Genomic DNA, 57,671 nt, shown 5'->3' on the forward strand with positions numbered 1-57,671 from the left:
AGTCAGCGCAGCATTAGCGTGGGACATGAGGGTCTCCTGGTTTTAGTGAATGTCTAAGCAACACCACTGTGAACCGGAGACCCTCACCCTTTCGTCAATGACTACAGCGAGTCGTCACACCGAGTCAACCAACGTCCCTGGGCAGTACACCTAGCCAGCCCGCCAACTAACTGGCCAGCCAGCCCGCCAGCCTCTCCGGGTTCGGCGCGGTCTATCCCGGTGGGCGCGCGCTGTACCCGCGCCCACCGGGATACACCGCGCCGAGGCTGTCGACGTTGTCCGAGACATCGCACTCGCCCTCGTTGCCCGAGCCGCGACATCCGTTCGCTGATCCTCAGGGGTTGTCACAAATGGCCCCTTCAATTCGATTGAAGGGGCCATCTCTGACAACTCGCGGCGTGCGCTACGGCGTCGTCAGCCGCTTGAGGTAGCCGGCGAAGGTCAGCAGGTCTTCCTCCGGCCAGGAGTTCATGTGAGTGAAGATCACCAGTTTGTCGCTCTCGCGCGTGGCGGTCAGCCGGGTGATCGCTTCGTCGGTGGCGGCCACATAGCGGGCGCGACCGTCTTCCGGGTCGGGGCGCGTTTCGGCCAAGCCGAGTTCTTGCAGCTGTTTGACCTGGCGGCTGATGATGCTGCGGTCGACGAACATCCGGTCGGCGAGAACGCTGGAGTGCAGCGGCCCCATTTTCACGAGGATGCGCAGCACCTTGAGCCCGAACGGCTGCAGTGCGGGATCGACCGCGAGGGCCGCCGCCCGCACATTCGCCTGAATGAATCCGAAGAGCACGCTCATCTGCTCTTCGACCTCGGCAATGGCCGCGGCGTTGTCCATCCGCCCGGCACTCGGAGCAGCAGTCGATGCACTCAGCCCAGCGCTGGCCGACGTGTTCAGCCCGGCAGCCGCTGCCGCGTCCGCCGCAGCCGAGGGAATCTCCTCGGCCGCGGCATCCGCCTTGGTGTTGTCAGTCATGGTCACAGGTTATCGACTCGAACCGGGTGTGCTCTCTGAAGCCAGCTCGATGACCTCGATCGACCCGGTCGGGTGGGATTCACCGACGGGCGGCAAGGCAACGGATGCCGCGCTCACCTCGATCAGAGCGTCTTCGGCATTCTCGAGCTCACGCTTGCGCTCGGCGGCAGCGCCCTCTGCCGTCTTGATGGAACCGGTCTTGCGGGCGACCGCATCCTTGAGCTGGATCGCAGTCTTCGTGCCGAGCGACGCATTGGGCATGAAGATCACCGCGATCAGCGTGACCAGCGCCAGGGGAGCGCTGACCAGGAACACCGTTCCGACACCAGACCCATACGCACTCTCCACGAGTGAGCGGATGGCGTCGGGAAGCAACGAAACGTGGGGGATCGTTCCGGTGCCCAGGGTCTTGACCGCGGTCATCTGGTCAGCAGGGCTCAGGTGCGGGATGCCGTCCTTGATCTGCTGGGCGACGATGGTGCCGAGCACCGAACCGAGCACCGAGACGCCGATCGTGCCACCGAGGCTGCGGAAGAAGGTCACCGCGCTGGTTGCGACACCGAGGTTCTTGACCTCGATCGAGTTCTGCACGACGAGCACGAGGTTCTGCATGACCATGCCGACGCCGGCGCCGAGAATGAACATGTAGATGCCGACGAGCACGAGGTCGGTGTCGTACTTGAGGGTTCCGAGAAGCACAGAGCCGGCGACGACGAGCACGCTGCCGGAGACCATGATGGCCTTCCACTTGCCGCGACGGCTGACCAGGCTTCCGAAGAAGGTCGACGAGATGAGCAGACCGCCCATCATCGGGATGGTGAGCAGACCCGACTGGGTCGGGGTCGCGCCACGGGCAAGCTGCATGTACTGGCTGAGGAACACCGAGGTGCCGAACATGGCGACACCCACCGAGATGCTCGCGATCACCGAGAGGGTGAACGTGCGGTTCTTGAACATCGTGAGCGGGATGATCGGCTCCGGCACCTTGAACTCGACGATGACGGCGGCGATCAGCAGTACAGCGGCTCCGCCGACCATGGCAAACGACGTTCCGGAAGCCCAGTCGAACTCGTGTCCGGCCATGGTCACCCAGATGAGCAGGAGCGAAACGCCACCGGCGATCAGCACGGCACCGAGGTAGTCGATGTGCACCTTGCGCTTCGGGTGCTTCGGTAGGTGCAGGGTGAGCTGCAGCATGATGATGGCCAGGATGGCGACCGGCAGGGCGATGAAGAAGTTCCAGCGCCAGCCGAAGGCATCGGTCACCACGCCGCCGAGCAGCGGGCCGCCGACGGTTCCGAGGGCCATCACGCCACCGAACAGGCCGGCGTACTTTCCGCGGTCACGCGGGCTGATGATGTCGGCCATGATGATCTGGCTGAGCGCGGCCAGGCCACCGGCGCCGAGGCCTTGCAGCACACGGAACATGATCAGGGTGCCGGTGTCCTGCGAGAATCCGGCGAGGGCCGAGCCGAGCACGAAGATCACCAGGGCGAGCTGGATGAGCAGCTTGCGGTTGAACAGGTCGGCGAACTTGCCCCAGAGCGGGGTGCTGACGGTGGTCGCGAGCAGCGTCGCGGTGATCACCCAGGTGTAGGCGGACTGATCGCCCTTGAGATCGGAGATGATGAGCGGCATCGAGGTGCTGACCACCGTGCCGGCCAGGATCGAGACGAACATGCCGAGAAGGAGCCCGGAAAGGGACTCGAGAACCTGGCGCTTCGACATGTTTGCGTCGATGGGGCGGCCGGCGGGTGGAGAGGTGGGGGGTGAATCGGTGGTGCTCTGCGTGCGTGACATCGGACTCCTGCTACTAATTGACAACAGTCAACTATATAAATCTAGTGGACCGATGTCAACTACTTATCGCCGGGCACGGAGCGCTTCGGCGGTAACTCGGACCGAAGAACTAAGCTCGGCACATGACATCCGCTCGACACCTTTCTGTAGCTCGGCGGGTTTCGTGACCACGACAGACGCCACGCGCTACCTGGAGCAGCCGCTGCTCACGTCGCCCGGCCAGCCGTTGCGGGTTGCCGTCTACGAACGCATCTCCCAGGGCATCCGCTCCGGCCTCCTCGTCTCGGGTGCGCTGCTTCCCCGCGAGACCGAGCTCGGCCTCGCGCTCGGCGTGAGTCGCACAGTCGTGAGAGAAGCGTTGATGCTTCTCGAGGAAGACGGCCTGATCGTCACCAAGCGCGGCGTCGGCAGGTTCGTCGCTGATTCGATTCCGCACGAGGGTCCCGATGAGTTTCAGCCGCTTGAGCAACTACTCGCCGAGCCGGGCACCCTGATCGACGTGCGGGTGATCGAGTTCAGCCTGCAGAAAGTCACGGATTTCGTCGTTGAGCATCTGCATCTGGATGCCGGCGCCGAGTTCTGGTTCCGCGAGTGCGTCGTGAGCCGAGACGGCCAGCCGGTCGCGCTCGTGCAGGAATACCTTCCCGATAATGCGCGGCTGGCCACGTTCAACAGCGCAGTTGCGGCGCAGCTGCAGGATGCCGCGGCCGACCCGGCGACGATCCTCCAGGCGCTCACTGATCGGGTTGGTCCGGTTTTTTCTGCCGGGGCCTGCCGGATCGCGGCGACAATTGCGGGGCCGACCCGAGCGAGCCTGCTCGGAATCAAGGCTCCCGACCCGCTGCTCGTGCTGACCCAAACAGCGGAGCTCGACGGTGCACCCGCCTACGTGGCAAAGTACGCGCTGCCGCCCGCCTTCGGGCACCTCGCGGTGCCGCAGTGGAAGCGGGCCTAAGCCTCCTGCGGCAGGGCGATTTGGGCGAAGCGCCAGTGATACAGCCCCGCCAGCGCCACCAGCCCGACGGCGAGGCCGGCGGTGATCCCGTAGCCGGCCGTGGCGCCGAACGTCTGAGCGACGAACCCGCCGACCGCGGTGGCCAGGGCCTGTCCGACGACGAGGGTGCTCTGCAGCGTCGTGAGCACGGTGGTCGAACGTCCGGCCGGCGCCGCCTCTGTTCCGAGGCTGAACAGCACGACGAGCACCGCGCCGATCCCGCATCCGCTGAGAAACAGGGCAACGAGCGTGGCGAGCAGAGTGTCGGCCAGCAGCAGTGCGAACGCCCCGATCAGGCCGAGGGCGGCGAAGGTGAGCCATCGCGCCGGGAGTGAGAACCGCGGGGGCAGGGCGGCGACAGAGACGGCGACCACGATCGCTCCGGCACTCATCGCGCCGTAGGCGATGCCGGTCTGCTCGCCGAGGCCCCGGGCGGTCATGAATGCGGTCAACGCGGTCAGGATCGAGCCGAAGACGCCCCCGACCAGCAACATGCCCGCCGCCAGGGTGAGGATGCGCGGAGAGAACACCGACCCCGCGGCGGTCTTCTCACTCACGGGGCCCGGGTCACTCGTTCGACCGGAGTGATGCAGCGCGAAGGCGACAACGATTGTGGCGGTGAGGATGGCACCGATGACGAGCGGCGCCCACGGCGCGATGAAGGTGGTCAGAACGCCGACCAGCACCGGGCCGAGAACGAACGACGCCTCGTCCATCACCGATTCGTAGCTCATCACCATCGAGACGGCGCGCCCGCGTTTCACCGTGGATCGCGCCGTTCCGGCGAAGACGACGAGGCGTGAGCGGGAGAACGGTGCGACCTGGGGGGTCGCGCCCCCGGTCACGAAGGCGAGGGCGAGAATCGCGAGGAGCGGGGCCCCGAAGCCGACGAGAACGAGGAACAGCGTGGTGGCGAGGATGCTCACCATGCTGCAGACGAGCAGCACTGCGCGCTGGCTCACCCGGTCGGCGAACGAGCCGACCAGCGGCCCGCAGACCGCCGTTCCGATTCCGGCGCAGGCCGCGGCAAGACCCGCCTCCGCGACCGATCCGCGCACCGTGGTGACGAAGGTCAGGATGCCGACGATCATCATCGCGAACGGCAACCGGCCGATGAAAGCGATCGGAAAGTACTCCCAGCCGGTCAGGCGGGCGAAGGTGGCGATGTCGGTCCGCAGGGGAGCCTGATCGTTCATGGTGTGCTCCCCTGCGGCCGGGTTTTGTCGGTTACTTCGGTGATGACGGCGACGTCACGACGAAGGCGCCGGAAATGATGTCTGCCTGAAGCTGCTTCACTTCATCGAGCAGCTTCGGGTCGAGCTGGGATTCCCAGTCGTGGGTCGGGGCAATGCCGACGCCACCGTTCTCCAAGGTTCCGATGTACGGAGCGTTGTCGAAGTCGCCGGTGGCCGCTGCTGTCGTCACCTCTTCCGACGCCTTGGTCAGGTTCTTGAGCACGGAGGTCAGATAGTACTTCTGAAACTCGGGAGTGGGTGTGCTCACGAATGCATCGGAGTTGACGCCGATCACCGCGCCGGCCGTGCCGCGGTCGATCATTTCTTGAACGGATGCGGTGAAGAGGGTTCCGGCGACAGGCATGAGGATGTCGACGCCCTGGTCGAGCAGGCCGGCGGTGAGGGTCTTGGCCTTCACCTGGTCGTCGAAGCTGCCGACGAACTGGCCGTTCTGCGCGGACTTGTCCCAGCCGACCAGCTTCACTGTCGTGCCGTGCACCGCGTTGTAGCGCTCGATGCCGTCGGCGAAGCCGTCCATGAACACGGTGACGGACGGGAACGGCATGCCGCCGTAAGTTCCGACCGTGCCGGTCTTGGTGGCGCCGGCCGCGAGGTAGCCGGCGAGGGCCGCGCCCTGAGCGGTGTCGAAGAGCACCGGCTTCACGTTGTCGAGCTCGAGCGGGCTGAAGTCGTCGTTGGCGACGGTGCTGTCGATGAGTGCGAAGTTGACGTCGGTGTTCGCCTTCGCTGCTTCGCGGGTCGCCGTGGCAAGTGCGAAGCCGACCGTCACGACAAGATTGCAGCCCTGGCTGATCAGGGCGTCGATGTTTCCGGCGTACTGGTCTTCCGATGTCGACTCCGACGACTTCGGCGTCACTCCGATCTTCTTTGCGGCCGCCTTCACCCCGTCGAGCGTGAGCTCGTTGAAGTCGTTGTCGTTGAACCCGGTCAGATCAGAAACCGCGCAGGGCAGAAAGTCGCTCGTGGCGGCATCCGTCGAGGCGGGTGTGGCGGGGGCTGACGCACATCCGCTCAGCACGAGAGCGGCGAGCGCTCCCATCGAGAGCAAGGAGGTGACTGTTCTGCTTCGTTGCATTGTTGTCTCCATTTCAGGTGGCGCTGCGAGGGAAAAGCGGGTGGTTCGTGGAAAAGTCGGTGAATGCGGCGCCGACGCTGTTCTCGTCGATCGCCGCAAGATCCTCGGCGGTGAAGTTGAGGGCCGTGACGAGGATGTCCCGCTCGTCACGCAGATCGGTCCCGGTTTGCATCGGGTTGTCGTCGCCCAGCACGAGGCGCACGCCGGCGTCCCTGAACCGGCCTGCCGGATGGTCGGCAATCGAGGCTATCGCCCCGGTGTACCAGTTCGAGGTCGGGCAAATCTCGATGACCACTCCCGTCTCGGCGCACCAGCGCAGAACATCCGGGTCATCGACGATGTGCGCCCCATGCCCGATCCGGGTGGCGCCGAGCAGTTCGACGGCGTCGCGCGCCGCGCGGGCGGGCCCCGCCTCGGCCGCATGGCAGGTCAGGCCGAGCCCGGCGGCCCGGGCGATGTCGAAGGCTGGCCGATGGGGCTCGAGCGCCGGAAAGAGCAACTCGTCACCGGCCAGGTCGAAACCGACCACGCCGGTGCCCGCGAATCGAGCTGCCGCCCGCGCTACCGCCTCGTTGGTCTCGGGGAAGTGGTGGCGCAGGGCGGCGACGACCGCGCCGCTCGGCATGCCGGTTGCGAGGCTCCCCTCCCGCATCCCCTCGGTCACCGCGGCGATGACGTCGGTGAGGCCCCGCTCGTCGTCGGCATGGGTGGCCGGGCCGAATCTCAGCTCGAGATAGTCGAGACCGGATGCCGCGCCATCCTCGACGGCCTCCCGCGCAATACGGCGGGCGGCGTCCAGTGAGCGAAAGAAGGGGTAGGTGGAGGCCACCTTGGCGAGGTAGACGGTCAGGTCCGCCGGACCGTCGAGGCGGATGGCGTTCTCCCAGCCGCCGGCCGGGGTGGGCAGTCCGGCCGACGCCGCCAACTCTGCGGCGGTCGCCGGCCGCACCCGCCCCTCGAGGTGGCTGTGCAGGTTGACGAGCATGTTAGAGCTCCAGACGAACAGCAACCTCGAGCGCCGCTTCGATGCTGAGCATCCAGCCGTCTTTGAGCGCGGTGTCGACTCCGGAGTAGAGGCTGGTTCCGTCGTAGAGGTTGCTGGAGGTCGAGCAAATCATGCCGGCACGCACGCCGCGCAACCGGGAGACGACGTAGAGGGCCGCGCTCTCCATCTCGACGTTGAGCACGCCGAGCCGGTTCAGCTCGGCGATCCACTCGGGGGTTTCGGCGTAGAACGCGTCGTCGCTGGCGTTGATGCCGGTGTGCACCGTGGAGTCGCGGCCGGCGACCAGTTCGCGGGCGACCGAGGCGAGTTCGAGCGTGATCGCGAGGTCGGGCACCGCGGGGAATCCGTGGTGGGCGTAGGCCGCCGTGGTTCCGTCGTTGCGCAGGGCGCCCTCGCTGATCAGGAGGTCGCCCGGCTTGACCCCGGGCTGCAGGCCGGCGGAGGAGCCGACCCGGATGAAGGAGGTGACCCCGACGCGGATGAGCTCCTCGACGGCGATCGCGGTCGACGGGCATCCCATGCCGGTCGACGTCGCCGTGATCTTCCGGCCCTTGTACAAGCCGGTCATGGTCAGGTGCTCGCGATTGTGGGCGACGGTCTGCACGTCGGTGAGGAACTCCGCGATGAGCGGCACCCGGAACGGGTCGCCGGGCAGAAGAGCAACGGTGGACACCTCCCCGGGAGCAATTCCGATGTGGAACTGGCGTTCGCCGATGCCTGATGCGCTCTTGTCGACCGGTGAGGGGTTGTTCATTGTCTGCTCCGCAACTCTGGGGATGTGATCGGTACGATGTTATACCTCTCGGACCGGATGCCGCCAGGCCGTGCGCAAATCGTGATCTTTGTGCGGCTATCGCTGCCGTGTGGCCGGGCCAAAATCAGGAGCGGAGTGCGTGTCGCGGTGCGGGTGTCCCGTCATTCCGCGGGCCCGACTCGGCCGACACGCCTCCACTCCTGAATTCGGTACCGGGTAGGGTCGTCACGCTCCGGACGTCGAGGCGCCGGATGTCGAGGTTGAGCTGGTGTGAGCGGGGGCATCCGTCTCGATTTGCGACGGCGAGGCGCATCACGTAGTGTGGGGCAAAGCCAAAGACCGCCGGTTATTGCTGTGCACATGTAAGTGTGTTTCGCAATCGAAGGTTCATTCACATGAACGGCCCGCGCAGGATTCGAAGTTTAGATTCGGTTTCGTGAGAAACTGCCTCCCAGCTCCGGCCCTTGCGCCGGAGCTTTTTTCATGTCTGCACCAGGGGCTACCGGCACATGAATATTAAGAGGAGCACCATGGCGAACAAGGAAGCATCGGTCGCCGAGCTTACGGAGAAATTCCAGAGCTCGACCGCCGTTCTGCTCACCGAGTACCGCGGTCTCACTGTTGCGAAGCTCAAGGAGCTGCGCACGTCCATCAGTGAGGACGCCACGTACGCCGTGGTAAAGAACACGCTGACCAAGATTGCGGCGAACAACGCCGGCATCACGTCGTTTGACGACGAGCTTGTCGGTCCGTCGGCAATCGCATTCGTGCACGGTGACCCTGTCGCCGTTGCGAAGGCCATGCGTGCCTTTGCCAAGGCAAACCCTCTCCTGGTGGTTAAGGGCGGTTACTTCGACGGTAACCCGCTCACCGCAGCAGAGGTAGGCAAGCTCGCCGACCTCGAGTCCCGCGAAGTTCTGCTCGGCAAGCTTGCCGGCGTCTTCAAGGCCTCGCTGTTCGGAGCCGCATATCTCTTCAACGCACCGCTGTCGAAGGCCGTTCGCACGGTCGACGCGCTGCGTGAGAAGCAGGAGTCCGCGAACTAGGCATCAGCCTGGTATCGCGGTGAGTAATTTAAGAAAACTAAGGAGAAAATCATGGCAAAGCTTTCAACTGAAGAGCTGCTCGAGCAGTTCAAGGGCCTGACCCTCATCGAGCTCAGCGAGTTCGTCAAGGCATTCGAGGAGACCTTCGAGGTCACCGCCGCTGCTCCGGTTGCTGTTGCAGCCGCTGGTGGCCCCGCCGCCGCCGCAGAAGAGGTCGAAGAGAAGTCTGACTTCGACGTCATCCTCGAGTCGGTTGGCGACAAGAAGATCCAGGTCATCAAGGTTGTGCGCGAGCTCACCAGCCTGGGCCTCGGCGAAGCCAAGGCAGTCGTCGACGGTGCACCCAAGGCCGTTCTCGAAGGCGCAAGCAAGGAAGCTGCCGAGAAGGCAAAGGCTGCTCTCGAAGAAGCCGGCGCAACCGTTACCCTCAAGTAACTTCGCGTTTCCTTTTCAAGGCGCCACCCCCTCGGGGGTGGCGCCTTGTTCTTGTTTAACGGATGTCAGTCGGCGCGCTCTGTGTCTGCAGCGAGGCTCCGGTGACTCTCGAATGCGCGGCGGCTGGTGTCGAGGTGGGTGAGCGCGAGCGCGGCGGCTGCCTCCTCGTCGTGTGCCGCGATCGCGGCGTAAAGCTGAGCGTGCTCCAGATGCATCTCGGTCGGCTGGTCGTGCTGGCCGAGTAGCCAGCGCATCCGCCCACTCAGCGTGCGCCACAGTTCGGCGAGCAAGGAATTGCCGGAGACCTCGATGACGAGTTCGTGAAATGAGGCCGACGCCGCACGGGAGTCATGTGGGTCGCCCAACGCTGCCGAATCCGACTCGGCCGAGAGCACGAGCGCGAGTCGGGCGAGGTCGTGCGGGCTCGCGGTGCGCGCCGCCAACCGGAACGCGAGTGAGTCAAACGCGGCGCGTACCTGGAAGAGTTCCTCGATGTCGCGCTCGTTGAATCGCCGCACCGTCATCCAACTGTTCGGCCGCGGGAGAACGAGGCCCTCGGCGACCAGTGCGCGAAGTGCCTCGCGCACGGGGACTCGGCTGACGTCAAGTGATGTCGCGATCTCGCGCTCGACGAGCCTCGCGTCCGGCTCCCGCTCGCCGTCGATTATCTGTTCGCGCAGGATTCGGGTGACGCGTGCCGTTTCCCCCTCGCTGTGCGGCGTGGTAGTCATCCCGTCAGTTTACTGAGCGAGGGAATCAATTTGGTATACCATTCGAGGATGCTGATTCGTAATGTTCGCCCCTGGGGCGCCGCCGCCGTCGATCTGCTCATCGAGGGCGGACGCATCGCCGCCATCACGCCGCATCTCGCCGACTCCACTGCGCCGGTTCTGCAGGGCATGCCTGGTGGTCCGGATGCCGGTCGCGAGGTGGTCGACGGACGGGGGCGTCTCGTCGTGCCTGCGTTCAGCGACGTACACGTGCACCTCGACTCCAGCCGCATCGGCCTGCCCTTCCGGCCGCACACCGGTGCGCCGGGCGTCTGGGGGATGATGCTCAACGATCGCAACAACTGGCGCACGGCCGAGATCGGACTGCCGGAGCGCACCGCCGGAACCCTCGAACAGATGATTGCGCGGGGCACAACCCGGGTGCGCTCGTACGCCCAGGTCGACGTCGACTGCAAGCTCGAGAAGTTCGACGCGGTGATGGCGGCGAAGCAGAAGTTCTCCGCGCACGCCGACGTGCAGATCATGACGTTTCCGCAGGCCGGCATCCTGCGTGAAGAAGGAACAATCGAGTTGCTCGAAGAGTCACTCAAGCAGGGTGCCGATGTGATGGGCGGCATCGACCCGAGCCAGCTCGACCGCGACCCGGCCAAACACCTCGACATCGTCTTCGGTCTCGCCGAGAAGTACCAGGTTGAGATCGACATCCACCTGCACGAACCCGGCGAACTCGGCGTGTTCAGCACCGAACTCGTGCTCGAACGCACGCGCGCACTCGGGATGCAGGGCAAGGTGACCCTGTCGCATGCCTATGAACTCGGCTCGGTCTCCGAGGCCGTGAGTCGTCGGCTGATTGAACAGTTCGCCGAGCTCGACGTGTCGATGGCGACGGTTGCCCCGTCGGCGAGCAACCAACTCTCGTTGGTCGAGCTGACCGAGGCCGGAGTGCGCGTCGGGCTCGGCGAAGACGGCCAACGCGACTATTGGAGCCCCTACGGCAACTGCGACATGCTCGACCGCACCTGGCAGCTGGCGTTCACGAACAATTTTCGGCGGGACGAACTCATCGAGCACGCGCTGGCGGTGGCGACGATGGGCGGTGCGAGCATCATGAGTCACGAGGTGCCCCGGTTGCGTGGTGTTCTCGACCGGCCGGGTGTTGCCGTCGGAGACCGTGCCGATCTGCTCATCGTCGATGGAGAAACCGTCGCCAGCACAGTCATGGATCGCGGCAGTGACCGCACGGTTCTGCACGACGGCCGGGTCGTCGCCGAGGGGCTCAGTGTTCTCGACTCCTGAGCGGCACGCTGTCCGGCAGCGCTCCGCCCGCGCTCTCGGTCTCACGGCAGCGCTTCTCGTCGGCCTCAACCTGCGACCCGCCGTCACGACAGTCGCGGCGACCCTCGAGGAGGCGCGCCTCGCGCTTGAGCTGAGCGCCGTTGAGACGACGGTGCTGGCCACTTTGCCGGTCATCGCCTTCGGCCTCAGCGCTCCGCTCGGGCCCTGGCTGGCCCGCCGGTACGGCGTCGGGGCCGTGCTGCTGTGGTCGATGTGGGCACTCGCTGCCGGCTTGCTGATCAGGGTTCTCTGGCCCGCGCTTCTGTTGCCGGGAACCTTCCTGGTGGGGGCCGCGATCATGGCGGCGGGAACTCTGCTGCCGCAGTTCTTGAAGTCGCTCGACGCGTCGGGGCTGTGGGTGGGGCTCAGCAGCATGAGCTTCGGCGTCGGGGCGGCACTCGGGGCATCGCTCGTCTCTCCGATCTATGCGGCATCCGGCCAGCGCATCGATGTTGCCTGGGGGGTGTGGGCGTTGCCCGCCCTCGTCGCCGGCATCCCGCTGCTCGTCGGGGTGATTCGGATGCGCAGCGAGGGCGGCGCCCCGCCGCCGCAGCGCCCAGCGCTCGACTTCGCTCCGCGCGCAACGCGCACCATGGCGCTGCTGACGCTCGTGTTCGGGTTGCAGGCGCTGCTCTACTTCGCGATGACCGCCTGGATGCCATTGCTGTTGCTCGACCGCGGGCACGACTCGGCCCAGACCGGTTGGTTGCTCGCCTGGTTCAGCATCGCCGGCTTCGTGCCGACCCTGATCACCCCGATTCTGGCCCGGCGCCGTGCGGTGCTGGTTTGGGTCGGGCCGGGTCTCGGGATCGCCATCGCAGTAGGGATGTTGGCGCTGTACTTCTCGTCGAACGAGCAGGTCTTCTGGGTTGTCGGCGGCCTCGGCGCCGTGCAAAGCGCCGCCTTCGGGCTGTCGATCAGCCTGATCGTCACGATGTCGGCGAATCCGAGCACAGCCGGAGTCGTCTCCGCGGTCGGGCAGGGTGTCGGCTACGCCTTTGCGGGCGTTGGCTCCCTCGGCATCGGGCTCCTACACACTCTGACGGGCGGCTGGATGCTGAGCTTTGCGGTGATGGCTGTGCTGGGACTCGTGCTCAGTGTGGTGGTGGCAGCGGCCATCCGTCGCCCGGTCGTCGATGTGGCAGTCAAGCCCGCCCTGAGCCAACTCCAGTCAGATCGCTGAAATCTGCTCAGCACCGGTCGAACTGCCTGACGTGTCGGGGAGATTCCAGCTCGGCTGCGGGATCGAATCGAGCAGCAAACGCGTATAGGGGTGTTGTGGGTTTCGAAGCAGGCGTTCCGTGTCACCTGATTCGACGACGACCCCATGACGCATCACGATGGCGTTCTCACAGACTCGACGAACGACGGCGAGGTCGTGGCTGATGAAAACCAGCGTCAGCCCTCGTTCGGCTCGAATGTCATCGATGACGTCGAGAACCTGAGCCTGGACGGAGACATCGAGCGCGCTTGTTGCTTCATCGAGGATAAGGATGCCGGGGGCCGCGGCCAAAGCACGCGCGATCGCAACTCGCTGTCGTTGCCCTCCCGAGAGAGTGCGGGGCTTGGCTTGCGCATGTTTCTCGGTCAGCCCGACCTGATCGAGAAGTTCAATGACGCGTGCCCGGGCGTCATCGTTGCGAAGCGGACTGAGCAGTCGGAGCGCATCCTCGATTGCAGCACCCGCCGTGATGCGCGGATCCAACGACAGATAGGGGTCTTGGAAGACGATCTGAACAGCTTGAGCGCGTTCCCGTCGTTCGCTGCGGCCTCGCGGCCGGGTGGAACGTGAGACGCCATCGACGAGGATGCCGCCGGTGTCAGGCTTCTCCAAGCCGACAAGCATCCGTGCGACCGTCGACTTTCCTGATCCAGATTCTCCAACCAATGCCAGAGCTGTGCCGGGGGCGACCGAGAAAGAAACGTTGTCGACTGCACGAAGTGTTGTTCGGCCTCTGATCGAGTAGGTCTTGCTGAGCCCCTGAACGTCGAGGGCCGGAGTCGAGCTCTCGCGGCTGGTCGCCGGAGCGTGAGGTTTCTCGTCGACGAGAGTGGAATTCGGTTCATCGTCAGAGAACGTGATGCTCGGCGTGGCCGCAATCAGGCGTTTCGTGTAGTCCGCGTGTGGGCTGGTGAACACAGAGAGCGCACTGCCGTGCTCGACGATTCGCCCGGAGTGGATGACGTAGACCCGATCGCACAACACCGACGCGAGATTGAGATCATGGGTGATGAAGAGCATCCCCATAGTGCGGGTCATCTGTTGGTGCTTCAGCACCTCCACGATTTCGGCTTGGGTGGTGACATCGAGAGCCGATGTGGGTTCGTCGCACACCAGAAGGCGCGGCGAAGTGGAGAGCGCACCCGCGATCATGACCCGTTGAAGCATTCCTCCCGAGAGCTCATGCGGAAACTGGGAGAGGTGCGACTCTGCCCGAGGGAGTCCGACTGACCGCAAAAGCTCAAGCGCACGGGTGTCTGCTCTGTCTTGTGACCAGCCGTGGTTGAGTCGAAGTGACTCGGTGAGGAAATCTCCAATGCGACGCATTGGGTTGATGCCGGATCTGGGGTCCTGGAAAACCATTGAGACGGTTTCGCGCCGCCGTGCGAGAGCCTCAGCCGGAGCGCAGGTGATCATGTCGGTTCCGTCAAGAAGCACTGACCCGCTGGTGCGGGAACGTGCGGGGAGCAGACCGAGCGCCGTGCGGGCGGTCAGAGACTTGCCCGAACCTGATTCGCCCACCAGCCCCACGGTCTCACCCGGTTCGACGCTGAGCGTGATGCCGTCGAGGAGACGGAGAGAACGTCCGGATGGGAGATCGAGTGTGAGATTCGAGATGTCGAGCAAACTCATGACGAAAGCCTCCCGCCGATTCGGTCGGAGAATTCTTCTCCAATGACGTTGACGGCCACGACGACGAGAACCACAGCGAGCGATGGAATGAGCGCCGGCAATGCTTGGCCACTCAGCAATGCGCCTCTGCTTTCGTTGATCATCGAACCCCAATCTGCGGTCGGCGCCTGCACGCCGAGTCCCAGAAAGGAGAGCGCGGCAAGATCTGCGAGCACATATCCAAAGCTCAAGGTCGACTGTGCGCCAACCGTGGGCATCACATTGGGCAGTACCCGCCGAACGGCAATCCAGGCCGGAGAGAACCCTTGAACGCGGTAGGCCGCCACATACGGACGAGTGCGTTCCGAGACGATGAGCGTGCGTACGAGACGCGCGACAAATGGCGTGTAAGCAATGACCATTGCCGCGACGGGGGCTGTGAGACCCTTTCCGAAGAGTGCTACAGCGAGGATGGCAAGCAGCAGCGCAGGGAAGGCGAAAAGGAGATCAAAAACGCGCCCCAGCAACGCATCGATCCACCCGCCGAACCAGCCGGCAAGGAGCCCGAGGACAATGCCAAAAACCGTGGACACAGTAACGACAAGGAGTGGCCCCAGAAGTGATGTTCGAGCTCCGAAAAGCATGCGGCTGAAAGTATCCCGACCAGCGGCGTCTGTCCCTAACCAGTGAGCGGTGGTCGGCCCGGACAGCACATTGTTGAGGTCGACGAAATCAGGATCGTACGGTGCGATGAGAGGTGCGAGAACGGCGAGAGCAACCAGGGTGCCGAGCACGACGACGCTGGTTGCAAAGAGAGCATTGCCGGCAGTCAACCGGAAGGAGCGGAGCCCGGAGTGGGCGGTGAGGGGAACGGTCATCGGGCTGATGCACCTGCCTTAGTGCGGGGGTCGAGTGCGCCGATAAGAAGATCAACGCCGGTGTTGACGACCACGAAAATCACGACGATGAGAAGCACGATTGCCTGCACAACCGGGAAGTCGAGCCGGTCGACAGCCTGTACGAGAAGGGAACCGATTCCTGAAAGCCCAAAAGCCGCCTCGATGATCGAGCTCGCAACCAGAAGGCCGGCAACGAGCACGCCACTCACCGTGAGGATCGGCCCGAGAGCGTTTCGGAGAACGTGGCGTCGGATGACGCGGGGTCGCGAGAGACCGCGGCTTGTGGCGACTTCGACATGCTCTCGATCCAGCTGTTCGAGCATCGACGAGCGAGTGACCCTGGCGACGAGCGCGACGAACACAAGAGCGAGCGCCAAAGCCGGAAGGACCAGGTGATAGAGCGAATCCACGAAGCCCTTTCCATCGCCGAACGAGGGGAACCAGCCAAGCTGCACGGCGAAGACGGTGATCAGCACGATGGCACCGACGAACGAGGGGATGGCAGCGAGAGAAGTGAGGAACACAAGCACGACTTTGTCTGCCACTCTCCCTTGGTTGAGAGCCGCGATGATCCCTGCTGCAAGTCCGACGATTGCGATGAAAAGCCCGGCGAGAACTACGAGTCCGAGCGTCGTCGGTGCTCGCGACGCGAGCACAGAACTGACATCCTCTCGATACTGAAAAGACCGACCAAAATCGCCGTGGAGCACGTTGATCAACCAGTCGAAGTACTGAATGACAACGGGTTTATCGAGTCCGTACTGCGCGGTCACCGCCGCGATGGCTTCCGGGCTCGGGGTCCGGCCCCGGAAGAGGAATCCGAGCGGGTCGCCCGGAACAAGGTACATCGAGAAGAAGACCAGGACGGATGCGACGAAAACCGTCAGTACCAGCGTTCCGAGTTTTCTCAGAATGAAAAGAATGGACATCAAATCACCGGCGCCGTTGACTACTTGCCGCCGATTGTGGCGGCCCACGGATAGTAGAGGTAGTTGACCGACGGCGCGACCCCGGTGATCCGAGAGCTCAGCCACAGTGTCGTCGGCGAAGTGAACAAGGGCAGCCAGGGCAGCTCTTCATTGACGATGTGCTGTGCTTTGGCGGACTCTACTGCTCGCTCGGCAGGGTCTGCGACGCTAATTGCGTGCGTGACGATGTCGTCAAACTCGGGATTCGACCATCCGCCATAGTTGCTGTAGTCGTCAGTTTGCAGGATAGAGAACATTTCAAGTGGATCAGCCTTTGACAGGTTCCAGAACACCAGGAACATGTCGATTCCCTTGCGGGCATCCGCATCGGTGAACAACGTCGAGTATTTGTCGTTCGAGAGCGTATTGATCGTCGGTTTGAGGCCGATCGACGTTGCAGCGGCAGCAACTGCCTGTGCGATCACTGTCTCGCCGGCAGAAACCGAAGCGGTCGCGATCACGATCTCTTTGCCGGTCGCTCCCGCGTCGGTGACAAGCTTCTTCGCGGCTGTGAGATCGAGGGGATAGGGGTTCAACCCGTCGAACGCTTGATCGGTCGCTGTTTGACCGGATCCGCTCCAGACTGAGCGGTTGGTGAGCGCGGTCGTTGGCGTCGCATAGCCGTGTTCGGCCGCGGCGACCAGGCCATTGCGGTCGATCGCCATCATCATCGCTTTGCGCACACGAACGTCGCCGAGCGGCCCGGTCAGGTCGCTGACGACTTCACTGGTCACCGACGAGTTGACGCCGAAATAGAACTTTCCAGTTTTCGACGCTGCGAGTGACTCGACCGCATTGGTCGGGACCATCCAGCCGCCGTCAACTTCGCCGGAGTTGAATGCGTTGATGCGCGCGTTGGGGTCTGAGAGGAAGACGAACTCGACGTGCGCTGATTTCGCGAGGAGGTCTTTATCCCAATAGGCGTCATATCGGTCAAGGGTGATGCTCGACCCCGAATCCCATTTTGCGAACGAGAAGGGGCCGGTGCAATTGACACCCGTTTTCGCATTTCCGTAGTCGGCGCCGTCGGCGGCGAGAGTCGCGGCCGACTCCACTGTGCCGGGACCGGACGCCATGGCGAGATTGAACTGTGAGTCGTGCACGCTCGTCGTCACCGTGACCTGCAGGTCACCGGTTTGCTCGATCGACAGCACATTCTTGAACGTGCCAGACCAGGGCGAGCCGACTTCGGGGTCGAGATGCCGGTTGAGTGATGCCACGACATCGGCGGCAGTCAGAGGGGAGCCGTCGTGGAAGGTCACTCCCGGCCGGATCGTGTACACCCACGTCGTCGGTGTGGGGTTCTCCCATTTTTCGGCGAGCCCGGGTGAAACACTGAGGTCGGCGTTCCAGCGAAGAAGCGACTCGCACACGTTGCTGAGCACCTGATTGTCGGGGTAGTCAAAGGCGCGGGCGTAGTCAAGGGTTGACGGTTCGGCGTAGATCGACCAGGTGAAGGAATCGATCTGTGTGGTTGCCGCTGGCGTGGCCGCGGTCAGCTCAAAATCTACGGCCTTGGGCGGAGGCGTCGTGGCAGGAGTACATGCTGCAAATGTCAGGGTGGTCACCACGGCCACGGTCAGGACTGCAGTGGCGCGGGGGATACGACGCCGGTGGGAGCGGATCTTTCGATGAGTGGGGAGCTGCTGCTGTGTGAGTGACATGAGTTCTCCTTGACTAGTGGGTCCGGGCGCTGGCTGCGGCATAAACCTGTTCGCCTCGCACCCAGGTTGATTGGACCGTCGTGGTGTGGATGTCGGTCGGCGCGAGTTCGAAAGGGTTCGGGTGAAGCACGACCAGGTTGGCTAGGTAGCCGGCGGCGAGGGCGCCGGTGTCGTGGTCGCGGTGGTTCGCGTAGGCGCTTCCTGCCGTGTAGGCGGTGAGTGCGGTGGCGAGGTCGAGTTTCTGGACGTCCCCTCCCAACGGTTCCTGTGGGCCATGCGGGGAAGCCCGGTTCACCGCGATATGGATTGCCGCGATCGGGTCTGCGCTCGATACCGGCCAGTCGCTTCCTGCGACGAGTCGAGTGCCCAGGGTGTGAAGTTCGCCGAAGGGGAAGGTGCGCGATTCTGCATCAGAGGGCATGAACGGCAAGGCAAGATCATCCATCTGAGGCTCGTGGCACGCCCACAGCATCTGCATGTTTGCAGCGACATCGAGTTCAGCGAACCGGTGCATATCGGCATCTGCGACGAGTTGGAGGTGCGCGAGATGGTGACGATTCGCGCTCGGGCCGTTGGCCTCGCGAGCAGCTTCCACCGCGTCGAGAGTCTCCTGCACGGCGCGGTCTCCGAGCGCGTGAAAGTGCACCTGGAATCCGGCCGCGTCGAGCGCGGTGACGTAGGTCTTGAGGAGCTCGGGGTCCATGTAGGAGAAACCCGAGTTGTCGGTGCGGTGTCCGTGTTCGTCTAGGTAGGGCGCATTCATCGCCGCGGTGAAATTCTCGGCAACCCCGTCAACCATGATCTTGATCGTGTTGACGACAAACTGCGCATTGGGCGATTCGTCTGCAACTTGTGCGCGGAGTTCGATGAACGCCTGCACCTGCTCGATGCCTTGGCTCTTCTCCCACCACTGCGCTCCAACCACCTGCATGCGGAGCGTTCCTTCCTCGACCGCGCGTCGGTAGCTCTCGACGGTGTCAGGCGAGCCGAACAGCTCTCCAATATGGGCGTCCTGCCACCCGGTCACCCCGAGGCGAAACATTTCTTCTTGGGCGCGAAGTAGGCCTGCATAAGCAAGCTCCGCGCTAATCGGCGGACGAGCCTCCTCGAACAGGTCCATTGCATACTCGTGAACGGTGCCGGCCGGGTAGCCGTCGCTTTCCCGCTCGAGACGGCCGCCATCGGGATCGGGCGTGGTTGCGTCAATGCCCGCGAGCTCAAACGCACGGGTATTTGCCCACATGCCGTGGTGGTCGCGATTGGTCAGGAGTACCGGGCGGTCGGGCACGATCACGTCGAGGGCTTGGCGAGTGGGGGTGCCTCCCGGGAATTGATCCATCGACCAGCCAGCGCCGAGAATCCATTCGACATCGGGATGCGATGCGGCATACGCGGCTACCCTTCCGAGGGATTCCTCGGCTGTTTCAGTATTTGTCAGATCGCACTGGAGCAATTCGATGCCGGCACTGACCGGGTGGTTGTGGGCATCCTGAAAGCTGGGGATCACGAGTGCACCGTCAAGGTTGACGACCTCTGTGTTCTCGTCGGCGAGAGCGAGGATTTCGATATCTGAGCCAATTGCACTGATGCGCTCGCCGGTCACAGCGACCGCCTGGCGTTCAGGAAATTCTGATCGGGCAGTGAAGACCCATCCATCTACAAAAATCACATCTGCTGGTCGTGTCACTTGGACTCCTCGGGTTAGCTCGTCTTCGAGCGGCGGAACGTTGCTGCAATAGGTGTTGCCAACACTGTTTAGCCTGGTGAGAAATTGACACCCACCGGGCAGCGGGCCGAAGCCCGGTCTGAGAGAGCGAGGTCTAACCGGGCTGGCCGGCCAAGCCGGCCGACGCGTCGTCATCCGCACCTGGCACATGCATCTCGAACGTCTCGCTGACAACCGTGTAGTCGTGGTATCCCATCCGGGCGATCGGGCGCACCTTCGCGATGTCAATTCGACCATCAGCGGTCACCGAGTTCTCGTCGATATGGATGCGCTCGACGGTGGCATAGACCACGTCGATCCCACCGACCGTCGAGTTGCCCGACAGCCGGTGGGTCGAGAGGTACTTGCATTCGAAATGGAACGGGCTCTCTGCGACCATTGGCGTGTCCGACAGGTCGGCGCGTCGTGTCGTGACATTCATTCTGTCGAACTCGTTCTCACCGGCCGGCAGGGCCATGGCACTGATGTTGACCGCATTCCTGAGGTCCCAGGTCGCCATATTCCAGACAAACCAGCCCGTCTGTTCGGCGTTGATGACCGTGTCTTTGCGACGACCGTCGGGGTACTGATTGGCCGCGAACATCACCATCGGCGGGTCAAATGTCAGGTTTTGCCACTGGCTGTATGGGGCGATGTTGTCGACGCCATCGACGCTGGTACTCGACAGCCAGCCGATCGGCCGGGGCACAGTCAGACTCTTGAACGGCGAGTAAGGCAGCGGACTCTTCTGAGTGTTCGGGTCGTACTTCACTTCATGACTCCAGTTCGATGGTGTGGATGTTGGGGGCGCGCACCCAGGCAGGCCGCGCGCCCGACAGCAGGGAAACTCTTAGCTGGCGCGCGCCTTGTCGGACGGGAGTAGCGCTGGGCCACCACGGGCCAGCCGGGCGGGCGCGAACGCCCAATAAATCGCCCCCGACACGAGGAGGCCGATGATCCAAGCCACCTCGGCTCCACCGAGCCAGTTCGCGATCGGACCGACGTAGAGCGGGCTGTTCATGAACGGCACCTGAATCAGCACTCCGGCGAAGTAGGCGATGAATGCCACGGCGTTCACCCGCCCGTACTCGCCGTCAGCTCGGAACAGCGCTTCAACGTTGTACTTTTCGCGGCGCACGAGGTAGAAGTCGACAAGGTTGATCGCCGACCACGGGGTCATGAAATAGAGAAGAAAGAGAAGGAAGTTCGTGAACGAGGAAAGGAAGTTGTCGCTCGCCGCCAGTGCGATGGCGAGTGCGGCCGCGGAGATCAGCACGATGTAGATGGTGCGCGCTCGCAGACCGACCAGCGGGCGATTGGTCAGCGACGTCACGATGGTGGCCATCGACATGAACCCGCCATAGGCGCTCAGAGTGTCCCCGGTGAGCTTGCCGCAAATGACGGCGAGCAGAACGAGCCATCCGAGCTGACCCCCGAGCGTGGCGAGGTAGCCCACCTGGTTGCCACTGAAGCTTGGGCCGCCGACCGCCGCCGCTACGGCTCCCACGATCATCGCTAGAGACCCGCCGAGCACGCTGCCTGCGAAGGTCCAGCCCATAATCGCCTTCTGCGAAGTAGCCCGGGGCAGATACCGCGAATAGTCGGCGATATACGGGCCGAAGGTCAGCTGCCAGGATGCCGCGAGCGAGATCCCGAGTACAAACGGCGCCATCGCAAAGTCGGTGCCTCGAATTAGTTGCGAAGCATCCGGTGTCGTCAGCGCGCTCAGCAAGAGAACGATGAAGACCACACCGCTGAGCACTGCGGCGAACTTCGAGAATCGGTGAATGTAGCGATACCCGAAAATCGCCAGCGCCGTCGAAAGCAGCGCAAAGATGGCCGCACCGAACTGGGTCGACACGTGGAAGAGATCCCCAATGGCTTGGCCGCCGAGCACCAGGCCAGTGGCATAGAACCCGAGGTAGATCATCAGCGCGAGAACGAGCGGCAGGATCGCCCCGTAGTACCCGAACTGTGCCCGACTCTGAATCATCTGCGGAACACCGAGCTTCGGCCCCTGCGCCGAGTGGAGCGAGGTGACAAAACCGCCCAGGATGTTGCCGATGATGATTGCCGGGATCGCCCAGAGTGCAGAGTTTCCGAGGATTACAAAGAGCGCACCCGTGACGACCGCCGTGATCGAGGTATTCGCAGCGAACCAAACGAAGAAGAGGCTTCGCGGATTGCCGTGTCTCTCTGACTCAGGGATGTAGTCGATCGAGCGCTGCTCGATCTGGCGGGGCATTGTCATGGCTGCACTCCGATGGATTCACTGACCACACACCGTTATGCAGCCGATATATTGGTAACATATTAATGAAGGTATGTAAAGATTGCACGGCTGGAAGGTGGGCAATGGCGATTCAAGGCAAATCAGAACAGGCGTATCAGGCGATCGAGAAAATGATCGTCTTTCAGGAGCTCGAGCCGGGATCGCTCGTCTCGGAGTCAATGCTCACTGAGCGCACCGGCTTCGGCAGAACTCCGGTGCGCGAGGCCCTTCAACGGCTCTCTCGAGACAGGATGGTGCAGATCCACCCCAATCAAGGGGTGCTCATTCCTGCCACCTCCGCGGAGGCGCAGCTGCGATTGCTCGAGCTGCGCCGCGTACTTGAGGCACTTGCCGTGCAGCTGGCCTGCCAACGGGCACGCCCGGAGCACCGGGCGGCAATGGCTGATCTGACCCAGCGCCTCGCCACCGAGACCTTCACGATGCACGAGTATGCCGACACGGTCAAAGCGACACACGGCTTGATTGTGGCAGCTGCCAACAACGACTTCTTGACCGATGCGATGCTGCCCCTCCAAGGACTATCCCGAAGGTTTTGGTTCGCTCACATCTCGGACGAATCGAAAGAGATCGCGATCGGCGCCCGACTTCACGGCGCGCTGCTCAGCGCAATTCTGGACGCCGATGAGGATGCCGCCCAGGCCGCGTCACGCGATCTCAACGACTACCTGGTGCAGTTTGCCTTTGCGAGCATGGGCGCGCAGCCGCGAGCCGACTGAATCCTGCTGCGCCGCAACACCGATATTCGAGGCCACAATTCCACGCGGGCCCAACTTCCTTGAGGAAACCAAATGGTGATCCTCATGAAGTGTTGCCAATATTGCATAGGCATCCTATGTATAATCGAAGTATGGAATCCGATCTGCATCAGGTACTCGGCGATCTCGTCGTGGTCAACCACCGTCTCACCCGCGTGGCGGCGCGCGCGGCGGGCGGCACGGAATCACCGGCGCTGTGGCGAACGCTCAGTGTGTTGCGTAGCAGCGGGCCGATGCGGCTCGGTGCGCTGGCCGAGAACAGCCGGGTCTCGCAGCCGACGGCCACGAACCTGGTCACCACTCTCGACGAGCGCGGCTGGGTGAGCCGTCGGCCCGATCCGACGGATGCCCGCGCGAGCCTGATCGAGGTCAGTGACGCGGGCTTCGCGGCGCTGATGGCCTGGCGGGACGAACTCACCACCGCACTGATGCCGCTCTTCGGCGACCTGGATGCAGACGAAGTCGCGACACTTCGGCGTGCGGTCGAGATCGTGGCGGCTCGTGTTGACGCCGTCGACAAGGCAGGACACATCGACAAAGCAGCATCCGCAGGAATCTCAGACGACGCGGACGCACGGTCATGACCGCCGTGTCGACGACGGTCCCGGCGAAGGCGCCCAGCATCCTCCACCAACCGCGGGCGGTCTGGGCAGTCGCCTTCGCCTGCGTGATCGCGTTCATGGGAATCGGCCTCGTCGACCCGATTCTGCCGGCCATCGCCCATGATCTGCAGGCCACCCCCACCGAAACCGAGATGCTCTTCACGAGCTATCTCGTCATCACCGGCATCGCGATGTTCTTCACCAGCTGGCTCTCGACCCGCATCGGAGCCAAGCGCACGCTGCTGATCGGCCTGGCGCTCATCGTGGTGTTCGCGCTCGCCGCCGGTTTCTCGCAGGATGTCGAGTCGATCATCGGCTTCCGCGCCGGCTGGGGGCTCGGCAACGCACTGTTCATCTCGACGGCGCTGGCGACCATCGTCGGGGCGGCGTCCGGCGGCACGTCGTCGGCCATCATTCTCTATGAGGCGGCGCTCGGCCTCGGAATCGCGATCGGTCCACTCGTCGGCGGGCTGCTCGGCAGCATCAGCTGGCGTGGCCCGTTCTTCGGCACCGCCACCCTGATGGCAATCGGTTTCATCGCCATCGTCGTTCTCCTGAAGAAAGAAACGGTCGCGCCCACCCCGACTCGGCTGTCGGCGCCGTTCCGCGCGCTCGCCAATCCGGCACTCGGCGTGTTGGCCTCCGCCGCACTCTTCTACAACATCGGCTTCTTCGTGCTGCTCGCCTACACGCCGTTCGCGCTCATCCCGTTGGGCCTGTCAAGCGCCATCACCCTCGGATTCATCTTCTTCGGCTGGGGTCTCTCGCTGGCGATCACCTCGGTCTGGGTGGCGCCGCTGCTCACCAAGCGGATGCCGCGCACCCGGGTGCTCGCCACCGTGCTGCCCCTCCTCGCGCTCGACCTCGTGGCCGCCGCCCTGCTGATCGACTCAGAGGTCGGTTTGATCGGGTGCGTCATCGTCGGCGGCATGCTGCTCGGAATTCTGAACACCGTGCTCACCGAGTGCGTGATGGAGGCGACGGATCTGCCGCGCACCGTGGCGTCGTCGGCCTACTCGGGGGTGCGCTTTCTCGGTGGGGCAATCGCGCCGCCGGCGGCGACGTTGTTGGCCGTCGCGCTCACTCCGGCCGCGCCGTTCTACGCGGCGGCCGCATCCGTGCTCATCGCAGCCCTGATCGTGGTGATCGGGCGGGGCCGGCTCCGTCGCGCCGACGGTTTCGAGGTCGACGCACTCGCCGAAGCCGAAGCGATCGGGGCGGGCGACAGCTAGCCGCTCGGCCCGATAACGATTCGGGCGCCAGATCGGTCCAACACCCTTGCCGGGGGCGGCTGGCGCGCCTACATTGGCCGACGAAACGCCTGCCCTCAGGCATCCGATCTTTCTTCTGACCCTCTGGGCTGCGCTTTGATCTGCAGCCAGCACATGGTTGCATGTCGGCCCGAACGGTCGACTCGCTCAGGTTGAGGAGAAGGCAATGAGCTTCATGCGCCAACACCGATTCATCGCTCCGACCGCGATCCTCGCTGTCGCGGCATTCGCGCTCGTCGGCTGCACGTCGGGCGGCACCACGTCGTCGACGACAGAGGGCGCGACGGCCGATCTGTCGGGGGTGACCTTGAATGTGGCTGCCGACTGGTCGGGGTCTGAACAGACCAACTTCGAGAAGGTTCTCGCGCAGTTCGAAAGCGAAACCGGCGCCAAGGTCAACTACACGAGCTACGGCTCCGATGTGGCCACCACGCTGAACACCAAGGTCGAGGGCGGTGACCCGCCAGACGTTGCGGTGATTCCGCAGCCCGGTCTCTTGGACTCCCTCGCCAAGGCGGGAAGCCTCATCCCACTCGATTCGGCGACGCAGTCGATCGTTGAGGCCAACTACTCGCCCGATTGGATCACCCTGGCAACCTCAGGCGGCAAGGACTACGGAGTCTGGTTCAAGGGCGCCAACAAGTCGACCGTCTGGTACAACACCGACGTCTATGACGCCGCAGGAGCGCAAGTGCCAAAGACCTGGGACGACTTCCTCACCCAGTTGGGTCTGGTCTCCACCTCCGGTGTCTACGGGCTCTCCATCGGTGCGGATGCCGGCTGGCCGTTGACCGACTGGTTTGAGAATGTGTACCTGCGCACTGCTGGCGGCGAGATGTACGACAAGCTGGCGGCGCATGAAATTCCGTGGACCGATCCTTCGGTGACCAAGGCACTGACGGTGCTTGCCAACCTCTGGTCGAGCACGGTTCTGGTGCAACCCGGCACTGCACAGCGCACCTTCGGTGATTCGGTCATCGCGGTGTTCGGAACGCCGCCGGCGGCCGGCACCGTCTACGAAGGAGACTTCGTCGCCGGGAACATCACGAGCGACACCAAGTCGGTGGTGGGGGAGAACGCAAAGTTCTACGACTTCCCCTCGATCGACAACTCGCCGTCGTCAGTCGTCGGCGGTGGAAACGTCGCGGTGCAGCTGAAAGACAATAAGGGAGCTGCGGCGTTGATGCAGTACCTGGCCACACCCGAAGCCGCGACGATCTGGGTGAAGGCGGGCGGATTCACCTCGCCGAACAAGAAGGTCGACTTGTCGGCCTACCCCGACGCGACAAGCAAGCAGATCGCCGAAGCATTGGTGAACGCGGATGTCTTCCGCTTCGATATGTCTGACCTGTCACCAAGCGCGTTCGGCGGAACAAAGGGCGCCGGTGAGTGGCAGATCCTGATCGATTTCTTCAACAACCCGTCAGATATTGCCGGCACGCAGCAGAAGCTTGAAGACGCTGCCGCCGCTGCGTATGCACAATAATCGACCAGCGGGCTAGGAGCGGTCATGACGACCTCGGCCGGTGTGGGAACGGTTGCGGGTGGGGCAGGAGACCACCCGCAACGAAACCACAGTGCCGCCGCAAAGCGGCGACGGATGTGGGCGGCCGGCTTGTTTCTCGCGCCGGCGCTCGTGCTGCTCGGGGCGTTGGTGGCCTATCCAGTGATCTACTCGCTCTGGCGGTCGCTCTACGACGCGGCGGGCACCAGCTTTCTCGGCCTGGGCAACTATGTCGAAATGTTCACCGATCCGGCGACCTTCACCGCGATTCGGAACAACGTCATCTGGGTCGCGGTGGTTCCCGTCACCGTGACGATCCTTGGTCTGATCTTCGCGGTGCTGATGGAACGCATCAAATGGTCGATCGCATTCAAACTGATCGTGTTCATGCCGATGGCCATCTCGATGGTCGCCGCCGGGGTCATCTTTCGAACCACATTTCAGGAGAACCCGCAGCTGGGCTCCGTGAACGCTGCGCTCGTCGGCGTGCAGCAGGCTTTCGGTGGCGGGGCCGCCTACCCGAACGCTCGCCCTCGCGAGGGCACGGGCACAACGGTCAGGGGCGGCGCCGTCTTCGCCAACGAGGCGGTCAGCGCCGGCTCGATGCAGGACTTCGCCCTGATCGGAGTCGCTCCAGACACCCTTCCGGATTCGGCGACGACCGCCGTCGCGGCACCGACACCCGCCGACGACGCCATTGGCGGAACAGTGTGGCTCGACTTCGTGAAGGGCGGACTGGGCACCCCCGGTCAGCTCGGTGACGGCAAGAAGGGCATGCCAGGGATCGAGGTCGTCGCTCAAGACGTGTCGGGAAAGGTACTCGGCACCGCCCATACGGCCAATGACGGAACCTATCTGATCACCGGGCTGGCATCGGGTTCGTATTCGATGGTGCTCCCGGCCAGCAACTTCAGTGCTCCCTATCAAGGAGTGTCCTGGCTCGGACCGACCCTGGTCACTGCGGTCGTGATTCTCAGCTACATCTGGATCTGGGCGGGCTTCGCCATGGTGATGATCGCATCCGGCTTGTCGACGATGGACCGTTCGCTGCAAGATGCGGCGCGCATTGATGGCGCCAATGAATGGCAGGTGTTCCGGCGAATCACTGCGCCGTTGCTCTCACCGGTGCTGGTCGTCGTGTTCATCACCCTGATCGTCAACGTGCTCAAGATCTTTGACTTGGTTTATGTCATCCCTCCGCCGTCATCGCTGCCGGCTGCCACGGTGATCGCAGTTCAAATGTGGACGGTGTCGTTCGGTGGCGGCAATAATCAAGGGCTCGGTAGCGCGCTCTCGGTGCTGCTGCTGATTCTGGTGCTGCCCTTCATGATCATCAATGTGCGGCGATTCAGGATGGAGCGGGAACGATGACCGTTCCACTCGAGTCAGTCCTCACCACGGATGCCTCCGCCGAAGTCGGGCGACCGGTCACGGGAAAACGCAGCGTCGGTGCCCGGATCGTCGCCTTCTTCGGTCATGCCGTCGTCAACCTGGTTCTCGCGATCATCGCGATCTTCTGGCTGGTGCCGACGGTCGGGCTGTTCATCTCGTCGCTCCGCAACAGCACGGACAACAGCCAGACCGGATGGTGGACGGTGCTCTCCGCGCCGGCTCAGCTCACCTTCAACAACTACTCAGATCTGCTCAACAACTCTCAGTTCGTCGGTTCGTTCGTCAACACCATCGCCATCACGCTGCCGGCGACGCTGCTGGTGATCACCATCGGGTCGTTGGCCGGCTACGCGTTCGCCTGGATCGACTTTCCGGGCCGTGACTGGCTGCTGATCGCCGTGATCGTGATGCTGGCGGTGCCCGTGCAGATCGCGCTGATTCCGATCGCCAGACTCTATGGGACCGTCGGATTGTTCGGCTCCATCGCCGGCGTGGTGATCTTTCACGTGGCGTTCGGGTTGCCTTTTGCGATCTTCTTGCTGCGCAACTTCTTCACGCAGGTGCCGGGGGAGTTGATGGAGGCCGCGCGCCTCGACGGCGCGAGCGAGTGGCGCATCTTCACCCGCATCATCCTGCCGCTCGGGATGCCCGCGATCGCGTCGCTCGGCATCTTCCAGTTTCTCTGGGTCTGGAACGACCTGCTCGTGGCCCTGATCTTCACCAATGCGTCGTCGCAACCGGTGACCGTGGCGATTCAAGGCCAGCTGCGTCAGTTCGGGGCGAATGTGGATGTGCTCTCGGCCGGCGCGTTTCTCTCGATGATCATTCCGCTGATCGTGTTCTTCGCCTTCCAGCGCTATTTCGTGACGGCGTTGCTCGCTGGTTCCCAGCGCTGACGGGCGCGGGGAGTGCCCTTCGAGCGTGGCTGCATCGCCGGGTGGCCGCATCGCCGAGTGCCCGAGACGATGTAACGATTCGGCATCAGAGCATTCAATCGCGGCCCATTGCTTGCCCGCGCTTCTCTTGCCCCCCTAAGTTGGGCCTTGCAAGCGCTTACCATGGCTTCGGAGCCGCGTGAGAGCGCTTTCAGACACTCAATGAGGAGGAACCGAATGAGCGTGAAACAATTCCGCAGATTCACTATCCCCACCGCCGTCGCGGCCGTCATCGGGCTCGCGCTCACCGGCTGCGGAAACGGACCGGGAGCAGGGACCGACTCGTCGGGCGCAGCGGGTGACGGAGAAGTCACCGTCTATGGCACCATCGCCGACACTGAAGCAGAGCTGCTTGAAGAGTCGTGGGCGCAATGGGAAAAAGACAACAACATCAACATCAAGTACGAGTCGTCGAAAGAGTTCGAGGCTCAGATCGCAATCAGGGCTCAGGGCGGTAACGCTCCCGATCTCGCAATCTTCCCGCAGCCGGGTCTGATGGCCGATCTGGCGACGCGCGGATACCTGAAGCCGGCGCCCGCCGAGGTCGAGGCGAACACCGACTCAGGTTGGTCGCCGGACTGGAAGGCGTACGGCACCGTCGACGACACCTTCTACGGAGCCCCGCTGATGGCCAGCGTCAAGGGCTTCATCTGGTACTCACCGAAGAACTTCACTGACTGGGGCGTCGAAGTTCCGACGACCTGGGACGAGCTGCTCGCCGTCACCAAGACCATCCAAGAGAAGACCGGTAAGGCACCCTGGTGCGCCGGCTTCGGTTCGGGCGACGCCACCGGGTGGCCGGGCACCGACTGGGTCGAAGACCTCGTGCTGCGCCAGTCCGGCGCGGAGACCTATGACAAGTGGGTGAAGAACGAGGTTCCGTTCACCGATCCGGCAATCGCCAGCGCTTTCGATTCCGTTGGTGAGCTGCTGCTCAACCCGAGCTATGTCAACGCCGGATTCGGCGATGTCGCCTCGATCAACAGCACCGCGTTCGGCGATGTGGCCACTCCGATCTCAGACGGTACCTGCGCAATGACGCACCAGGCATCCTTCTTCGACGGCTTCATCACGGATGCCGGCGGCACCGTCGGCCCCGACGGCGACGTCTGGGCATTCATCACGCCTGGCCAGGAAGCCGGCGCCTCGGCCGTGACCGGTGGCGGCGAAATCGTTGGTGCATTCGCTGACGACGCCGACACGCAGAAGGTGCAGGCCTACCTCTCGAGTGCAGACTGGGCGAACAGCCGGGTTGCACTCGGCGGTGTGATCAGCGCCAACAAGGGTCTCGACCCGGCGAACGCGAAGAGCCCGATTCTGCAGCAGGCCATCACGATTCTGCAGGACCCGAAAACGACGTTCCGCTTCGACGCGTCAGACCTGATGCCGGGCGCGGTCGGGGCCGGCACGTTCTGGAAGGGAATGGTCAACTGGGTCAACGGCGCACCGACCGGTGAGGTGCTCACCAGCATCGAAGCCGGCTGGCCGTCGAGCTAGTAGTTTCACCGAATTTTCGGAACTCTCAGCCGTGGGCCGGTTTCACTTTGTGAAAACGGCCCACGGTTGTACCCGGTAGACGGAGTCGCTGCCGGCGTTTGACTGCTGATTCGCAGACGTGAAGTCTGCTCTCGAGAGGTGTCCATGTCAGAATTCTTCGCTTGGCTCGGGCACATGCCGCCGCTCGTGCAGGTGCCCATCATCATCCTGACGTTCGTGCTCGTCGTCGCGGCGATCCTCTTCTTCGTCGAGATCGCTCCGCGCAGCGGCAAACTCTACACCGGCATCCGGTTGGCCGTGTGCATCGCCGCACCGGCTCTGATTCTCATCCTGGTCGGCTCCTACGACTGGGCAGTCATCATCGCCGCGGTACTCGGGGGGCTGTTCTTCATCCTCGATTACCGGTCGCGAAAGGGGGCTGGTTATCTCTTCCAGCTGGTGGGTTTTCTCTCGCCGGCCATCCTGCTGTTGACGATCGGTTTGGTGATTCCGACACTTCAAACCACCGTGCAGGCCTTTCAGAATTCGCGGGGCACTGAGTTCATCGGCTTCGACAATTTCGTCTGGGTGTTCACCCAGCCCGAGGCGGTTCGCACCGTCGGAAACACCATTGTTTGGGTTCTGATCGCTCCGCTGGTCTCAACGATCGCCGGTCTGGCTTACGCCATGTTCATCGACAAGAGCCGCGGCGAGAAGTACTTCAAGATCCTGGTGTTCATGCCGATGGCGATCTCGTTCGTCGGCGCATCCATTATTTGGCGCTTCGTCTACACGGCCCGGCCGGCCGACCAGAACCAGATCGGATTGCTCAACCAGATCGTCGTGTGGCTGGGCGGAACGCCGGTCGACTTCTTGGCGGTGGAACCCTGGAACACGTTGTTCCTGATCGTCGTGCTGATCTGGGTTCAGACCGGGTTCGCCATGGTCGTACTCTCGGCGGCGATCAAGGGCGTCCCGACCGAACAACTCGAGGCGGCGGAGCTGGACGGAACCAGCCCGTGGCAGAGGTTCGTCAATGTGATCGTTCCCGGCATCCGCGGTTCACTCATCGTGGTGCTGACGACGATCTCGATCGCCTCGCTGAAGGTGTTCGACATTGTGCGCACCATGACGGCCGGCGCCAACAACACCAGTGTCATCGCCAACGAGATGTACACCCAGTTCAAGAACTTCGAGCAGGGCCGTTCGGCGGCCTTCGCTGTCGTGCTGTTTCTGCTGGTGATGCCGATCGTCGTCTACAACGCCAGACAGATTAAGAAGCAGAGGGAGATCCGATGAGCGCGATCCTGCCGATCGAGTTGCCGGTCGAGCCCGAGCTTGAGGAGCAGCTCCGTCGGGGAGAGAGAAAGTCGGAGGGCGGCGCGGCCAAACGCGTGAAGCGGCGCCTGACCAGTCGCGGCGCCACGATTGCGGCGCTCCTGATCGCCGTGTTGTGGACGGTGCCGACCTTTGGCCTCTTCGTCTCCTCATTCCGCCCGGCGCAGGAGGTGCGCACCACCGGCTGGTGGACGATGTTCTCCAACTGGGGTTTCACGCTCGACAACTATTCGGAGGTGCTCGCCGCCGGAAACAGTCAGCTGAACCTGGCCGGGGCGTTCATCAACTCGATCGCGATCACCCTCCCCGCCACCATCCTGCCGCTGATCATTGCGAGCCTGGCCGCCTACGCGTTTGCGTGGATCGATTTTCGTGGCAAGAACATCCTGTTCATCGCGGTGTTCGCGCTGCAGATCGTGCCGCTGCAGATGGCGCTGGTGCCGCTGTTGCAGCTGTTCTCGAAGGGAACGATCTTCGGTTTCCCGGTTGTGTCAGCGCTGAACGCCGGCGGCGGCTATGCGCAGGTGTGGATTGCGCACACTATGTTCGCGCTCCCGCTCGCCATCTTCTTGCTGTACAACTTCGTGTCGGAGATTCCGTCGGAGGTCATCGAAGCGGCGAAAGTGGATGGCGCCGGGCATGGTCAGATCTTCTTCCGGATCATCCTGCCGTTGACGATGCCGGCGTTGGCGTCGTTCGCCATCTTCCAGTTTCTGTGGGTCTGGAACGACCTGCTGGTGGCGCTGATCTTCGCCGATGGCGCGGTGGCGCCGATGACGAAGCTGCTGGCAGAGATCACCGGAAGCCGGGGCCAGGATTGGCACCTGCTCACGGCGGGAGCGTTTATCTCGATCCTGGTGCCGCTTCTGGTGTTCTTCGCGCTGCAGCGTTTCTTCGTGCGGGGCTTGCTCGCGGGTTCGACGAAGGGGTAGTGCGCCGGCCGGCTGTCTGCTATTGGCCGTGCGGTCGGGTCCAAAATTAGGAGCGGAGCGGCGAGCCGCGCGTTTTCGGGCCAGAAAACGGCTGCGACACACCTCCGCTCCTAATTTTGGTGCGGGACGGGAAGCGGGCAAGCGGAACGGGAGCTGGAGACCGGGGCGGGTTTGCGGGGCACTGGCTGGGCCCCGGAACGGTTATCAGCGCGCGGGACGACCACCTGCGAGCGTCGCGCGGATTGCCGCGATGACGAGGTGCCACTCATACATCACCATCGAATAGGTGAATCGAAGTGTGCGATAGCCAAGCGTCGCGAGCACTGCATCACGACGGCAATCCTCGTCGTGGGCGGGACCATTGTCGTGGTGTTCCAGACCGTCCCATTCGATGACCAGCCATCCGTCAACCAGGAGATCGACCCGACCAACACCCGCAAAGCGCACTTGATGCTCACCACGGATGCCGTCACCCGCGAGCCGGATCCGACCGATGCTTTCGAGAAAACTCTCGCAGAGCGCGCTGCACGATTCGAACTGGTCGAGGATGTGCCGGGGAAGCTCGGCGAGCCAGTCAGGAAGCTGTGCACTGCCCACCGGATCGACGTGGAGAAATGAGTCGTACGCGGCGACGGCAAGCTCGGGGCTTTGGCAGGTCGCCAGCTGGAGGACTGTGTCGCGCCGGGAGGTGACCGGGTGTGCTGCTTCCAGACGTTGCTCGTTCTCCCAATGGAGGGTGACTCCGGGGGATGCGTGGGCAGACATCCGTTCTGTTGGTTCGTCGGGTGAGTGAAGTTTCGAAGTGTGGGTCGACACGCAGACGTGGAGACCGACATTCTCGCCGACTGCCCAGCCATAGTGGCGTGCGGCGGAGACGCAGGCCAGGCGTCCACCGACCCTGACTGCCCTGATCACGTCTGTGTCCAGGCCGGGCAATGCGTACCAACCCTGTCGCACCCGAACGATCAGGCCGAGATGAACCGCGGAGGTCACCTGGTTGCGGCTGACGCCGGCGGCGAGGAGTTCGCGTCGAGGGGCGACTCCGTGATGGTCGTTGAGTGCTGTCGTCACTGAAATCATGGTTGAACAATTGCGCCCTCGAGGTGGGGCCGCCGCCGCGATGCGCAGAATATGGACACTCACTCGATTCCCTCGCCTGTGGAGGGCCGCGAAGCATCCCTGGCGAGAGCCAAAGGAAGGAGCGGAGGTGTGTCGGCCACTCCCTCAGCGCGGGTTTGGCCCGAAAAGCAGGTGCGACACACCTCCACTCCTACTTTTGGATGGGGTGGGTGCGGGCTTTCGGGGGTGGGTGCGGGAAGAGCTCAGCGGCACGAATCCGACGAGCAACGTGCGCAAAGTGAGCCAGGAGCCACGGTCAGTGAGGATAGTGCGAGCAACCCGACCTAGGGTGATCGTATGAGCGGAATGCATGGCGGTGGCGGTGGCGGCGGGCGACGAGCAGGCGGCGGCACAGGCGGCGGCGGTGGCGGCGGCGGCCGGATCAGCGGCGGCGACGTCAAGGCACAGCGGGAGGCGAACGCGCAGGCCCCGCGCATCCCGCATCTGCTTGGCCGCATCTCGACCCTCTTCGCCCCGCACAAGGTCGCGCTCGCCGTCACGATCGTGCTCGTGCTGGTCGGCGCGGCACTCTCGGTCGTACCGCCGCTGCTGACTCAGCGGGCATTCGACGACGGACTTTTTCCGCCGAGCGGCACGCCCAACATGCAGGTTCTCGGCACGCTCGTCGGCATCATGCTCGGCGTCTACATTGTCGGAGCGCTGCTCGGCGTCTGGCAGACCTGGCTGACCGCGACCGTCGGCAACCAGGTGATGGGTGCCCTGCGGGTGCGGCTGTTCACCCACCTCCAGGCGATGGAACTGAGCTTCTTCACGAAGACCAAGACGGGGGTGATCCAGTCCCGGCTGCAGAACGACGTCGGCGGGGTCGCCAGCGTGCTGACCAACACCATCTCCAGCGTGCTCGGCAACACCGTCACCGTGATCGCCGCGTTCGTTGCGATGCTGCTGCTCAACTGGCAGCTCACGATCGTGGCCGTCATCCTGATGCCGATCCTTGTGATCGCGCAGCGCCGCGTCGGGCAGGTGCGCGCTCGCATCGCCACCCAGACGCAGGAATCGCTCTCAGACATGACCGCGATCACGCAGGAGACGCTGAGCGTGTCCGGCATCCTCTTGGCCAAGAGCTTCACCCGCCAGCAGACCGAGATCGGCCGCTACTCCGACGAGAACAACAACCAGATTCACCTGCAGGTGCGCCAGCAGATGAGCGGCCAATGGTTCTTCGCCATGGTCAGCATCTTCTTGTCGAGCATCCCGGCGATCGTCTATCTGGTCTCGGGCCTGCTGATTCAGAACGGGGCAACGGATGTCACCGCCGGCACCATCGTGGCGTTCACCACGGTGCAGGCCCGGCTGATGTTCCCGTTGCTGGGGCTGATGCGCGTCGCGCTCGATCTGCAGACATCCGGTGCACTGTTCGCGCGGATCTTCGAGTACCTTGACCTGAAACCCGCGATCGTCGACGCTCCGGATGCCCGCCCGGTTCCGGCGCGGAGCGAGGCAAAGGGCAAGGTCGAGTTCGACGCCGTCACCTTCACCTACCCCGATGCCGGCCCCGACTCCCGGCCCACGCTCGACGCCGTTTCGTTCAGCATCGAGCCCGGAGAATTCGCGGCGTTCGTCGGCCCGTCGGGCGCCGGCAAGACCACCGTGTCCTACCTGATCCCGCGGTTCTACGAGGCGACGGCCGGCCGGGTGCTGTTCTCCGGCATCGACGTGCGCGAGCTGGAGCAGAAGTCGCTCGTCTCCCATATCGGCATCGTCAGCCAGGAAACCTATCTCTTCCACGCGACCATCGCCGAGAACCTGCGCTACGCCAAGCCGGATGCGAGCGACGCCGAACTCGAGGCGGCGGCACGTGCCGCGAACATCCACGACACGATCGCCTCCTTCCCCGATCGCTACGACACGCTCGTCGGGGAACGCGGTTACCGGCTCTCCGGAGGGGAGAAGCAGCGCATCGCGATCGCGCGGGTGCTGCTCAAAGACCCGGAAGTGCTCATTCTCGATGAGGCGACGAGCGCACTCGACTCGATCTCCGAGCGCGTCGTGCAGGCCGCACTCGACACGGCGTCGCGCGGGCGCACGACGATCGCGATTGCGCATCGGCTGTCGACGATTGTGTCGGCGGACGTGATCTTCGTCGTCGACGGCGGAAAGATCGTCGAGCGGGGGCGTCATTCCGAGCTGCTGGCGCAGAACGGCGTGTATGCGCGGCTCTACTCCGAGCAGGGCGCCTCGGTGGTGCCGGCCGTCGATTGAACCGCCCGTGATCGGATCGGGCATCGGTCGGATCGGGGATTGTTCGGATCTGGCATCGATCGGATCTGGGATGAGCCGGATTGGGCAGTGCGCGGGTCGAAAGCCGCGGCGCGCGCTGAGTTCAGCCCGCGTGGCGGCGCCCGACCCGCGCGACGGCAGGTGCCGCCCGCGCGAGCGAGCTAGGCCCGCTCGGCCAACATGTCCTGCATCAGCTTGATCTCTGACGCCTGACTGAGCATGACGGAGTTCGCAAAGCCCAGCACCGAGGTGTTGTCGGCCCGATCGAGCACCGCTTCGGCCATCTCGATCGCGCCCTGGTGGTGCGCGATCATCAGGGTGAGAAAGATACGTTCGGCTTCAACACCCGAGGCGGCCTTCAGCTCCTTGATCTGAGCATCCGTCGCGAGTCCCGGCATCGGAGCGCCGGGCACATGGGCTGACGCGTGCTCGTGACCGGTATCGGATCGGCCGGGGCGTGTCATCCAGGTCATCGACGGTTCGCTGCCCAGCTGGGAGAGCTGCCATTCGGTGAGCCAGCCGTAGAGCTGGCCGGACTGCTGGCCCTGGGTCGTGGCGATGTCGTAGGCGAGCAGGCGCACGGCGGGATCGTCGGTGAGATCGCGAACGATCATCGACAATTCGACTCCCTGAATGTGGTGGGTCTGCATGTCACGTGCGAATCCGGCCTCGGCGCTGTTAGCGCTCGGCGTGGGATTGTCGAGCGTGCTCAGGCGCCCGACCGCGAAGGCGCCGACGGCGACCACGGCGAGAACAAGCAGAGCCGCGACAAGCACCGCGGCACGGCTGAACCGACGCGGCGGCGTCTCGGCGGACATCTCGGCGGACATCTCGGCGGATGTCTCCTCAGCGTCGTCGAGCGCGTCGGAGTCGTCTGTGTCAGCGGGAATCGTCGCGGGGGGAGTCACTGCCAACGGCTAGCTGACCTTTCCGGGGGCGTCGAACGCACCGGTGCAGGCCGAACCGGGTTCCGGAACGTTCGGGCTCTTCCAGTACTCCTCGAAGAACTTCGCGATGCGCGGGTCATCGGCCTTGTCGACCGTGAGCTGCGCGTTCCAGGCGCTCAGGACGATGGGGGCGGGGATGTCTTCGAAGGGCGACAGCACGGCATACGTCGTGGGAATCTTGAGCTTCAGTGCAGAGAGTTCCGACTCGCTGATCGACGGGTCGTAGGTGACCCAGACAGCACCGTGCTCCAGGGAGTGCACGGCGTTTTCGTTGGGGACCGGCTCGGTGTAGACGCCACAGTTCAACCACATCGGGTTGTGTTCGCCGCCGGCCGGGGGAGTCTGCGGATAGGTGACCGCGGTCTCGACGTGACCGGCGCCATTCTCAAATGTCTTCACGCCGTCGATCTTCGCGCCACTGCCGGCGGTGTCGGCCTCGTAGCTAGCCCGCTGCGGCGTCAGGACCACGGAGGCGACAACCAAACCGACCACTGCAACAGACGCAACGATCGCGATTGAGATTCCGATTTTGCGGTTGCGCGCCGTGCGCTTCTGCTCCTTGCGGAATGCTTCGAGCTTCTTGTCTCGCTGCACCTGACGCTGTTGCTTGACGGTCAAATTCTGGGGATCAAGCTGTGAGCCTGACTGTGGCGCGGGGGTCATTAGAGGCCTCTCGTGGTTGTCCTTCAACAATACGAACGTATGGAACCCCTGCAGTGCTTCCCACACGGCCTGTCTCACAGGTTCTTCACAGTCGCCGGTCGTGCGGTCAGAGTTACGTCATGAGGTGATTCTGAGCAGGTGCGCGCACTAGCATGGAGTCGTGTTCGCCCAGACGTTGTCTCCCTGTTGTCGCTGTCGCTAGCCGACCCCGCACATCCTGCACGACCCATCGTCGCCGTCTCGCCGCTTGCACGCAGAGCCGGGCCCCGTCGAGCGCGACAGTCAACGAAGGACCTTCCATGAAGATTGCCCAGACGATTCTTGATCTGATCGGCGACACTCCGCTGGTCAAACTCAACTCAGTCACCGATGGCATCGCCGCCACGATTCTGGTGAAGCTTGAGTATTTGAACCCCGGCGGTTCGTCGAAAGACCGCATCGCCACCCGCATCATCGACGCCGCCGAGCGCGACGGGCTGCTGTTGCCCGGCGGAACCATCGTCGAACCCACCTCCGGCAACACCGGTGTGGGTCTCGCGCTCGTCGCCCAACAGCGCGGCTACAACTGCGTCTTCGTGCTGCCCGACAAGGTCGGCGAAGACAAACGCAATGTGCTCACCGCGTATGGCGCGAAGATCGTCGTGACCCCGACATCCGTGGCCCCCGACGACCCGGAGTCGTACTACAGCGTCTCCGACCGGCTCGTTCGCGAAATTCCGGGCGCGTTCAAACCCAACCAGTACGCCAACCCGAACGGGCCGCTCAGCCACTACGAGACGACCGGTCCTGAAATCTGGCGTGACACCGACGGCACCGTCACTCATTTCGTGGCCGGCGTCGGCACCGGCGGCACCATCTCCGGAACCGGACGCTACCTGCGCGAGGTGTCCGGCGACACGGTCACCATCATCGGCGCCGATCCGGAAGGCTCGGTCTACTCGGGCGGCACCGGTCGGCCGTACCTCGTCGAAGGCGTCGGCGAAGACTTCTGGCCGGCCGCCTACGACCCCTCGGTCGTGCACGAGATCATCGCCGTCTCCGACGCCGACTCCTTCGCGATGACCCGCCGGCTTGCCCTCGAAGAAGGAATCCTGGTCGGCGGTTCCAGCGGGATGGCGGTGGTCGCGGCCCTCCGCGCGGCCGAGAAGCTGACCGCGAGTGACACCGTCGTCGTGCTGCTGCCCGACGGTGGTCGCGGCTACCTCGGAAAGATCTTCAACGACGGCTGGATGCGCAGCTACGGATTCAGCAATGCGCCGAGCGGTCACACGGTCGGCAACCTGCTCTCGGCGAAAACGGGCGCACTGCCGGCGTTCGTCTACGTGCACCCGAGCGACACCGTGCACGATGCGCTCGAGACGATGACGAGCGCGAATGTGTCGCAACTGCTGGTGCTGAACGCCAAGCCACCGGTGGTGATGGGCGAAGTCGTCGGGGCGCTCGATGAGCGCGCGTTGATGGACCTCGTCTTTGAGGGCACAGCGAAGCTGGCCGATCGGGTCGGTGATTTCCTCGGCGTCCCCCTGCCGCTGATCGGCGTGAACGAACCCGTCGCGTCGGCGCGTGCCGCATTCGCCAAGCACGACGCGCTGCTGGTGACCGACGGGGGCAAGCCGCTCGGCGTCGTCACCCGGCACGACCTGCTCAACTACCTCAGCGCCTGAATCGCGCTGAGACTTCTCATCGCCGAACACGCGTAGAACTCGCAAGACTCGTAAGAACAAAGGAACAGACTCACCATGGCCAGGAAGCAGCACTTCAACACCGTCGCCATTCATGCCGGGCAGGAGTTCGACCCGACCACGGGCGCGGTCATCCCGCCGATCTACCAGACCAGCACCTTCGTGCAGAAGAGCATCGGCGAACTGCGCGGCGGCTACGAATACAGCCGCGGCGGCAACCCCACGCGTGATTCGCTGCAGACCCTGCTCGCCGCGCTCGAGGGCGGCAAGCACGGCCTGTCATTCGCCAGCGGACTGGCTGCCGAAGACACTCTGCTGCGTGCAGCGCTGAGTCCGGGCGATCACATCGTGATGGGCAACGACGTCTACGGGGGAACCCACCGGCTGATCGAGCGCGTGCACGGTCCCTGGGGCATCCGCAACACGGTCGTCGACATGTCCGACCTGCGCGCGGTCGAGAAAGCGATCATTCCCGGCGAAACGAAGATGCTCTGGATCGAGACCCCGAGCAACCCGCTCATGAAGATCAGCGACATCGCCGAGTTGGCCGAGATCGGTCATCGTGCCGGTCTCATCGTGGTCGTCGACAACACCTTTGCGTCGCCGGCGCTGCAGCGGCCGCTGCTGCACGGTGCCGATGTCGTGGTGCATTCGACCACCAAATATCTGGGCGGGCACTCCGATGTGCTCGGCGGCGCGCTGATCATCAACGACGACGCGCTCGCCGAAAAGGCGCAGTTTCTGCAGTTCGCCGCCGGTCCGGTGTCGGCTCCGCTCGACGCCTGGCTGACGGTTCGCGGCATCAAGACGCTGTCGGTGCGGATGGATCGCCATTGCAGCAACGCGCAGGCCATCGCCGAACACCTGGTGGGACATCCGGCGCTCGAAGCCGTCTACTACCCCGGGTTGCCGGGGCACCCCGGGCACGCGCTCGCGGCGAAGCAGATGAGCGGCTTCGGCGGGATGCTGTCGCTCGCGTTCGTCGGCGGGGCGAAGGCCGCGCGGCGGTTCGCGGAGAAGACCCGGCTGTTCCAGCTCGCCGAGTCGCTCGGTGGCGTGGAATCACTCGTGAACTACCCGTCGGAGATGACCCACGCCTCGGTGCGCGGCACCGCGCTGGAGGTGCCCGACAACATTGTGCGTCTCTCGGTGGGCATCGAGGATGTCGCCGACCTGATTCACGACCTGGACCGGGCGTTGCCGAAGAAGTAGTCGCGCTTCGGGAGTGCTCGACCCTCTGGGAGTCGGGCCGGATCGGTGGTCGAGCGTGTCGAGACCTCGGGACGCGCTCTCTGAGCGTGGGTCACGTTTGAGGTTCGGCATGCGGGGTCTCGACAAGCTCGACCAGCGGAGGCCATTGGCAGTTTCTTGTCGAAGGGTGTCAGCTCTGCCATTTCACGTGGGGTGGGCACCCGCCATGATTGACCAGTGACCGTTTCGACCTCCCGCTCCACGCCATCCGTTTCTTCTCCGACGGATGTCGGGGCCAGCCATCACGGCAGCCTCGGCCTCCTGCAGGGCACGGCCCTCTACATCGCCGCCGTGCTCGGCACCGGGATTCTCGTGCTGCCGGGCCTCGCTGCCAGCGCGGCGGGACCCGCGTCAATGGTCGCGGTGTTCGCCGTCTTTCTACTCTCGATCCCGCTCGCCGGAACGTTCGCCGCGCTCGCCTCCCGCTATCCCGATGCGGGCGGCGTCGCCAGTTATGTGCGCCGCGCACTCGGGCAGACCTGGGCACGGATGGCCGGCTACTGGTTTTTCTTCGGGGTCGGGGTGGGTGCGCCAGTGGTGGCGATGCTCGGCGCCGAGTATGTCGTCGCGATCGTCGGCGCCGATCGCTCGGCAGTGGTCTGGGTCGCAGCGGCGATTCTGGTTCCGCCATTCGTCGCCAACTATTTCGGCCTGCGGGTCTCCGGCATCGTTCAGCTCGTGCTGACCGGCGCCCTACTCTTCATCGTGATCGGGGTCGTCGCGGTGGCGCTGCCCGCGGCGAATCCGACCAACTTCGAACCGTTTCTACCGCACGGCTGGGGCGGAGTCGGCACCGCGATCAGCCTGTTCGTCTGGGCGTTCGCCGGCTGGGAGGTCGGCACCCATATCGCCGGCGAATTCAAGAACCCGCGCCGGGTCATCCCGATCGCCACGGGGATCGCCCTGGTCGTGGTCGGGGTGTCCTACTTGGCGCTGCAATACGTCACCGTCGCCGTGCTCGGTGAATCGGCGGCAAGCGGGCCGGTCCCGCTGCTTGACCTGGTCGCCACGGGCGCCCCGGGAATCGGGCCCATCTTCGTGGCGGTGATCTCCGCGATCGTGGCGCTCGGTGTGCTCAACGTCTACCTCAGCGCGTTCGGCAAGCTCGGCGCCTCGCTCGGTCGCGACGGCGACCTGCCGCGCTGGATCGCGAGCGGTGTGGAAGCCGGGGGAATTCCGCGGCGGGCGTTGGCGGTGGTCGCCGCACTCACGAGCTGCTATTTCGCGATCATGATCTGGCGCGACCTCGACCTGACCCCGTTCATCCTGATTCACACCAGCGCGATGGTCTCGATCTACGCGCTCGGCATGATCGCCGCGGTGCGTCTGCTCGCCCGCTATTCGCTGGGGTGGTGGCTGGCGGCGATCTCTGTCGTTCTCACCATCGGATTGTTGGTTCTCGCCGGCCCGAATCTGCTCGTTCCCGCGGTGCTGGCACTCGCGGCGGTCATCGTTACGGTGATCAAACGGGCCAGGCGATCGCACTATATTCCGCAGCATGCATGTGACGAAAACACGACTTCTCACGGCAATGTGACAGTCACATAGGCGCATTCCGGTCGGTCTTTTCTGTGCATAATTGACCTGCGTTCACATCTGTGACCGTGCACACCGAAGTGAGGCTGACATCGTGATCTCCGACATGCCCCCGGGCCGTGCGCCCAGCATTCGAGATGTTGCGCGTCTGGCCGGCGTCTCACACCAGACGGTGTCGCGGGTTCTGAACAACCACCCGAGCATCAGGGACACCACCAAGGCCCGCGTGCTGCAGGTCATGGAAGAGGTTCACTACCGCCCGAACCGGGCCGCCCGGGCCCTGGGCAACGGCCGGTCCCGCACCATCGGGGTGCTCTCGGCCAGCGGCTCGCACTATGGCCCGGCCAGCAGTATCGCGGCGATTCAAGACGCCGCTCGCGAGGCCGGCTACTTCGTGAACATGGCTAACCTGTCGGCCGTCGACCCGGAATCGATCGAGGCGGCGCTGACCCACTTGATGAGCCAGTCGGTCGAGGGGATCGTGGTCATCGCCCCGCAGGTGCGGGTGTTCGACGCCCTCGAGCACATGGCGATCGACGTGCCGTTCGTGACGATGCAATCCACCGGCCACCTCGACGAGCACACGCTGTCGGTCGACCAGATTGCCGGTGCCCGACTGGCCACCCGGCACCTGATCGAGCTCGGTCACCGCGACATCTACCACCTCGCAGGTCCCCAGGACTGGATCGAAGCCGAGGCGCGCATGCGCGGCTTTCTTGATGAGATGGGGGCAAGGGATGTGCCCACCACGGCTCCGATCCTCGGCGACTGGACCGCAGAGTTCGGTTACTACGCCGGCCGTGAAATGTTGCGGGTGCGCGACTTCACCGCCATTTTCTCCTCGAACGACCAAATGGCGCTCGGGCTGATTCACGCCATCCGTGATGCCGGACTCGATGTGCCGAACGATGTCAGCATCGTCGGCTTCGACGACATCCCGGAGGCCGCTCATTTCTGGCCGCCACTGACGACAGTGCGCCAAGACTTCGCCGAACTCGGCCGCCGCTGCATGGCGCTTCTGCTGAGCTCGATCAACGATGAGCAGCCGACCGGCTTTCGGGATTCCATTACGCCTGAACTCATCGTGCGGGGCTCGACGGCTCCGCCCGCGCCGTACTTTCGCTAGAGCCTTTCGCTCTCGCGACATCCGGTCCGGCTCTCGTGCCCCTGTGACCGACCCGTCGACGCGCCCGCACTCAGCGGAGGAGAAACGGAAACACGCCGTGCAGAACCGCCGGCCGCGCACGGCGTTTCGCAGAATCTCCTCCGTTGCGTCGCGTCGCCATCCGGGGCTGGGGCGCCCTGCCGATGCGCGCCCAGCCGTGAGATTCAACGCCGATCCGTCGTCGGGGTGAGCGGTACGGAGGCAGTTCGGGAATGAATCGTGAGCGTTCCGAACGCGGTCGTTGCACGACCGTGACCTTTCCGAGTTGACAAAGAATTCATCTTTGCGGCTAGCATGGGCGAAGCAATGTGACCGTTCACATTTGGAACCAAACCAGACGAAGGAGTCGAATCGTGAGTACGACCGCCCCGCAGGCAACACAGCAGGCGTCGGCCGCGATTGACTCGTACGTCATCGGTATCGACTACGGAACCCTGTCCGGTCGCGCCGTCGTGGTGCGCGTCTCCGACGGCGTCGAACTGGGATCGGCCACACTCGACTACCCGCACGGCGTGATGGACACCACACTCGCCGCAACCGATGCCGCCCTCGCTCCCGACTGGGCGCTGCAGGTTCCGCAGGACTACGTGGACGTGCTGAAAAGCGCCGTTCCCGCCGCGGTCGCCGCCGCCGGAATTGACCCGGCCCTGGTTATTGGCATCGGCACCGACTTCACCGCCTGCACGATGGTTCCGACCCTCGCCGACGGCACCCCGCTGAACGAACTGCCCGAGTACGCCGCTCACCCCCACGCCTACGTGAAGCTGTGGAAGCACCACGCCGCTCAGCCGCACGCCGACCGCATCAACGACCTTGCGTTCGAACGCGACGAGAGCTGGTTGCCGCGCTACGGAGGGCTCATCTCCAGCGAGTGGGAATTCGCCAAGGGCCTGCAGCTGCTCGAGGAAGCCCCCGAGCTCTACCACCGCATGGACCACTGGGTCGAGGCCGCCGACTGGATCGTCTGGCAGCTCACCGGTCGCTATGTGCGGAACGCCTGCACCGCCGGCTACAAGGGAATCCTGCAGGACGGCGAGTACCCGAGCCGCGACTTCCTCGCTGCACTGAACCCCGACTTCGCCGACTTCGCCGACACCAAGGTGGCCCACGAGATCGGCCAGCTCGGCGCATCCGCCGGCACACTCTCGAAGCAGGCCGCCGAGTGGACGGGCCTGCCCGAGGGCATCGCGGTGGCCGTCGGCAACGTCGACGCGCACGTCACGGCTCCGGCCGCGCAGGCTGTTGAGCCCGGCCAGATGGTTGCCATCATGGGCACCAGCACGTGCCACGTCATGAACTCCGATGTGCTCGCGGAGGTTCCCGGGATGTGCGGCGTCGTCGACGGCGGCATCGTCTCCGGCCTCTACGGCTACGAGGCCGGCCAGTCCGGCGTCGGCGACATCTTCGCCTGGTACGTCAACACGCAGGTTCCCGCGCGTTACTTCGAGGCAGCGGATGCCGCCGAAAAGTCGATCCACCAGTATCTGACCGATCTCGCCGCGGTTGACCCCGTCGGCGCCCACGGCTTGATCGCCCTCGACTGGCACAGCGGCAACCGCTCGGTGCTGGTCGACCACGAACTGTCGGGTCTCGTCGTCGGCGCCACGCTGACCACGCGCACCGAGGAGATCTACCGGGCGCTGCTCGAGGCAACAGCGTTCGGAGCGCGCACCATCGTTGAGACCTTCAACGAGAGCGGCGTGCCGGTCACCGAGTTCATCGTCGCCGGCGGACTGCTCAAGAACGCATTCCTGATGCAGACCTACAGCGACATCCTGCGCCTGCCGATCTCGACGATCGCCAGCGAGCAGGGGCCGGCGCTCGGCTCGGCCATCCACGCGGCGGTCGCCGCCGGAGCCTACGCCGACGTGCGTGAGGCCGGCCAGGCGATGGGCAAGCTCAACAAAAACGTCTACACGCCGAACGAGCAGTCCGCTGCGGCCTATGACATTCTCTTCGAGGAATATGCCCTGCTTCACGATTACTTCGGTCGCGGTGCGAACGAGGTCATGCACCGGCTGAAAGCCCTCAAGCGGAGCGTCGTCGCGGCATCCGGGATCTCGACAGGCTCGATCACCGAGGGTGGCTCGATCACCGACGGTGGCTCGATCACCGAGGGTGGCTCGATCACCGACAGCGAACTCGCCGAGACGGCGGTGTCCGCATGAGCACCTTCGGCCCGCAGATTGAGGTTGCCATCGCCCGGGTGCGCACCGAGATCGCCCACCTCCACTCGGAGCTGACGGCCAACGACCTCGTCGTCTGGACCGGCGGCAACGTGTCGGGCCGCGTGCCCGGCGCCGACCTGTTCGTGATCAAGCCGAGCGGCGTCGACTACTCCGACCTCGCACCCGAGAACATGATCCTCTGCGACCTCGACGGCGCGGTGATTCCCGACACCCCCGGTTCTGACCGCTCGCCGTCCAGCGACACCGCGGCACATGCATACGTCTACCGGAATATGCCCGAGGTGGGCGGGGTCGTGCACACGCACTCCACCTACGCCACGGCCTGGGCCGCCCGCGCCGAAGCCATCCCGTGCGTGATCACGGCCATGGCCGACGAGTTCGGTGGGGACATCCCGATCGGCCCGTTCGCCATCATCGGCGACGATTCGATCGGTCGCGGCATCGTTGAGACTCTCACCGGTCACCGCTCCCGGGCCGTGCTGATGCAGAACCACGGCCCGTTCACGATCGGCAACAGTGCCCGCGATGCCGTGAAGGCCGCCGTCATGGTTGAAGATGTCGCCCGCACGGTGCAGCTGGCCCGCGCGGGCGGCGAACTGGTGCCGATTCCTCAGGACTCGATCGACGCTCTCTTCAACCGATACCAGAACGTCTACGGACAAGCACCGCAGGGAGCACTTCAGAAATGACCGCATTGTCCGCCACCCTGCCCATCGCAACCACCGCGACCGCGCTGTCGACGACGCTCGACCACTACGAAGTCTGGTTTCTCACCGGAAGCCAGAACCTCTACGGCGAGGAGACCCTCCGCCAGGTTGCCGAGCAGTCCCAGGAGATCGCTCGTGCCCTCGGCGCCGCCCACGACGTGCCGGTCACGGTGGTCTGGAAGAGCGTTCTGACGAACTCCGAGTCGATCCGCCGCGCCGCCCTCGACGCCAACGCCGCCGACAATGTGATCGGCCTGATCGCCTGGATGCACACCTTCTCCCCGGCGAAGATGTGGATCGCCGGCCTCGACGCGCTGACCAAGCCGCTGCTGCACCTGCACACGCAGGCCAACGTCGAGCTGCCCTGGTCCGAGATCGACTTCGACTTCATGAATCTGAACCAGGCCGCGCACGGCGACCGTGAGTTCGGCTACATCCAGACCCGCCTCGGCGTTGCCCGCAAGACCGTCGTCGGCCACGTCTCGAACCCGGCCGTCACCGCCCAGGTCGGCAGCTGGATGCGCGCCGCCGCCGGCTGGGCCGCCTCGCGCAGCCTCAAGCTCGCACGCTTCGGCGACAACATGCGTTATGTCGCGGTCACCGAGGGCGACAAGACCGAGGCTGAGCTGCGCTTCGGCGTGCAGGTGAACACCTGGGGCGTCAACGATCTGGCGGATGCCGTGCACGCGGTCTCCGAGACCGCCATCGACGCACTGGTCGCCGAGTATGACGAGCTCTACACGGTCGCTCCCGAGCTGCGGAAGGGTGGCGAACGCCACGACTCGCTGCGTTACGGTGCCGCGATCGAACTCGGCCTCAAGGGCTTTCTTGAGGAGGGCGGCTTCGGCGCCTTCACCACGAGCTTCGAAGACCTCGGCGCACTCCGCCAGCTGCCCGGTCTGGCCGTGCAACGCCTCATGGCACAGGGCTATGGCTTCGGTGCAGAGGGCGACTGGAAGACCGCCATCCTGGTGCGCGTCGCCAACGTCATGGGCTCCGGGCTTCCCGGCGGTGCCAGCCTGATGGAGGACTATACCTACGACCTCACCCCCGGCAACGAACTGATCCTCGGTGCGCACATGCTCGAGGTCAGCCCGGCGCTGACCACCTCGAAGCCGACGCTGGAGATCCACCCGCTCGGCATCGGCGGCAAAGAAGACCCCGTACGTCTGGTCTTCAACGCCGACCCCGGCCCCGCCGTCGTCGTGGCACTCTCGGACATGCGCGACCGGTTCCGCCTGGTCGCCAACGTCGTCGAGGTCGTCGAACCCACCGAGGCGCTTCCGAACCTGCCCGTCGGTCGCGCGGTCTGGTCTCCGGAGCCCGACTTCGCGACATCCGCCGCCGCCTGGCTCACCGCCGGCGCCGCCCACCACACCGTCATGTCGACTGCTGTCGGCATTGAGGTGTTCCACGATTTCGCCGAGATCGCTCGCACTGAGCTTCTCGTGATCGATAAAGCCACCACTCTGCGCGATTTCACGCGCGAGGTGCGTTGGAATCAGGCCTACTACCGCTTGGCGCAAGGCCTGTAATCACAGCTGTACACGCATCAACCACCTGACATTCATATCAATGTCGATAGAGAAAGAACGAAAGGGAACACAGTGAAGAAGAAGAACGTATTCTTTGGCCTGATCGCCGCCGGCGCCATGGTTGTCTCGCTTGCTGCTTGCGCAGGAACCGCCGGCGACTCCGCCGGTGGCGACACTGCCGGCAAGGGCGGCCTCGTGGGCGTTGCAATGCCCACCAAGTCGTCTGAGCGTTGGATCAAGGACGGCGACTCGATCAAGAAGCAGCTCGAAGACCAGGGCTTCAAGGTTGACCTGCAGTACGCAGAAGACGACATCCCCACCCAGGTTTCGCAGCTCGAGAACATGATCACCAAGGGCGCCGAAGTTCTCATCGTCGCCTCGATCGACGGCACCACCCTGACCCAGGTGCTGCAGGATGCCGCGGACGCCAAGATCCCGGTGATCGCCTACGACCGCCTCATCCGCGACTCGGAGAACGTCAACTACTACGCGACCTTCGACAACTTCAAGGTCGGGCAGCAGCAGGCTTGGTCGCTCTTGAACGGCCTCGGACTGACTGACCTCGAGGGCAAGCCGGTCGACGGCGCCCCCGCCGGCCCGTTCAACATCGAGCTGTTCGGTGGCTCGGCTGACGACAACAACGCCACGTTCTTCTTCAACGGCGCCATGCAGGAACTTCAGCCGCTCATCGACGCCGGAACCCTCGTCGTCAAGTCTGGCGAAACCGAGTTCACCACTGTCGCCACCCTGCGTTGGGATGGTGAAGTTGCCCAGAGCCGCATGGAAGACATCCTGACCAAGACTTACTCCGATGGTTCCAAGGTCAACGGCGTTCTCTCCCCGTATGACGGCCTGTCACGCGGCATCATCTCCGCTCTGACCGACGCCGGCTACAGCGTTGGCGCAGAATGGCCGATCATCACGGGTCAGGACGCCGAGCTCGACTCGGTCAAGGCAATCAACAACGGCGAGCAGTTCGCCACCATCTTCAAGGACACCCGCGAACTCGCCAAGGTTGCCGTTGAGATGACTGTTGCCGTTCTGAACGGCACCGAGCCGACCGTCAACGACACCAAGACCTACGACAACGGCAAGAAGGTCGTTCCGTCGATGCTGCTCAGCCCGACGATCGTCGTCAAGGACAACGTCACCTCTGTACTCGTTGACAGCGGTTACTGGACCCAGGCCGAGATCGACGGCTAGTCCGACTCACTGAATCGCCGGTGGGGCGACTACTGTTACCTGTTGCCCCACCGGCGGTTCACCCGCCAACGACACTCAGAGAGGCACGCGAGTGACCACCAATATTCTCGAAATGCGCGGCATCACCAAGACCTTCCCCGGCGTCAAAGCCCTGCAAGAGGTCACCTTGAATGTTGCGCGCGGCGAAATTCACGCCATCTGCGGTGAAAATGGCGCCGGCAAGTCCACCCTGATGAAGGTGCTCTCTGGCGTGTACGCGCACGGCAGCTACACCGGTGACATCGTCTTCGAAGACGAGGTCGTCGCCTTTCGCGACATCGGCGACAGCGAAGCCAAAGGCATCGTCATCATCCACCAGGAGCTGGCTCTCAGCCCCTACCTCTCTATTGCAGAGAACATCTTCTTGAACAACGAGCTGCGTGGCGCGTTCGGTCTCATCGACTGGAACAAGACGAACCACGAAGCCGCCAAGCTGCTCGCCCGCGTCGGCTTGAACGAGAACCCGACCACGCGCATCCTCGACATCGGTGTCGGTAAGCAGCAGCTGGTCGAAATCGCCAAGGCGCTCTCCAAGCGAGTCAAGCTCCTCATTCTCGACGAGCCGACCGCTGCCCTGAACGACGAAGACTCCGATCACCTGCTCGACCTGATGCGCCACCTCAAGGGTCAGGGCATCACGTCGATCATCATCAGCCACAAATTGAACGAGATCAAGAAGGTCGCCGACGCGGTCACCGTCATCCGTGACGGCAAGGCGATCGAAACGATCGCCCGCGATGACGTGACCGAAGATCGCATCATCAAGGACATGGTCGGTCGCGATCTCGAGCACCGCTATCCGGATCACACGCCGAAGATCGGCGACGAGATTCTGCGTGTGGAGGACTGGACCGCGCACCACCCGCTGGATGTCACGCGCGTCATGGTCGACAACGTGAACATCAACGTGCGCAAGGGTGAGATCGTCGGCATCGCCGGGCTGATGGGCGCCGGACGCACCGAGTTCGCGATGAGCCTGTTCGGGCGCAGCTACGGCAGCCGCATCTCGGGGCGCGTCTTCAAGGAGGGCGTCGAGATCAAGACCCGCACTGTGTCGGAGGCGATCGACAACGGACTGGCCTATGCCACCGAGGATCGCAAGCAATACGGACTCAACCTGATTGAAGACATCCAGCGCAACATCTCGATGGCGTCACTCGGCAAGCTGAGTCGCGGCGGCCTGGTCGACAGCAACGAAGAGTTCAAGGTGGCGAACGAGTATCGCACCAGCATGAACATCAAGGCGCCGTCGGTGTTGTCGAAGACCGGCAAGCTGTCGGGCGGTAACCAGCAGAAGGTTGTGCTGTCGAAGTGGATCTACTCCAACCCTGACGTGCTCATTCTGGATGAGCCCACGCGCGGTATCGACGTCGGCGCGAAGTACGAGATCTACGCGATCATCAACAAGCTCGCGGCGCAGGGCAAGGGCATCATCGTGATTTCGAGCGAGTTGCCCGAATTGCTCGGCATCAGCGACCGCATTTACACCCTCTCCGAGGGGCGCATCACGGGAGAATTCCCGATCAAAGAAGCCACCCCGGAGACCCTCATCAAACACATGACCATGGAAAAGGCCCGCTAGCGTCGGCGCTGGTGGATTAGGAGAAACGTCAATGAGCGATCTTGAGACCAAGCCGACGCCGGGAACGGCAGCGGGCGCGCAAATCAATCCGAGCACATCCAAGGCGGGAGCGTGGCTGACCCACCTCCTGTCTGACCTGGGCAAGAACGGCATCTTCATCGCCCTGCTCGTGGTGGTGTTGCTGTTCACGGTTCTGACCGACGGCATCCTGCTGCGTCCGCAGAACATCTCGAACCTGATCGTGCAGAACGGCTACATTCTCGTTCTCGCCATCGGCATGGTCATGGTGATCATCGCCGGGCACATCGACCTGTCGGTCGGCTCGGTTGCCGCCTTCGTCGGAGCCTGCTCCGGTGTCTTCGCGGTGACCTGGGGTCTGCCATGGTGGCTGTCGATCATTCTGTCGCTGCTAGTCGGTGCGTTGGTCGGTGTCTGGCAGGGCTTCTGGATCGCCTATGTCGGCATCCCGGCCTTCATCGTGACGCTGGCCGGCATGCTGATCTTCCGCGGCCTGGCGCTGGCGGTGCTCGGCAACGCGAACATCGGTTCGTTCCCGGCTGAATACCGTGCGCTCGGCAACGGCTTCTTGAACAATGTGTTCGGCGAACTGGACCTCGACCCGCTGACGCTCGGCGTCGGAGCGATCGCGATCATCGCGCTCATCGTGCAGCAGGTGCGAACCCGTGCGGGCCGCGCGAAGTACGGCCAGGAAGTCGAACCGATCGTCTGGTTCGTCGCCAAGCTCGTTTTGATCTCCGTGGCAATCGCCCTGTTCGCTTGGGCGCTGGCCTCGTACAAGGGCATCCCGGTCACGCTGATCGTGCTGGCCGTGCTGATCCTCGTCTACGGCGTCATCATGAACCGCAGCGTCTTCGGTCGCCACATCTACGCAATCGGTGGCAACCTGCACGCCGCCGAACTGTCGGGCATCAAGACCCGCAACGTCACCTTCTGGCTGTTCGTGAACATGGGTGTTCTGGCCGCACTGGCCGGCCTCATCTTCACCGCTCGCCTGAACTTGGCCGGCCCGAAGGCCGGCGACGGCTTCGAGCTCGAGGCCATTTCGGCGGCGTTCATCGGTGGAGCGGCGGTGACAGGCGGCGTCGGAACGATCGGTGGCGCCATCATCGGTGGTCTGATCATCGGTGTGCTGAACAACGGTATGTCGATCATGGGCATCGGCATCGAATGGCAGCAGGCCGTCAAGGGTCTCGTGCTGCTGCTCGCTGTCGCCTTCGACGTGTACAACAAGCGTCGCGCGGGCGGTCGCTAACGCTCTAGCGCTCGACGTGTGCGCCATGCGCACGCGCCGGGCGCATGCGCCTGCGCTTGGTGCGCGTGCATGTGCTCGGCTGGGCCCCGGTCATCCGTTCTGCGGAAGACCGGGGCCTTTGGCGTGCGGGGGTGCTGCCCGCCTGGGCGTGGGAGATGGCGCACGCCAGCGGGGATTCCCCACGCCGAGATTGCATGACCGGTCGTCAGCATCCGTTTGAGTCTGCACTAACACGTTCTGCACAGCGGATGCCATCGCAACTTTTCCACGGATGTCCACGCGATCGACGTGGGGACAGCTACATTCCGGCCACCGTGGGGCATGCGAGATTTCCTTGACACTGCGGCCACTGGACATTCGGGACTGATCCCTGCGGCCTCCTTGAAGCAACTCGAAGTGACCTCACACGTGGTGGAGGAAAGTTGCGCGAGGACGCGCTGCGTGACGACCCCGGCTGCAACAGCTTCGACCGGTGGGATTGGGACACAGCGATCTCTCCGCGTCGCTTCTACGCATTCCTCGTGAAGCACGGCATCCCGCGCGCGGCTTGACGCGCTGCGTTGCCGCCGCTCTCTACGTTTGCGGCCGTTCTGGCGTGGAGAATCCCCTGTGGCGTGMGAGATGGCGCACGCCACAGGGGATGCCGCACGCCACAGCGGCGGGGAGGGGCGGAAGGGAGCGAGCCGCTCAGCCCTCCCAGAGGCGCGGGCCGGCCCCTGATGCACCGAGGCGGTCGCCGAGATTCTGCAGCGTGCACCGGTTGAGGCTCAGGCATCCGCAGCCGATGCACTCCGTGAGGTCATTGCGCAGGTGCTGCAAGTCGGCGATACGGGCATCCAGTTCGGACTTCCAGATGCGCGACAACCGCGCCCAATCCGCCTTCGTCGGCGTGCGGCTTTCGGGCAGGGAATCGAGGGCGGTGCGGATGTCGGCGAGCGGGATCCCGACGCGCTGCGAGACCCGAATGAACGCGACACGGCGCAGGGCGTCACGACGATACCGGCGCTGATTGCCGTCGGTGCGTTCGCTGGAGAGCAAACCCTTGCGCTCATAGAAATGGAGCGCCGAGACCGCGACCCCGCTGCGCTCTGCGAGCACGCCGACCGTGAGCAACGTGCGGGTATCGCCGCCGAGTTGTGGCATCTAGCCTCCTTTTGACCTCAACCATAGTTGAGGTCATAGGCTCACCAACGCACGACCATCTCACCGCCGCCGACGCGGAAGCGGTGCGAAATAGCGGCGCAAGCCACCGTGTTGGCCCGATGACAAACGCAACACAACTGGGAGAATAAGCGCATGGGGAAGAAGACAACCGACGATGAGGCGCGCGCGGCAGTGAATGACGCGCGAGAAGAGTCGGAGGTCGATGTCGGGGATGAGGCCGCGACACCTGTCGCGACCGAGGCTCTGACGGATGCCGAGCGTACTTCCGCGATCAGGGCCGAGAGCAACGCCGTGACCAGTGCCTCGCCAGGTGCCTCGGCTAGTGCCGTGACCAGTGCCTCGCCCAGCGCCGCGACCGACGGGACCGCGACCGACGACGCCCGCGCATCCGCCCCCGAAACCCTTTTCAGCCCGCGCTACCGCTGGATCAGCATCGGCATGTTCTCGCTGATTCTTCTCGCCGCATTCGAATCACTCGCCGTGACCACCGTCATGCCGGCAGTCAGCGTCGATCTGAACGGCCAGTCGCTCTATGCGCTGGCATTTGCCGGCCCGCTCGCCGTCAGCGTCGTCGGAATGGTTCTGGCCGGAAACTGGTCTGACCGCCGGGGGCCACGCGGCGCGCTCCTCGCCGCTGTGCTGCTGTTCACGATCGGCCTCATCGTTGCCGGCACCGCACAGAGCATGGGAGTGCTCGTCGCGGGCCGCCTGTTGCACGGCCTCGGTGGGGGAGCCATCACCGTCGCCCTCTACGTGATTGTCGCGCGCGTCTACCCTGCGATGCTGCAACCGCGCATCTTTGCCGGCTTCGCCGCCGCCTGGGTGATCCCGTCGCTGATCGGTCCGTTCCTGGCCGGCGTCGTCGCCCAAGCCTTCAGCTGGCATTGGGTCTTTCTCGGCGTCGTCGTGCTCGTCATTCCGGCCCTGGCCCTGGTGCTGCCGGCCGTGCGGGGTCTCAGCGAACGCCCGGGTGCGGATGCCGCCCCCTGGAGCATTTCTCGCATCGCCTGGTCGGCGTTGGCCGCGATCGCAGTGCTCGTGCTCAACCTGTCCGCCGATGCGGTGGGTGTGGCTCGGTGGATTCTGCCCGTGGCCGCCCTCGCGGTGCTCGCCCTCGCTCTGCGGCCGCTGCTACCGGTCGGGACCCTGCGCGCAGCAGCCGGGTTGCCGGGCGTCGTGCTCTTTCGCGGTCTCATCGCCGGCTCATTTTTTGGTGCCGAGATCTACATTCCCTACTTGCTCACCGACCAATACGGCCTCACGCCGGTGTATGCCGGGCTCGGCCTCACGCTCGGCGGGGTGACCTGGGCGATCGGTTCGCAGGTGCAGGGCCGATTTGCTGCACGGCTCAGCCACCAGACCTGTATCCGCATCGGTCTCGCCCTACTCGGTGTGGGTCTCGCGGCCACCATCGTGATGTCGGTCTATGAGCTGCCGGCGATCCTGCTGATCCTCTGCTGGGGAGTCGGCGGAGCCGGAATGGGGCTGATGTACCCGCGAACCTCGGTGATGGCCCTGCAGTCCGCGGCGCCGTCCGACCACGGTTTCACGAGTTCGGCAATCTCGATCTCCGACGGAATCGGCTCGGCCGTCTCCATCGCGGTGACCGCGATTGTGTTCGTGGCGCTGACGCCCTTCGGCGGGGTCTGGCCGTTTGTCGGATGCTTCGGGCTGGCCGCCGCGATCGGCCTGCTGGCCGCGCTGATCAGCGGTCGTGCCTCGGTCGCAGCGCACGTGGCCTGAGCGCTGCCCCGGGGGCTGATTTTCGCCTGTCCCTCGCGTGGGGGACTGCCGCGTGTCGGCGGTACCTGCGAAGCTGGCGGACACGAATGCCTAGTGGGGAAGCCGCGTGCACGGCACAACATCTAGTGGTCAATCCGACACGCCCGGCGACTTTCCACAGGCAAAAATTAAGGTAACGCGGAGCCTGTGGATAACTCCCTCGACTCCCGCGTAATACAGGGCGACTTGGTTTTGCAGCCTGTTGAGAACCGGTGGAATGTCGGTGGATAACTACATAATTGTAATTACCGCATGTAGTGGCCGTTCCTATTTGAAATCACTAGATGTAGTATTGAGGTACCAGTTCAAGCGGGGGCACCATGACTGGTTTCGCACCTTTCACAGGTCCCTCAGCTCGCATTTCTCAACACTTTCAACTGACCAGAAAGGTCCAACGACATGGCAATTACGGTCTACACCAAGCCTTCCTGCGTGCAGTGCACCGCCACGTACCGCGCCCTCGACAGCAAGGGCATCGAGTACGAAGTTCTCGACCTCTCTGTTGACGAGAACGCACTCGAAGCCGTCAAGGCTCTGGGGTACCTGCAGGCCCCCGTCGTGATCACCGACGAAGACCACTGGTCGGGCTTCCGTCCCGACAAGATCAACGAGCTTGCCGCGCGCATCGCCTGATCTGATTCATCCGTTTGACCTGGCTTGGCCGCCACCCGTATGACGCCACGCGCTCGACGCATGTCCGAATACAAACCAGCAATTCACTCCCCACGTGAGTTGCAACCCGCGAAAGAAAGGGGTGCCTGATGACTGATCTCGTCTATTTTTCGAGTGTGTCGGGAAACACCCACCGCTTCGTGGAGAAGCTCGACCGGCCGGCCGTGCGCATCCCGATCTATGCGCGCGAAGAACCACTGCGCGTTGAAGAACCCTTCGTTCTCTGCCTTCCCACCTATGGCGGGGGCATTGAAGGGGGAGCAGTACCGAAGCAAGTGATCAGATTTCTCAATGATGAGAACAACCGGTCACTGATCCGCGGCGTCATCGGCGCCGGCAACACCAATTTCGGGGAGGCTTTCTGCCTCGCCGGGGACATCATTGCTGCCAAATGCAAGGTTCCCCACCTCTATCGATTTGAAGTATTCGGAACACCGGATGATGTGCGCATCGTTCATGAAGGATTGGATTCGTTTTGGAAGCAACAGCCGTGAAGGTTTCTTCGCTTGACGCCGCAGCGACGGGAATGGATTATCACTCCCTGAACGCCATGCTCAACCTCTATGGTCCGAACGGTGAAATCCAGTTCGACAAAGACCGCGAGGCAGCACGCGAGTACTTCTTGCAGCACGTTAACCAGAACACGGTGTTCTTCCACAGCCTGCGCGAACGCCTCGACTACCTGGTCGAGAAGGAGTACTACGAGCAGGCCGTGCTCGACCAGTACTCGTTCGAGTTCATCACCAAGCTCAACGACCTGGCCTACTCGAAGAAGTTCCGCTTTCAGAGCTTCCTCGGCGCGTTCAAGTACTACACCTCCTACACGCTGAAGACCTTCGACGGAAAGCGTTACCTCGAGCGTTTCGAAGACCGCGTCGTGATGACCGCTCTCGGACTCGCCTCCGGCGACGAGAAGCTTGCCGTCAACCTGGTCGAAGAGATCATCGCCGGCCGCTTCCAGCCGGCCACCCCCACCTTCCTCAACTCGGGCAAGGCCCAGCGCGGCGAGCTCGTCTCCTGCTTCCTGCTGCGCATCGAAGACAACATGGAGTCGATCAGCCGCGGCATCAACTCGTCGCTGCAGCTGTCGAAGCGTGGCGGCGGCGTCGCGCTGCTGCTCTCCAACATCCGTGAAGCCGGTGCTCCGATCAAGCAGATCGAGAACCAGTCCAGCGGCATCATCCCCGTGATGAAGCTTCTCGAAGACTCCTTCAGCTACGCCAACCAGCTCGGTGCCCGTCAGGGTGCCGGTGCGGTGTACCTGCACGCGCACCACCCCGACATCATGCGCTTCCTCGACACCAAGCGCGAGAACGCCGACGAGAAGGTGCGCATCAAGACCCTCTCGCTCGGTGTCGTCATCCCCGACATCACCTTCGAGCTGGCGAAGAAGGGTGAGGACATGTACCTGTTCTCCCCGTACGACGTCGAGCGCGTGTACGGCGTGCCGTTCGCTGACATCTCGGTCTCCGAGAAGTACCAGGAAATGGTCGACGACCCGCGCATCAAGAAGTCGAAGATGAAGGCGCGTGACTTCTTCCAGACGCTCGCCGAGATTCAGTTCGAGTCCGGCTACCCGTACATCATGTTCGAGGACACCGTGAATGCGGCGAACCCGATCAAGGGTCGCATCAACATGTCGAACCTCTGCTCGGAGATCCTGCAGGTCAACACCCCGACCACCTACAACGAGGACCTCTCGTACAAGGAGATCGGCAAGGACATCTCCTGCAACCTCGGCTCGATGAACATCGCCCTGGCGATGGACTCGCCCGACTTCGGCCAGACCGTCGAGACCGCCATCCGCGGCCTCAACTCGGTGTCTGAGCAGAGCCACATCGCTTCAGTCCGTTCTATCGAAGACGGCAACGACCTCTCGCACGCCATCGGCCTCGGCCAGATGAACCTGCACGGCTACCTCTCCCGCGAACGTGTCTACTACGGCAGCGAAGAGGGAATCGACTTCACGAACATCTACTTCTACACGGTGCTGTTCCACGCGCTGCGTGCCTCGAACAAGCTCGCCATTGAGCGCGGTCGTGCGTTCGCCGGATTCGAAGACTCCACCTATGCAACCGGTGCGTTCTTCGACAAGTACACCGACCAGGCATGGGTGCCGGCCACGGCTCGCGTCGCCGAGCTGTTCGCAACGTCGAACGTCGCCATCCCGACCCAGGCTGACTGGGCCGAGCTGAAGGCATCCGTCATCGAGCACGGCATCTACAACCAGAACCTGCAGGCCGTGCCGCCGACCGGCTCGATCTCGTACATCAACAACTCGACCTCGTCGATCCACCCGATCGCGTCGAAGATCGAGATCCGCAAGGAAGGCAAGCTGGGCCGCGTGTACTACCCGGCGCCGTTCATGACGAACGACAACCTGGAGTTCTACCAGGATGCCTACGAAATCGGTGCAGAGAAGATCATCGACACCTACGCGGCGGCCACCCAGCACGTCGACCAGGGCCTGTCGCTGACGCTGTTCTTCAAGGACACCGCCACCACGCGCGACATCAACAAGGCTCAGATCTACGCCTGGAAGAAGGGCATCAAGACGATCTACTACATTCGTCTGCGCCAGCTCGCGCTCGAGGGCACTGAGGTGGACGGCTGCGTCAGCTGCATGCTCTAGCATTTCTGGATGCTTAACCGGTGGTCGAGCTTGTCGAGACCACGCAACCGTCTCTCGACAAGCTCGACAACCGGTCGTTCGACCCACGCTCGTAAAAAGGAACTCAAATGATTGACAAGCTCAAGCTCGTCTCCCACGTTGACGCCATCAACTGGAACAAGATCGAAGACGAAAAAGACGTCGAGGTCTGGAACCGCCTGGTCAACAACTTCTGGCTGCCCGAGAAGATCCCGCTGTCGAACGACATCCAGTCCTGGAACACGCTCACCCCGGCCGAGCAGCAGCTCACCATGCGCGTGTTCACCGGTCTGACCCTGCTG

General features: G+C 63.8%; 49 protein-coding genes (1 of these 49 running past the window's edge). 31 read left to right on the forward strand and 18 right to left on the reverse strand.

Annotated elements, in window-relative coordinates; translation table 11 throughout:
* Positions 1-403 precede the first annotated feature (403 nt).
* Positions 404-970, reverse strand: a complete 567-nt coding sequence (locus AB4Y63_RS15935; protein WP_441792051.1) for a MarR family winged helix-turn-helix transcriptional regulator — start codon at positions 968-970, stop codon at positions 404-406.
* Positions 971-979: 9 nt separating this feature from the next.
* Positions 980-2,698: an MDR family MFS transporter gene (locus AB4Y63_RS15940; protein ID WP_441792145.1), complete on the reverse strand. Its 1,719-nt coding sequence runs from the start codon at positions 2,696-2,698 to the stop codon at positions 980-982.
* A 235-nt stretch (positions 2,699-2,933) separates the two neighbouring features.
* Here AB4Y63_RS15940 and AB4Y63_RS15945 point away from each other — a divergent pair, with 235 nt between their 5' ends.
* Positions 2,934-3,725, forward strand: coding sequence for a GntR family transcriptional regulator (locus AB4Y63_RS15945; protein ID WP_441792052.1), 792 nt, complete (start codon positions 2,934-2,936; stop codon positions 3,723-3,725).
* On the opposite strand, the gene AB4Y63_RS15950 is transcribed toward AB4Y63_RS15945, so the two are convergent.
* Genes AB4Y63_RS15950 through AB4Y63_RS15965 form a run of 4 tightly spaced genes read right to left on the reverse strand, consistent with a single transcriptional unit; the run spans position 3,722 to position 7,855 of the window.
* The gene (locus tag AB4Y63_RS15950; RefSeq protein ID WP_441792053.1) at positions 3,722-4,960 is read right to left on the reverse strand and encodes an MFS transporter; all 1,239 of its coding nucleotides are present in this window, start codon (positions 4,958-4,960) and stop codon (positions 3,722-3,724) included. The genes AB4Y63_RS15945 and AB4Y63_RS15950 overlap by 4 nt on opposite strands.
* A gap of 31 nt (positions 4,961-4,991) precedes the next feature.
* A complete protein-coding gene (locus tag AB4Y63_RS15955) occupies positions 4,992-6,095 on the reverse strand; it encodes a BMP family ABC transporter substrate-binding protein (RefSeq protein ID WP_441792054.1) in 1,104 nt (367 codons plus the stop codon).
* Positions 6,096-6,108: 13 nt separating this feature from the next.
* On the reverse strand, positions 6,109-7,080 hold the full coding sequence (gene add / locus AB4Y63_RS15960) for an adenosine deaminase (protein ID WP_441792055.1): 972 nt from the start codon (positions 7,078-7,080) through the stop codon (positions 6,109-6,111).
* 1 nt (position 7,081) lies between these two features.
* Positions 7,082-7,855, reverse strand: coding sequence for a nucleoside phosphorylase (locus tag AB4Y63_RS15965; protein ID WP_441792056.1), 774 nt, complete (start codon positions 7,853-7,855; stop codon positions 7,082-7,084).
* Between the two features lie 530 nt (positions 7,856-8,385).
* Here AB4Y63_RS15965 and rplJ point away from each other — a divergent pair.
* Positions 8,386-8,901, forward strand: a complete 516-nt coding sequence (gene rplJ, locus AB4Y63_RS15970) for a 50S ribosomal protein L10 (RefSeq protein ID WP_345067047.1) — start codon at positions 8,386-8,388, stop codon at positions 8,899-8,901.
* Positions 8,902-8,952: 51 nt separating this feature from the next.
* Positions 8,953-9,336 (forward strand): 50S ribosomal protein L7/L12, encoded by a 384-nt coding sequence (rplL, locus tag AB4Y63_RS15975; RefSeq protein ID WP_345067050.1) that lies wholly within the window; start codon positions 8,953-8,955, stop codon positions 9,334-9,336.
* 65 nt (positions 9,337-9,401) lie between these two features.
* On the opposite strand, the gene AB4Y63_RS15980 is transcribed toward rplL, so the two are convergent.
* The gene (locus tag AB4Y63_RS15980) at positions 9,402-10,067 is read right to left on the reverse strand and encodes a GntR family transcriptional regulator (RefSeq protein ID WP_441792057.1); all 666 of its coding nucleotides are present in this window, start codon (positions 10,065-10,067) and stop codon (positions 9,402-9,404) included.
* A 48-nt stretch (positions 10,068-10,115) separates the two neighbouring features.
* Between AB4Y63_RS15980 and AB4Y63_RS15985 the strand changes: the two genes are divergently transcribed.
* Positions 10,116-11,363, forward strand: coding sequence for an amidohydrolase family protein (locus AB4Y63_RS15985; protein ID WP_441792058.1), 1,248 nt, complete (start codon positions 10,116-10,118; stop codon positions 11,361-11,363).
* On the forward strand, positions 11,347-12,585 hold the full coding sequence (locus tag AB4Y63_RS15990) for an MFS transporter (protein WP_441792059.1): 1,239 nt from the start codon (positions 11,347-11,349) through the stop codon (positions 12,583-12,585). Before AB4Y63_RS15985 ends, AB4Y63_RS15990 begins: the two co-directional genes overlap by 17 nt.
* On the opposite strand, the gene AB4Y63_RS15995 is transcribed toward AB4Y63_RS15990, so the two are convergent.
* From AB4Y63_RS15995 to AB4Y63_RS16025, 7 genes are all read right to left on the reverse strand, one after another.
* Entirely contained in the window at positions 12,574-14,256 is a 1,683-nt protein-coding gene (locus AB4Y63_RS15995; protein WP_441792060.1) for an ABC transporter ATP-binding protein, read from the reverse strand. The two genes, AB4Y63_RS15990 and AB4Y63_RS15995, sit on opposite strands and share 12 nt — an antisense overlap.
* Positions 14,253-15,113, reverse strand: coding sequence for an ABC transporter permease (locus AB4Y63_RS16000; protein ID WP_441792061.1), 861 nt, complete (start codon positions 15,111-15,113; stop codon positions 14,253-14,255). Before AB4Y63_RS16000 ends, AB4Y63_RS15995 begins: the two co-directional genes overlap by 4 nt.
* Positions 15,110-16,063, reverse strand: coding sequence for an ABC transporter permease (locus tag AB4Y63_RS16005; protein WP_441792062.1), 954 nt, complete (start codon positions 16,061-16,063; stop codon positions 15,110-15,112). The genes AB4Y63_RS16000 and AB4Y63_RS16005 overlap by 4 nt, the downstream gene beginning before the upstream one ends.
* A 20-nt stretch (positions 16,064-16,083) precedes the next feature.
* The gene (locus AB4Y63_RS16010; RefSeq protein ID WP_441792063.1) at positions 16,084-17,766 is read right to left on the reverse strand and encodes an ABC transporter substrate-binding protein; all 1,683 of its coding nucleotides are present in this window, start codon (positions 17,764-17,766) and stop codon (positions 16,084-16,086) included.
* Between the two features lie 13 nt (positions 17,767-17,779).
* Positions 17,780-19,369: an amidohydrolase gene (locus tag AB4Y63_RS16015; RefSeq protein WP_441792064.1), complete on the reverse strand. Its 1,590-nt coding sequence runs from the start codon at positions 19,367-19,369 to the stop codon at positions 17,780-17,782.
* A gap of 217 nt (positions 19,370-19,586) precedes the next feature.
* Positions 19,587-20,243: a flavin reductase family protein gene (locus tag AB4Y63_RS16020; protein ID WP_441792065.1), complete on the reverse strand. Its 657-nt coding sequence runs from the start codon at positions 20,241-20,243 to the stop codon at positions 19,587-19,589.
* Positions 20,244-20,321: 78 nt separating this feature from the next.
* On the reverse strand, positions 20,322-21,722 hold the full coding sequence (locus AB4Y63_RS16025; RefSeq protein WP_441792066.1) for a purine-cytosine permease family protein: 1,401 nt from the start codon (positions 21,720-21,722) through the stop codon (positions 20,322-20,324).
* 104 nt (positions 21,723-21,826) lie between these two features.
* On the opposite strand from AB4Y63_RS16025, the gene AB4Y63_RS16030 reads away from it, so the two are divergent.
* The 9 genes from AB4Y63_RS16030 (at position 21,827) to AB4Y63_RS16070 (ending at position 31,969) form a co-directional block, all read left to right on the forward strand.
* Complete coding sequence (locus AB4Y63_RS16030) at positions 21,827-22,480, forward strand: GntR family transcriptional regulator (protein ID WP_441792067.1); 654 nt, start codon at positions 21,827-21,829, stop codon at positions 22,478-22,480.
* Positions 22,481-22,611: 131 nt separating this feature from the next.
* The gene (locus tag AB4Y63_RS16035) at positions 22,612-23,103 is read left to right on the forward strand and encodes a MarR family winged helix-turn-helix transcriptional regulator (RefSeq protein ID WP_441792068.1); all 492 of its coding nucleotides are present in this window, start codon (positions 22,612-22,614) and stop codon (positions 23,101-23,103) included.
* Positions 23,100-24,353: an MFS transporter gene (locus AB4Y63_RS16040; protein WP_441792069.1), complete on the forward strand. Its 1,254-nt coding sequence runs from the start codon at positions 23,100-23,102 to the stop codon at positions 24,351-24,353. Before AB4Y63_RS16035 ends, AB4Y63_RS16040 begins: the two co-directional genes overlap by 4 nt.
* Positions 24,354-24,558: 205 nt before the next feature.
* Positions 24,559-25,878 carry an ABC transporter substrate-binding protein gene (locus AB4Y63_RS16045; RefSeq protein WP_441792070.1) on the forward strand — a complete coding sequence of 440 codons (1,320 nt, stop codon included), beginning with the start codon at positions 24,559-24,561 and terminating at the stop codon, positions 25,876-25,878.
* Between the two features lie 24 nt (positions 25,879-25,902).
* A complete protein-coding gene (locus AB4Y63_RS16050) occupies positions 25,903-27,267 on the forward strand; it encodes an ABC transporter permease subunit (RefSeq protein WP_441792071.1) in 1,365 nt (454 codons plus the stop codon).
* Positions 27,264-28,184 (forward strand): carbohydrate ABC transporter permease, encoded by a 921-nt coding sequence (locus tag AB4Y63_RS16055; protein ID WP_441792072.1) that lies wholly within the window; start codon positions 27,264-27,266, stop codon positions 28,182-28,184. The genes AB4Y63_RS16050 and AB4Y63_RS16055 overlap by 4 nt, the downstream gene beginning before the upstream one ends.
* Positions 28,185-28,400: 216 nt before the next feature.
* Complete coding sequence (locus tag AB4Y63_RS16060; RefSeq protein ID WP_441792073.1) at positions 28,401-29,720, forward strand: ABC transporter substrate-binding protein; 1,320 nt, start codon at positions 28,401-28,403, stop codon at positions 29,718-29,720.
* Positions 29,721-29,864: 144 nt separating this feature from the next.
* Positions 29,865-30,998 carry a carbohydrate ABC transporter permease gene (locus AB4Y63_RS16065; RefSeq protein WP_441792074.1) on the forward strand — a complete coding sequence of 378 codons (1,134 nt, stop codon included), beginning with the start codon at positions 29,865-29,867 and terminating at the stop codon, positions 30,996-30,998.
* Positions 30,995-31,969 (forward strand): carbohydrate ABC transporter permease, encoded by a 975-nt coding sequence (locus tag AB4Y63_RS16070; RefSeq protein WP_441792075.1) that lies wholly within the window; start codon positions 30,995-30,997, stop codon positions 31,967-31,969. The genes AB4Y63_RS16065 and AB4Y63_RS16070 overlap by 4 nt, the downstream gene beginning before the upstream one ends.
* A 204-nt stretch (positions 31,970-32,173) precedes the next feature.
* Here the strand turns inward: AB4Y63_RS16070 and AB4Y63_RS16075 are convergent, their stop codons facing one another.
* The gene (locus tag AB4Y63_RS16075; protein ID WP_441792076.1) at positions 32,174-33,040 is read right to left on the reverse strand and encodes a DUF559 domain-containing protein; all 867 of its coding nucleotides are present in this window, start codon (positions 33,038-33,040) and stop codon (positions 32,174-32,176) included.
* Positions 33,041-33,394: 354 nt separating this feature from the next.
* On the opposite strand from AB4Y63_RS16075, the gene AB4Y63_RS16080 reads away from it, so the two are divergent.
* Positions 33,395-35,311, forward strand: coding sequence for an ABC transporter ATP-binding protein (locus AB4Y63_RS16080; protein WP_441792146.1), 1,917 nt, complete (start codon positions 33,395-33,397; stop codon positions 35,309-35,311).
* Positions 35,312-35,490: 179 nt separating this feature from the next.
* Here AB4Y63_RS16080 and AB4Y63_RS16085 read toward each other — a convergent pair whose 3' ends face one another.
* Both AB4Y63_RS16085 and AB4Y63_RS16090 read right to left on the reverse strand, forming a co-directional pair.
* The gene (locus AB4Y63_RS16085; RefSeq protein WP_441792077.1) at positions 35,491-36,237 is read right to left on the reverse strand and encodes a DUF305 domain-containing protein; all 747 of its coding nucleotides are present in this window, start codon (positions 36,235-36,237) and stop codon (positions 35,491-35,493) included.
* A gap of 9 nt (positions 36,238-36,246) precedes the next feature.
* Positions 36,247-36,939 carry a DUF3105 domain-containing protein gene (locus AB4Y63_RS16090; RefSeq protein ID WP_441792078.1) on the reverse strand — a complete coding sequence of 231 codons (693 nt, stop codon included), beginning with the start codon at positions 36,937-36,939 and terminating at the stop codon, positions 36,247-36,249.
* A gap of 299 nt (positions 36,940-37,238) precedes the next feature.
* Here AB4Y63_RS16090 and AB4Y63_RS16095 point away from each other — a divergent pair, with 299 nt between their 5' ends.
* From AB4Y63_RS16095 to AB4Y63_RS16145, 11 genes are all read left to right on the forward strand, one after another.
* The gene (locus AB4Y63_RS16095; protein WP_441792079.1) at positions 37,239-38,603 is read left to right on the forward strand and encodes a cystathionine beta-synthase; all 1,365 of its coding nucleotides are present in this window, start codon (positions 37,239-37,241) and stop codon (positions 38,601-38,603) included.
* 75 nt (positions 38,604-38,678) lie between these two features.
* Positions 38,679-39,833: a cystathionine gamma-synthase gene (locus tag AB4Y63_RS16100; RefSeq protein ID WP_441792080.1), complete on the forward strand. Its 1,155-nt coding sequence runs from the start codon at positions 38,679-38,681 to the stop codon at positions 39,831-39,833.
* Positions 39,834-40,049: 216 nt separating this feature from the next.
* Positions 40,050-41,420, forward strand: coding sequence for an APC family permease (locus AB4Y63_RS16105; protein ID WP_441792081.1), 1,371 nt, complete (start codon positions 40,050-40,052; stop codon positions 41,418-41,420).
* A 94-nt stretch (positions 41,421-41,514) separates the two neighbouring features.
* Entirely contained in the window at positions 41,515-42,534 is a 1,020-nt protein-coding gene (locus AB4Y63_RS16110) for a LacI family DNA-binding transcriptional regulator (RefSeq protein ID WP_441792147.1), read from the forward strand.
* A 392-nt stretch (positions 42,535-42,926) separates the two neighbouring features.
* Entirely contained in the window at positions 42,927-44,741 is a 1,815-nt protein-coding gene (gene araB, locus AB4Y63_RS16115; RefSeq protein WP_441792082.1) for a ribulokinase, read from the forward strand.
* Positions 44,738-45,451, forward strand: coding sequence for an L-ribulose-5-phosphate 4-epimerase (locus AB4Y63_RS16120; RefSeq protein ID WP_441792083.1), 714 nt, complete (start codon positions 44,738-44,740; stop codon positions 45,449-45,451). Before araB ends, AB4Y63_RS16120 begins: the two co-directional genes overlap by 4 nt.
* Positions 45,448-47,004 (forward strand): L-arabinose isomerase, encoded by a 1,557-nt coding sequence (gene araA / locus AB4Y63_RS16125; protein WP_441792084.1) that lies wholly within the window; start codon positions 45,448-45,450, stop codon positions 47,002-47,004. The genes AB4Y63_RS16120 and araA overlap by 4 nt, the downstream gene beginning before the upstream one ends.
* Before the next feature lie 117 nt (positions 47,005-47,121).
* On the forward strand, positions 47,122-48,207 hold the full coding sequence (chvE, locus tag AB4Y63_RS16130) for a multiple monosaccharide ABC transporter substrate-binding protein (protein WP_441792148.1): 1,086 nt from the start codon (positions 47,122-47,124) through the stop codon (positions 48,205-48,207).
* Between the two features lie 91 nt (positions 48,208-48,298).
* A complete protein-coding gene (mmsA, locus tag AB4Y63_RS16135; RefSeq protein ID WP_441792085.1) occupies positions 48,299-49,828 on the forward strand; it encodes a multiple monosaccharide ABC transporter ATP-binding protein in 1,530 nt (509 codons plus the stop codon).
* A 31-nt stretch (positions 49,829-49,859) separates the two neighbouring features.
* A complete protein-coding gene (mmsB, locus tag AB4Y63_RS16140; RefSeq protein WP_441792086.1) occupies positions 49,860-51,101 on the forward strand; it encodes a multiple monosaccharide ABC transporter permease in 1,242 nt (413 codons plus the stop codon).
* Between the two features lie 422 nt (positions 51,102-51,523).
* Complete coding sequence (locus AB4Y63_RS16145) at positions 51,524-51,652, forward strand: hypothetical protein (RefSeq protein WP_441792087.1); 129 nt, start codon at positions 51,524-51,526, stop codon at positions 51,650-51,652.
* Between the two features lie 136 nt (positions 51,653-51,788).
* Here the strand turns inward: AB4Y63_RS16145 and soxR are convergent, their stop codons facing one another.
* Positions 51,789-52,244 (reverse strand): redox-sensitive transcriptional activator SoxR, encoded by a 456-nt coding sequence (gene soxR, locus AB4Y63_RS16150; protein WP_441792088.1) that lies wholly within the window; start codon positions 52,242-52,244, stop codon positions 51,789-51,791.
* Positions 52,245-52,397: 153 nt separating this feature from the next.
* Here soxR and AB4Y63_RS16155 point away from each other — a divergent pair, with 153 nt between their 5' ends.
* The 5 genes from AB4Y63_RS16155 to nrdF all read left to right on the forward strand — a co-directional run.
* On the forward strand, positions 52,398-54,008 hold the full coding sequence (locus AB4Y63_RS16155) for an MFS transporter (protein WP_441792089.1): 1,611 nt from the start codon (positions 52,398-52,400) through the stop codon (positions 54,006-54,008).
* Positions 54,009-54,446: 438 nt separating this feature from the next.
* Positions 54,447-54,680: a glutaredoxin-like protein NrdH gene (gene nrdH, locus AB4Y63_RS16160; protein ID WP_345067121.1), complete on the forward strand. Its 234-nt coding sequence runs from the start codon at positions 54,447-54,449 to the stop codon at positions 54,678-54,680.
* Positions 54,681-54,808: 128 nt separating this feature from the next.
* Positions 54,809-55,213 carry a class Ib ribonucleoside-diphosphate reductase assembly flavoprotein NrdI gene (nrdI, locus tag AB4Y63_RS16165; protein WP_441792090.1) on the forward strand — a complete coding sequence of 135 codons (405 nt, stop codon included), beginning with the start codon at positions 54,809-54,811 and terminating at the stop codon, positions 55,211-55,213.
* A gap of 32 nt (positions 55,214-55,245) precedes the next feature.
* A complete protein-coding gene (gene nrdE, locus AB4Y63_RS16170; protein ID WP_441792149.1) occupies positions 55,246-57,351 on the forward strand; it encodes a class 1b ribonucleoside-diphosphate reductase subunit alpha in 2,106 nt (701 codons plus the stop codon).
* Between the two features lie 107 nt (positions 57,352-57,458).
* On the forward strand, positions 57,459-57,671 hold the start of the coding sequence (nrdF, locus tag AB4Y63_RS16175) for a class 1b ribonucleoside-diphosphate reductase subunit beta (protein WP_441792091.1). Its footprint extends 762 nt past the window's final position; only the first 213 of its 975 coding nucleotides appear in the window; the start codon lies at positions 57,459-57,461; the stop codon falls past the right edge of the window.

Origin of the sequence: Leifsonia sp. YAF41, assembly GCF_052113185.1 — a bacterium.
Taxonomy (GTDB): Bacteria; Actinomycetota; Actinomycetes; order Actinomycetales; family Microbacteriaceae; genus Cryobacterium.

Bases quoted from the DNA above. Each gene is read 5' to 3' on its own strand.
- AB4Y63_RS15935 (WP_441792051.1), bottom strand. From the start codon at position 970: ATGACTGACAACACCAAGGCGGATGCCGCGGCCGAGGAGATTCCCTCG.
- AB4Y63_RS15940 (WP_441792145.1), bottom strand. From the start codon at position 2,698: ATGTCGAAGCGCCAGGTTCTCGAGTCCCTTTCCGGGCTCCTTCTCGGC.
- AB4Y63_RS15950 (WP_441792053.1), bottom strand. From the start codon at position 4,960: ATGAACGATCAGGCTCCCCTGCGGACCGACATCGCCACCTTCGCCCGC.
- AB4Y63_RS15955 (WP_441792054.1), bottom strand. From the start codon at position 6,095: ATGCAACGAAGCAGAACAGTCACCTCCTTGCTCTCGATGGGAGCGCTC.
- add (WP_441792055.1), bottom strand. From the start codon at position 7,080: ATGCTCGTCAACCTGCACAGCCACCTCGAGGGGCGGGTGCGGCCGGCG.
- AB4Y63_RS15965 (WP_441792056.1), bottom strand. From the start codon at position 7,855: ATGAACAACCCCTCACCGGTCGACAAGAGCGCATCAGGCATCGGCGAA.
- rplJ (WP_345067047.1), top strand. From the start codon at position 8,386: ATGGCGAACAAGGAAGCATCGGTCGCCGAGCTTACGGAGAAATTCCAG.
- rplL (WP_345067050.1), top strand. From the start codon at position 8,953: ATGGCAAAGCTTTCAACTGAAGAGCTGCTCGAGCAGTTCAAGGGCCTG.
- AB4Y63_RS15980 (WP_441792057.1), bottom strand. From the start codon at position 10,067: ATGACTACCACGCCGCACAGCGAGGGGGAAACGGCACGCGTCACCCGA.
- AB4Y63_RS15985 (WP_441792058.1), top strand. From the start codon at position 10,116: ATGCTGATTCGTAATGTTCGCCCCTGGGGCGCCGCCGCCGTCGATCTG.
- AB4Y63_RS15995 (WP_441792060.1), bottom strand. From the start codon at position 14,256: ATGAGTTTGCTCGACATCTCGAATCTCACACTCGATCTCCCATCCGGA.
- AB4Y63_RS16000 (WP_441792061.1), bottom strand. From the start codon at position 15,113: ATGACCGTTCCCCTCACCGCCCACTCCGGGCTCCGCTCCTTCCGGTTG.
- AB4Y63_RS16005 (WP_441792062.1), bottom strand. From the start codon at position 16,063: ATGTCCATTCTTTTCATTCTGAGAAAACTCGGAACGCTGGTACTGACG.
- AB4Y63_RS16010 (WP_441792063.1), bottom strand. From the start codon at position 17,766: ATGTCACTCACACAGCAGCAGCTCCCCACTCATCGAAAGATCCGCTCC.
- AB4Y63_RS16025 (WP_441792066.1), bottom strand. From the start codon at position 21,722: ATGACAATGCCCCGCCAGATCGAGCAGCGCTCGATCGACTACATCCCT.
- AB4Y63_RS16030 (WP_441792067.1), top strand. From the start codon at position 21,827: ATGGCGATTCAAGGCAAATCAGAACAGGCGTATCAGGCGATCGAGAAA.
- AB4Y63_RS16035 (WP_441792068.1), top strand. From the start codon at position 22,612: ATGGAATCCGATCTGCATCAGGTACTCGGCGATCTCGTCGTGGTCAAC.
- AB4Y63_RS16040 (WP_441792069.1), top strand. From the start codon at position 23,100: ATGACCGCCGTGTCGACGACGGTCCCGGCGAAGGCGCCCAGCATCCTC.
- AB4Y63_RS16045 (WP_441792070.1), top strand. From the start codon at position 24,559: ATGAGCTTCATGCGCCAACACCGATTCATCGCTCCGACCGCGATCCTC.
- AB4Y63_RS16050 (WP_441792071.1), top strand. From the start codon at position 25,903: ATGACGACCTCGGCCGGTGTGGGAACGGTTGCGGGTGGGGCAGGAGAC.
- AB4Y63_RS16055 (WP_441792072.1), top strand. From the start codon at position 27,264: ATGACCGTTCCACTCGAGTCAGTCCTCACCACGGATGCCTCCGCCGAA.
- AB4Y63_RS16060 (WP_441792073.1), top strand. From the start codon at position 28,401: ATGAGCGTGAAACAATTCCGCAGATTCACTATCCCCACCGCCGTCGCG.
- AB4Y63_RS16065 (WP_441792074.1), top strand. From the start codon at position 29,865: ATGTCAGAATTCTTCGCTTGGCTCGGGCACATGCCGCCGCTCGTGCAG.
- AB4Y63_RS16070 (WP_441792075.1), top strand. From the start codon at position 30,995: ATGAGCGCGATCCTGCCGATCGAGTTGCCGGTCGAGCCCGAGCTTGAG.
- AB4Y63_RS16080 (WP_441792146.1), top strand. From the start codon at position 33,395: ATGCATGGCGGTGGCGGTGGCGGCGGGCGACGAGCAGGCGGCGGCACA.
- AB4Y63_RS16090 (WP_441792078.1), bottom strand. From the start codon at position 36,939: ATGACCCCCGCGCCACAGTCAGGCTCACAGCTTGATCCCCAGAATTTG.
- AB4Y63_RS16095 (WP_441792079.1), top strand. From the start codon at position 37,239: ATGAAGATTGCCCAGACGATTCTTGATCTGATCGGCGACACTCCGCTG.
- AB4Y63_RS16100 (WP_441792080.1), top strand. From the start codon at position 38,679: ATGGCCAGGAAGCAGCACTTCAACACCGTCGCCATTCATGCCGGGCAG.
- AB4Y63_RS16110 (WP_441792147.1), top strand. From the start codon at position 41,515: ATGCCCCCGGGCCGTGCGCCCAGCATTCGAGATGTTGCGCGTCTGGCC.
- AB4Y63_RS16120 (WP_441792083.1), top strand. From the start codon at position 44,738: ATGAGCACCTTCGGCCCGCAGATTGAGGTTGCCATCGCCCGGGTGCGC.
- araA (WP_441792084.1), top strand. From the start codon at position 45,448: ATGACCGCATTGTCCGCCACCCTGCCCATCGCAACCACCGCGACCGCG.
- chvE (WP_441792148.1), top strand. From the start codon at position 47,122: ATGGTTGTCTCGCTTGCTGCTTGCGCAGGAACCGCCGGCGACTCCGCC.
- mmsB (WP_441792086.1), top strand. From the start codon at position 49,860: ATGAGCGATCTTGAGACCAAGCCGACGCCGGGAACGGCAGCGGGCGCG.
- soxR (WP_441792088.1), bottom strand. From the start codon at position 52,244: ATGCCACAACTCGGCGGCGATACCCGCACGTTGCTCACGGTCGGCGTG.
- AB4Y63_RS16155 (WP_441792089.1), top strand. From the start codon at position 52,398: ATGGGGAAGAAGACAACCGACGATGAGGCGCGCGCGGCAGTGAATGAC.
- nrdH (WP_345067121.1), top strand. From the start codon at position 54,447: ATGGCAATTACGGTCTACACCAAGCCTTCCTGCGTGCAGTGCACCGCC.
- nrdI (WP_441792090.1), top strand. From the start codon at position 54,809: ATGACTGATCTCGTCTATTTTTCGAGTGTGTCGGGAAACACCCACCGC.
- nrdE (WP_441792149.1), top strand. From the start codon at position 55,246: ATGGATTATCACTCCCTGAACGCCATGCTCAACCTCTATGGTCCGAAC.